Annotated in this window: 42 protein-coding genes and 1 pseudogene (1 of these 43 cut by a window edge); 31 read left to right on the top strand and 12 right to left on the bottom strand. The window is 62.9% G+C overall.

Translation table 11 applies throughout. The annotated features are described in order from the left end of the window. Window positions 1-338: ABC transporter substrate-binding protein (locus AACH06_RS25945; protein WP_341428711.1), on the bottom strand; the 338-nt coding region annotated here is incomplete at its 3' end. A gap of 284 nt (window positions 339-622) precedes the next feature. Here AACH06_RS25945 and AACH06_RS25940 point away from each other — a divergent pair. The 3 genes from AACH06_RS25940 to AACH06_RS25930 all read left to right on the top strand — a co-directional run bounded on the left by AACH06_RS25940 (window position 623) and on the right by AACH06_RS25930 (window position 2,995). Beyond that, window positions 623-1,333: a helix-turn-helix transcriptional regulator gene (locus AACH06_RS25940; protein WP_341428710.1), complete on the top strand. Its 711-nt coding sequence runs from the start codon at window positions 623-625 to the stop codon at window positions 1,331-1,333. Window positions 1,334-1,502: 169 nt separating this feature from the next. Then, a complete protein-coding gene (locus AACH06_RS25935) occupies window positions 1,503-2,213 on the top strand; it encodes a helix-turn-helix transcriptional regulator (protein WP_341428709.1) in 711 nt (236 codons plus the stop codon). A 68-nt stretch (window positions 2,214-2,281) separates the two neighbouring features. Then, window positions 2,282-2,995: a helix-turn-helix transcriptional regulator gene (locus tag AACH06_RS25930; RefSeq protein ID WP_341428708.1), complete on the top strand. Its 714-nt coding sequence runs from the start codon at window positions 2,282-2,284 to the stop codon at window positions 2,993-2,995. Between the two features lie 116 nt (window positions 2,996-3,111). Here AACH06_RS25930 and AACH06_RS25925 read toward each other — a convergent pair whose 3' ends face one another. From AACH06_RS25925 to AACH06_RS25910, 4 genes are all read right to left on the bottom strand, one after another. Next, a complete protein-coding gene (locus AACH06_RS25925; protein WP_341428707.1) occupies window positions 3,112-3,279 on the bottom strand; it encodes a hypothetical protein in 168 nt (55 codons plus the stop codon). Window positions 3,280-3,471: 192 nt separating this feature from the next. Further along, window positions 3,472-4,131, bottom strand: a complete 660-nt coding sequence (locus AACH06_RS25920) for a sensor histidine kinase (RefSeq protein WP_341428706.1) — start codon at window positions 4,129-4,131, stop codon at window positions 3,472-3,474. 61 nt (window positions 4,132-4,192) lie between these two features. Continuing rightward, on the bottom strand, window positions 4,193-4,717 hold the full coding sequence (locus tag AACH06_RS25915; RefSeq protein WP_341428705.1) for a hypothetical protein: 525 nt from the start codon (window positions 4,715-4,717) through the stop codon (window positions 4,193-4,195). A gap of 724 nt (window positions 4,718-5,441) precedes the next feature. Next, the gene (locus AACH06_RS25910; RefSeq protein WP_341428704.1) at window positions 5,442-6,185 is read right to left on the bottom strand and encodes a helix-turn-helix transcriptional regulator; all 744 of its coding nucleotides are present in this window, start codon (window positions 6,183-6,185) and stop codon (window positions 5,442-5,444) included. A 98-nt stretch (window positions 6,186-6,283) separates the two neighbouring features. On the opposite strand from AACH06_RS25910, the gene AACH06_RS25905 reads away from it, so the two are divergent. Further along, window positions 6,284-6,754 carry a hypothetical protein gene (locus AACH06_RS25905; RefSeq protein ID WP_341428703.1) on the top strand — a complete coding sequence of 157 codons (471 nt, stop codon included), beginning with the start codon at window positions 6,284-6,286 and terminating at the stop codon, window positions 6,752-6,754. Here the strand turns inward: AACH06_RS25905 and AACH06_RS25900 are convergent. Then, window positions 6,751-7,143, bottom strand: a complete 393-nt coding sequence (locus AACH06_RS25900; protein ID WP_341428702.1) for a response regulator — start codon at window positions 7,141-7,143, stop codon at window positions 6,751-6,753. The genes AACH06_RS25905 and AACH06_RS25900 overlap by 4 nt on opposite strands. A gap of 33 nt (window positions 7,144-7,176) precedes the next feature. After that, window positions 7,177-7,614: pseudogene (locus tag AACH06_RS30200) on the bottom strand (helix-turn-helix domain-containing protein); the annotation flags it as partial. A 414-nt stretch (window positions 7,615-8,028) separates the two neighbouring features. On the opposite strand from AACH06_RS30200, the gene AACH06_RS25895 reads away from it, so the two are divergent. The 25 genes from AACH06_RS25895 (at window position 8,029) to AACH06_RS25775 (ending at window position 34,450) form a co-directional block, all read left to right on the top strand. After that, window positions 8,029-8,379: a hypothetical protein gene (locus tag AACH06_RS25895; protein WP_341428701.1), complete on the top strand. Its 351-nt coding sequence runs from the start codon at window positions 8,029-8,031 to the stop codon at window positions 8,377-8,379. Window positions 8,380-8,391: 12 nt separating this feature from the next. Beyond that, the gene (locus AACH06_RS25890) at window positions 8,392-8,877 is read left to right on the top strand and encodes a lytic transglycosylase domain-containing protein (protein WP_341428700.1); all 486 of its coding nucleotides are present in this window, start codon (window positions 8,392-8,394) and stop codon (window positions 8,875-8,877) included. Window positions 8,878-9,124: 247 nt separating this feature from the next. Continuing rightward, complete coding sequence (locus AACH06_RS25885; RefSeq protein ID WP_341428699.1) at window positions 9,125-9,451, top strand: TrbC/VirB2 family protein; 327 nt, start codon at window positions 9,125-9,127, stop codon at window positions 9,449-9,451. 18 nt (window positions 9,452-9,469) lie between these two features. Continuing rightward, window positions 9,470-9,796 carry a VirB3 family type IV secretion system protein gene (locus AACH06_RS25880; RefSeq protein ID WP_341428698.1) on the top strand — a complete coding sequence of 109 codons (327 nt, stop codon included), beginning with the start codon at window positions 9,470-9,472 and terminating at the stop codon, window positions 9,794-9,796. Further along, a complete protein-coding gene (locus tag AACH06_RS25875; protein WP_341428697.1) occupies window positions 9,793-12,252 on the top strand; it encodes a VirB4 family type IV secretion/conjugal transfer ATPase in 2,460 nt (819 codons plus the stop codon). The genes AACH06_RS25880 and AACH06_RS25875 overlap by 4 nt, the downstream gene beginning before the upstream one ends. Then, on the top strand, window positions 12,249-12,695 hold the full coding sequence (locus tag AACH06_RS25870; protein ID WP_341428696.1) for a hypothetical protein: 447 nt from the start codon (window positions 12,249-12,251) through the stop codon (window positions 12,693-12,695). The genes AACH06_RS25875 and AACH06_RS25870 overlap by 4 nt, the downstream gene beginning before the upstream one ends. A 2-nt stretch (window positions 12,696-12,697) precedes the next feature. Then, a complete protein-coding gene (locus AACH06_RS25865; protein WP_341428695.1) occupies window positions 12,698-13,783 on the top strand; it encodes a TrbL/VirB6 family protein in 1,086 nt (361 codons plus the stop codon). A gap of 21 nt (window positions 13,784-13,804) precedes the next feature. Then, the gene (locus tag AACH06_RS25860) at window positions 13,805-14,515 is read left to right on the top strand and encodes a hypothetical protein (protein ID WP_341428694.1); all 711 of its coding nucleotides are present in this window, start codon (window positions 13,805-13,807) and stop codon (window positions 14,513-14,515) included. A gap of 68 nt (window positions 14,516-14,583) precedes the next feature. After that, window positions 14,584-15,318: a TrbJ/VirB5 family protein gene (locus AACH06_RS25855; RefSeq protein WP_341428693.1), complete on the top strand. Its 735-nt coding sequence runs from the start codon at window positions 14,584-14,586 to the stop codon at window positions 15,316-15,318. Between the two features lie 64 nt (window positions 15,319-15,382). Beyond that, entirely contained in the window at window positions 15,383-16,201 is an 819-nt protein-coding gene (locus tag AACH06_RS25850) for a VirB8/TrbF family protein (protein ID WP_341428692.1), read from the top strand. 299 nt (window positions 16,202-16,500) lie between these two features. Continuing rightward, window positions 16,501-17,385 carry a TrbG/VirB9 family P-type conjugative transfer protein gene (locus AACH06_RS25845; RefSeq protein WP_341428691.1) on the top strand — a complete coding sequence of 295 codons (885 nt, stop codon included), beginning with the start codon at window positions 16,501-16,503 and terminating at the stop codon, window positions 17,383-17,385. Beyond that, the gene (gene virB10 / locus AACH06_RS25840) at window positions 17,382-18,812 is read left to right on the top strand and encodes a type IV secretion system protein VirB10 (RefSeq protein WP_341428690.1); all 1,431 of its coding nucleotides are present in this window, start codon (window positions 17,382-17,384) and stop codon (window positions 18,810-18,812) included. Before AACH06_RS25845 ends, virB10 begins: the two co-directional genes overlap by 4 nt. Continuing rightward, window positions 18,809-19,846, top strand: a complete 1,038-nt coding sequence (virB11, locus tag AACH06_RS25835; protein ID WP_341428689.1) for a P-type DNA transfer ATPase VirB11 — start codon at window positions 18,809-18,811, stop codon at window positions 19,844-19,846. The genes virB10 and virB11 overlap by 4 nt, the downstream gene beginning before the upstream one ends. Continuing rightward, window positions 19,843-21,918: a type IV secretory system conjugative DNA transfer family protein gene (locus AACH06_RS25830; protein ID WP_341428688.1), complete on the top strand. Its 2,076-nt coding sequence runs from the start codon at window positions 19,843-19,845 to the stop codon at window positions 21,916-21,918. The genes virB11 and AACH06_RS25830 overlap by 4 nt, the downstream gene beginning before the upstream one ends. Window positions 21,919-21,969: 51 nt before the next feature. Continuing rightward, a complete protein-coding gene (locus tag AACH06_RS25825) occupies window positions 21,970-22,671 on the top strand; it encodes an OmpA family protein (protein ID WP_341428687.1) in 702 nt (233 codons plus the stop codon). Between the two features lie 79 nt (window positions 22,672-22,750). Then, window positions 22,751-26,665, top strand: a complete 3,915-nt coding sequence (locus AACH06_RS25820) for an LPD7 domain-containing protein (protein ID WP_341428686.1) — start codon at window positions 22,751-22,753, stop codon at window positions 26,663-26,665. 125 nt (window positions 26,666-26,790) lie between these two features. Continuing rightward, window positions 26,791-27,183 carry a hypothetical protein gene (locus tag AACH06_RS25815; RefSeq protein ID WP_341428685.1) on the top strand — a complete coding sequence of 131 codons (393 nt, stop codon included), beginning with the start codon at window positions 26,791-26,793 and terminating at the stop codon, window positions 27,181-27,183. An 88-nt stretch (window positions 27,184-27,271) separates the two neighbouring features. Then, window positions 27,272-28,168 carry a PhnD/SsuA/transferrin family substrate-binding protein gene (locus AACH06_RS25810; RefSeq protein ID WP_341428684.1) on the top strand — a complete coding sequence of 299 codons (897 nt, stop codon included), beginning with the start codon at window positions 27,272-27,274 and terminating at the stop codon, window positions 28,166-28,168. Between the two features lie 50 nt (window positions 28,169-28,218). Beyond that, on the top strand, window positions 28,219-28,953 hold the full coding sequence (locus AACH06_RS25805; protein WP_341428683.1) for a histidine phosphatase family protein: 735 nt from the start codon (window positions 28,219-28,221) through the stop codon (window positions 28,951-28,953). 62 nt (window positions 28,954-29,015) lie between these two features. Then, window positions 29,016-30,317, top strand: coding sequence for a type IV secretory system conjugative DNA transfer family protein (locus AACH06_RS25800; protein WP_341428682.1), 1,302 nt, complete (start codon window positions 29,016-29,018; stop codon window positions 30,315-30,317). Window positions 30,318-30,449: 132 nt separating this feature from the next. Further along, on the top strand, window positions 30,450-31,250 hold the full coding sequence (locus AACH06_RS25795) for a S1/P1 nuclease (RefSeq protein WP_341428681.1): 801 nt from the start codon (window positions 30,450-30,452) through the stop codon (window positions 31,248-31,250). Then, window positions 31,247-31,588 carry a hypothetical protein gene (locus tag AACH06_RS25790; RefSeq protein WP_341428680.1) on the top strand — a complete coding sequence of 114 codons (342 nt, stop codon included), beginning with the start codon at window positions 31,247-31,249 and terminating at the stop codon, window positions 31,586-31,588. The genes AACH06_RS25795 and AACH06_RS25790 overlap by 4 nt, the downstream gene beginning before the upstream one ends. 223 nt (window positions 31,589-31,811) lie before the next feature. Then, a complete protein-coding gene (locus tag AACH06_RS25785) occupies window positions 31,812-32,453 on the top strand; it encodes a hypothetical protein (protein ID WP_341428679.1) in 642 nt (213 codons plus the stop codon). A gap of 54 nt (window positions 32,454-32,507) precedes the next feature. Then, on the top strand, window positions 32,508-33,326 hold the full coding sequence (locus AACH06_RS25780; protein ID WP_341428678.1) for a hypothetical protein: 819 nt from the start codon (window positions 32,508-32,510) through the stop codon (window positions 33,324-33,326). Window positions 33,327-33,616: 290 nt separating this feature from the next. Then, window positions 33,617-34,450 (top strand): TraB/GumN family protein, encoded by an 834-nt coding sequence (locus AACH06_RS25775; RefSeq protein WP_341428713.1) that lies wholly within the window; start codon window positions 33,617-33,619, stop codon window positions 34,448-34,450. 657 nt (window positions 34,451-35,107) lie between these two features. Here the strand turns inward: AACH06_RS25775 and AACH06_RS25770 are convergent. After that, on the bottom strand, window positions 35,108-37,318 hold the full coding sequence (locus AACH06_RS25770) for a hypothetical protein (RefSeq protein WP_341428677.1): 2,211 nt from the start codon (window positions 37,316-37,318) through the stop codon (window positions 35,108-35,110). Window positions 37,319-37,612: 294 nt separating this feature from the next. Between AACH06_RS25770 and AACH06_RS25765 the strand changes: the two genes are divergently transcribed. Then, a complete protein-coding gene (locus AACH06_RS25765) occupies window positions 37,613-38,104 on the top strand; it encodes a hypothetical protein (RefSeq protein WP_341428676.1) in 492 nt (163 codons plus the stop codon). 57 nt (window positions 38,105-38,161) lie between these two features. Then, window positions 38,162-39,826 (top strand): anti-phage dCTP deaminase, encoded by a 1,665-nt coding sequence (locus AACH06_RS25760; RefSeq protein ID WP_341428675.1) that lies wholly within the window; start codon window positions 38,162-38,164, stop codon window positions 39,824-39,826. 308 nt (window positions 39,827-40,134) lie between these two features. Here the strand turns inward: AACH06_RS25760 and tcmP are convergent, their stop codons facing one another. From tcmP to AACH06_RS25740, 4 genes are all read right to left on the bottom strand, one after another. Continuing rightward, the gene (tcmP, locus tag AACH06_RS25755) at window positions 40,135-40,980 is read right to left on the bottom strand and encodes a three-Cys-motif partner protein TcmP (RefSeq protein WP_341428674.1); all 846 of its coding nucleotides are present in this window, start codon (window positions 40,978-40,980) and stop codon (window positions 40,135-40,137) included. Continuing rightward, window positions 40,977-42,317 carry a three-Cys-motif partner protein TcmP gene (locus AACH06_RS25750; RefSeq protein ID WP_341428673.1) on the bottom strand — a complete coding sequence of 447 codons (1,341 nt, stop codon included), beginning with the start codon at window positions 42,315-42,317 and terminating at the stop codon, window positions 40,977-40,979. Before AACH06_RS25750 ends, tcmP begins: the two co-directional genes overlap by 4 nt. Window positions 42,318-42,347: 30 nt before the next feature. After that, the gene (locus tag AACH06_RS25745; protein ID WP_341428672.1) at window positions 42,348-43,112 is read right to left on the bottom strand and encodes a DUF5131 family protein; all 765 of its coding nucleotides are present in this window, start codon (window positions 43,110-43,112) and stop codon (window positions 42,348-42,350) included. Between the two features lie 74 nt (window positions 43,113-43,186). Continuing rightward, window positions 43,187-43,334: the 3' portion of a relaxase/mobilization nuclease domain-containing protein gene (locus AACH06_RS25740; protein ID WP_341428671.1), read on the bottom strand. It continues 806 nt past the right edge of the window; the window shows 148 of its 954 coding nt (coding positions 807-954); its start codon lies off the right edge, out of view; it ends in the stop codon at window positions 43,187-43,189.

Here is a 43,334-nt window from a genome sequence, read left to right as displayed (position 1 = left end):
TCGTCGCGGATCCCCATGTTGCCGCTGGCGGTGCCCAGCAACACGACGCGCTGCTCTTCGACGAAGGGCAAGCAGGCTTCCGCGGCGGCGCCACTCGTCAGCCCCACCAGGGCCGTGACACCGGATTCGACCAACTGCTTGACGTTGGCCTTGCAGCGCTCTTTGTCGCCACCGTCGTCGAGGGTGACCAGCTCGAAGCGCGGGCCCTTGGGATCGGCCTTGTTCACCGCGTTGAACGCGGCGAGGATGCCATCGCGCACATCCTTGCCGTACGCGGCCTGTCCGCCCGTCAGCGATGCCGACTGACCGAACTTCACCACCATCGGTTGGGCCCGCAACGGCGAACTCCCACCTACAGCAGCCAACGCGGCAGCTGCACCAACAACGTCTCTTCTCCGAATCACGAATGCCCCTTGCAGTCGCGTACTGTGTCTGTGACGAGCGCTTCCCGCCTTGTACTGCGACGAACTCCCAGCACGCCATTTCAACCAATTGCGGCTATCCTGAGAACCTAGCCAACTGGCTAGGAAGGGTGGAAAGGGAACACAAGAGGATACGAAGAGGGACATAGCGCCGCAGTCCAAAGTACGACGCCGCTCCATGCACCTTCGGCACACGCGCAATGAATCAAGACGACATCACACTTCTTGGTCAGTCAAGGAACATACAGGACCTGTTGCGACGCCTGGAAAAGGCAGCGGCATTTCTTGACTTCAGATACTTCAGTTCAAATATCGTTATCCGCAGCCCGGGCGAATTGCCGAAATTCAAGGTTCTGCAGAACTCCCCGGCGGAATTCGAGGCCTCAAAGGACTACGACATCGCGCTGGTTGACCCGGTCATCACAAAGCTGGCTACAACGTCCCTCCCATTTCAATACGACCAAGCCTTCTATGTGGATGCCGGGTTCGGTCACCTGTGGGAGGCTGCCGTTGTCCATGGATACAAGACGGGGCTCTGCATTGCGATTGAAATCAACCCGACCACACGATTTTTGTTCGGACTGGACCGATGCTTTGACTTGCCCAAGAGCCAGACGAGCCGGACATCCCTCTACAGTGCATTCATAAACCTTGCGCTGCATACGTCGTTCGCGGCTCGCGAGATCCTACTCGCGCCAGCGCCCGTCCACGTACCTCCACGACTCTCGCCACGGGAGTACGAGGTTCTATCTCTCTCGCGAGATGGCCACACGGCAGCGCGAATAGCGGAAAAGCTCGGAATCCAGAGCTCAACAGCCAACCAATATATTCAATCAGCCATGGCAAAGCTGGGTGCTTCGAACAAGGTGCACGCCGTCAATATGGCCATAAAGCTGAGAATATTGAAGTGAAACAGACGCAGTCAGCTAGATCACCGAGTCCAATCTGGACTCCCGCTCCGTTAAAAAAGACGATCGCTTTCGTCCTCAACGGCAGCGCAGAAGGATCAAGTGGGGAGGGCACATGCCCGCTGCGCAAATCGAATGAAGGCGCGGTATGGAAGCGCAGAGGTCTACGAGCATGAATCCAGACGATCTGATGAAGCTAGGGCAGTCGAAAAACATCCAAGAACTCATTCGCGGACTAGAGAAAGCGACGTCGTCTCTCGACTTCCGGTACTTCACTTCGAACTTTGTAATCCGCCCCCCGGGTGAGTTGCCACGATTCAAGGTCTTGGACAATTCTCCTGTCGAGTTCGAAGCCGGCAAAGACTACGAAACGGCGATGGTAGATCCAGTACTCAAGAAGCTATCGAGTTCTCCATTCCTTTTTCAGTACGACCAAGATTTCTACACAAATGCGGGCTATGGCCACTTGTGGGAAGTCGCCGCAGTGCACGGATACAAAACCGGCCTGTGCGTAGCAATAGAAATCAACCAAACCACGCGCTTCCTCTTCGGACTAGACCGATGCTTTGACTTGCCCACAAGTGACGCTAGTCGCACCAGCCTCTACAGCAGCTTCATCAACCTCGCGCTCCACACGTCATTCGCAGCTCGTGCCTTGATGCTCCCGTCAACACCCATTTCCGAGCCACCTCGACTCGCGCCCCGTGAGCAATTGGTCCTAAAGATGTCTAGCAACGGTCTTACCGCGGCCCGCATTGCATCGAAGCTCGGAATCCAGAGATCGACAGTCGACCAGTATGTCCAATCAGCGATGGCCAAACTGGGTGCTTCAAATAAGGTTCACGCTGTTCACATCGCCGTCCAGTTGAACCTCCTCGACTAGAGCCGGACATATCCGGCAACTTTTCACTCAAGTCGGGATGACATTGACTGACATTGCAGGAACTTCGCATGAACAACGATGACTTCTCAGAAATCGCCGCCTCCAAAAATATAATGGAGCTTCATCGGCGTCTGGAAAGGTCTACAGGGCACTTCGGCTTCGACTATTTTGCGTCGAATTTGATTTTCGAGCCACCTGGAGTGCGGCCAAAGTTTCGCGTCCTTGACAATGCGCCGTCCGACTTCGAAGAGGGAAAGAATGACGACCTTGCATTGGTGGATCCAGTTATGGCCCGAATGCGGGCCAACAATTTCCCTTTTCACTACGATCAAGAATTCTATGTTCGCGCGGGCGCTGGACATCTGTGGGAAATCGCTGCAGCGCATGGATACAAGACAGGCATTTGTCTATCTATCAGGCTCTCCCCCACCGTCCAGTATTTGTTTGGCTTGGACCGTATCGACGCCTTGCCAGAAGATCCCGCGCAACAGAACCAGATGTATAAGGACATCGCGTTCCTTGCGATGTATGGAGCGCATGCGACGGCAAAGCTCTTAATGCCTAAAGTCGTAGGCGTTGAACGCCTACCCAAATTGGCCCCAAGAGAAGTCGCGGCCCTTCAATTCTCCAGGGACGGGCTTACTGCAATACAGGTCGCTGATCGAATGAGCATTAGCGACAAGACCGTCAATCAATACGTTCAGTCGGCCATGAGGAAACTGAAAGCTCTGAACAAGACGCACGCCGTCATGCTTGCAGAGGACTTCGGCCTTCTGCGTTGACTACCGTACAAATACGGTAATAGCGTTCAGGCTTGCCTCTCCGGTGCTTGATGTAGACACTGCTGTTTATGGAAAGCAGATGCGACGCAGCGCGAGACAAGCCAGTGGCCCGCCACTCAACGAGTGCGGTTGTCGTACTGCTCGACGATGATCTTGATCTGCTCGCGCATCAAACTGCTTGTTTCCAGCTGCTGGGCATGGATGTCCGCAGCTTCGCGTCGATCCATGCGCTCGAACAGGCGATCGACTTCCTCCGCGCAGATGCCTTTGTCCTTGATTGGCATGTCGGCGACACGACGGCTCTGGGACTTGTCCAGCGCATCCGCACCACTTCCGGCATTGCCGAGGCGCCCATCATCATCTCAACCGGTTCTTTGGATTCTCCCGGTGAGATGGGTGTGGATCGGTATGACATCTCAGTCAGGCGAAAGCCACAGTTGGCGCAGCAGCTCGCACATGAAGTGACTTCAATGCTTTCAATGCTCGGGCATCGCAAACGTGAAAGTCGTACCCTGCTCAACCGAACTAGTGACCCGCACGTGTCCACCAAGCTCGCTTGCTGCCAGCTTCACAAACGCCAGTCCCAGGCCGCTGCCAGGTTTTGACCCTGCGCGCGATCGAAAGAATGGTGTCCAGACCTTTGCTAGGTCCTCGTCATGTATGGGTGTGCCCTTGTTGTGTACATCGACGAAAACTCTACCGTCAGATCTGTATACAGAAATCTTGAGACTGCCAGGCTCGCCATACTTGACAGCGTTCTCTATCATGTTGTCGACGATCTGACTAAACAGCGTTTCATCGCTCCATAGGTCCACCGAATCGACGTCGCACTTAAGTGAGCACGCCACTCCATGGGAACGAGCGAGTTCTGCTACCACGTCAAGTGCGTCGAACCGCTCTCGATCGGGAGGAACTCGCTTCAAGTCTGCTAGGCGCACCAGCTTGCCGATTCGCTTAGACGCTTGCTCGGCATTTCTAATAATAGTTTCGACGCTATCAGCAGCTACTGGATCTAACCCACCTAGTTGTAGAACTTCCGCGCTGGCCATTATTCTGGCCAGCGGTGCCCTTAGCTCGTGAGCGATCATCCCGAGTATTTTTGAAATTGTTAGAGCGTAGTCGTCGACTTGCGACACCGAGCCACCGCTGAGTCGCACGCACCCTGAATCAGGACGATCCGACACTTCCGCCACCCTTTCAACTCCAAGCCTGGGGCGATCGCTCAACCGCCCTTAAATGCGTCCTTACCTTCCGCAAGGCGCTTTTGAGGTTCGGCTGCCGCAGGGCGTTCTCAAAGAGCAGCTCGTCGGGGGCTGCAAACGGCGCCAACTGCCTCAATGCGGTCGCCATAGCTCTTCGCTCCGCCGCGTTCAGAATCTCGACGCATTCTTCGGATTCACCGCCGGCGTCGGCTTTAAGTGTCTCTATGCACGCTCCGCGCAGCAACAAAGGCGCCTTCATCAGCGAATCGATCGCGGACGACTGAGTCTTTGATCTTCCGGAAATTGCGGACGGCACAGTGCCGTTACTGATTGCCAACGCCTCGATGAATGCGCTGTGGTATTCCCAGCACCAGTCATGGCCAACCTTCCGCAGTCTAATCTCGTCACCGTCCAATAGCGCAACGTACGACTCTTCCTCTTCGCCATCCCTATACCAGTACAGGCCAGCCCACTCTCTTGGGGCAACGTCGGCGTCGCTTGCTGCCACGACTGCGTCCATCAGAGTGGGGCTACTCCCCGTGCGAGTTGCGGTGATGGGAAGACAACTAGCTCCTGCGAGCTTTACGCTCTTTTCCCAACGAACAGCCACTGAACGAAGTTCCGGTGTGAAGTAGGAACTGACCGACGAAGCGCTGGGCAGATCCGTAGGATCCGTTTGAATGACCAATGCAGGGTTGAATGTCGCCCTAAGAGTCTTTCCTTCGAACTCCAGGCTTTCTCCCACCCGGATGTTCGCCGGGCCCCCAAGAAGTGAGACCCATTCGTACGACTTACAAGCGGAGGGCCAACGTTGCGCAATGTCGACGGTGACGCGTCGCCCGTGCTTAGCGTCATTGCTCTTTCGCATGGAGTCCACCACCTTCGCCTAGCTTGCTATCTGCACGTCAGTGTACGAGCCACGCAAAAAAAAGGCGCCGGCAAGTTACTGCCAGCGCCATCAAAGTCAACCAACTCTTGCCCGAAGGCTCGACGCCGGTTGTGGAGGGATCTTTTACTGGAGGCGAGCGATTCGCCCCGACTTGAGCTGCAGTTCGGACTACCAGCCCACGATGGGACCGAGGTACTCAGACAGGTCAGCCAGCAGCAGCAGCAACTCAATCATCTTGACTCCTTCTTGACCAGCGGCTGAATGCGCTGGCGATGACTGAATTTGAGCAACAAAGAACCTGCCTGAGTAGCTAGCCAACTGGCTAGGTTCACAAGCAAGTGGATAGGTGCAAACCCTATAAAAGGCCCAGGTCGCGTGCCCTTAGCACGGCGACATGTTTGCTTGGTGCATTGAGCTTTTTCATCGCATTCGCTACGTGAAACTTCACCGCGGCATGAGAGATGCCAAGGAACTCAGCCACCACAGTTCCCGACTTTCCTTGCATCGTCCAGGTGAGCACTTCGATCTCCCTCGGCGTCAGCTTGGGGAAGGCATGCGGCAGGTCAACTGCGGGATCCGCCGGTAGGGAGATGGGATCAACGGAAGCCATCACTCTCTGAGCGGCTATCTGCGCGTGAACTGCGACCAACTGCAGACTTGCGAGCAGGTGCGTCAGGTTGTGGTCTTCTGTCGGTAGGTTGTCCTCTCGCGCCAACCCCAGCACGAAGTGCTTGTTCCCTGGCAAGTGGAGCGCGACTGTGACTCCGTTCCGGTACCCGTGGGCGTCCAAGACGTCCGCCAGGTCTCCATTGCCAGAGTCAATGTACGTGCTGAGGGAATAGGTAAACGGTAGGCTTTCAGTGTGCAGCCTATGTAGCACAGGATCTCGCTTCATGAGCCGCGGGTCAGAAGTGGCCTTCACGAACGCTTCGGTTCGGTTGCCCACGTACTGAATCTGCGTCGGCGCTCCAGGAGCTTCCGAGACGAGCCATGCGTTCACAAGACCGAAGTCAAGCGCACCAGCGAATGTCAGCAAGCGCCTTTCAAACGTTGCGACATCCTGCGCTTGGCTGACGTCAAGGAACAGCTGTTGTTGCATTAGTGCCTCTTTTACCCGCCACCTACCCAGTTGGCTAGCTTGTTATCGATTCCATGCCCAACGAGACTCTAAGCCTACTGCAACTTCGGGAGTGGTCGATGACAGCACTAAAGCGCAGCGCGACCGACGTGGCCTTCAAACATCTCGTGTCAGCTAGAAACTGCATCGACAAGGCTGAGCACTTTTTCCACGAACGATCGAGCCGAACCAGGTGCTCAGGCACAAACCAATTCGGCACGACCCTGTGGTCGCTTCATGACCTTGGTGCTCGAATTCACGTCTTCTTTGATTGGGTGGAGGTCGCACCAGGCGTCGTCGCCCAGAGCAACCCAATGGGTATTCTCTCCAACGTTGGGCTTCTTGGCGATGATGGACTCGAACTGCCAAGATCCCAGTCTCTGCTTTGCCTCAACACCCTCGTCTACATGCTGCCCTGGCAGCCGGCGGTTGTAGATCGACTGCACCAATGGCGCATCGCCGACAACAAGCGTCGGATGGAAAGAGAGCTCGAGGCAGAACGTCGTGGAGCTGCGTCATTGCCGTATCTAAGAACACACGCCCTGGCCTAGTCGCCAGCGGACTGTGCAGCTCGTGCATGAACCTCGCGCCGTAACTTAGCGGCAAGGAAGCTTAAGCGTGTCGGCTTCTCGCAAAGCTCAACTGACATAGCTTCGGCAACGCGGAGAAGGCTGCTTTCACTCACCTGGGCGTTATTCAATTGTCCCGTGAGCAGAATGACCGGTGCGGTGGGGGCCAAGCGCCTAAGTTCATGGCAGGTTGCCTCCGCATCCAAGCCGTCCGCCAGCAGCCAGTCAACGACGTAAGCGTCGTACGCCCCCTCGCGAACTGCGGCTAGAAACGCATCGCTAGAAGCGTACGCGTCCGTCTCCAGGCCCAGCTTCTTCAACGCAATCGCCATGTTGACACCGTACTCGCTGTCGTCATCCAGCACTGCCACTCGCACTTGACACGCTCGCTGCGGTCTGATACGCACAGACTCAACGGCATAGGCCACCGACGAATCCGGGCATCTGGGACCGACACACCATCTGCCTCCCTCCTGCCATGCGACGAAGGACCAAGGGTGCCCCGGTGCTAACTTGCCCCCAATCCTTGCTTCGCATATGCCCACTAGGCCTCCCACTACAAGGTCGACAGTGGTGGAGGCAGAGTCTAGGGAATCTGAGGCCCCGAACAGGTCTGCCAGACTCTCGCCAAACCAGCCCGCCAACAGCTCAAGTTCGCTGACTGCCCATTCTGCGTCGCCCGAAAGCCGCCTCAACGCTGCTTGTCGGTGCAACCCAACGGCCTCTGTCAACGTTCGAGTGCGCCTGCGCTGAGGGACGCTGTGCCTATCTAGCAGGCGCTTAACCGCCAGCAGTGCTGTCGCTCCGCGACCCGTCTTACCTTCAATTGCATCTGCGGTCATATCGGGCGGATTTTGCGACAAACCCGGGCCGCGCTGCTTCAGCGCAGGCGACCGTCGACGTCGCTGGCCGGGCATATGGCTCGACTTTCGAGCCATCGTCACCAGTCTCTTGCGACGTTTTTCAAATGCCCAGGGCTTGCGCGACACGATCCGTGAGTCTATATTTCGCCAAAGAGATCACCAAACGAACCTTTAGAACGTCAACGCACCCGCTATCGACGATCCATGTATCACTTTTCGACCTCCTCAAGCCCTGTCGCACTTCGCAATGCACTGTGTGCAGCGGCAATCGCTGGCCTCGCCACCACGGCCAGCGCCGCCGACGGCTGCAAGTTCCTGCTCTGCATCGCTGGCCCGTGGCAGTCGATTTCTGAGTGCAATAGCTTCGTCCGAGAGGTTCTGCGCGACACCGCCATGGGCAGACCGTTCCCGACGTGCGACTTTGCAGACAGCGGCAACGGCACCAGCTCAGAAAACGAGTACATCGTTCAGGGCACCTGCCCCGAGATGTACAAACAGTTCCACCCGACGAACGACCGGTACCTGCGCTGCACCTACCGCTGGCGCATCCCCGTCTACATCGACGGCTACGGACTGTGGGAGATCGTCTACTGGGACACCTTCGGCACGTCCACCTGGTACTCGGACGCGGCTCGCGAAAACCTGGAGGGCCAGCCCCTCGATCCGCGCTACGACGAAGACCAGGCCGCATGGGACAAGGCGCACCAGCCGCCCCCCGATGACCCCGGGCCTGGCGGTTCCTGACAGGGGAGGGCGATGGACTACACAGCGCTCCTCGCATCGTGCGCCCCCTTGGTCGCGCCGAGCACTGCACACGCAGTGATCAAGGTCGAGTCGGGTGGCAACCCATACGCCATCGGCGTGATTGGAGCCAAGCTCCAGCGGCAACCGCAGAACCGTGCCGAGGCCATCGCCACGGCAAAGGCGCTGGCGGCAGCAGGTTGGAACTTCGACCTCGGGCTCGGCCAGATCAACAAGGCCAACCTGCCGCGCCTCGGAATGAGCATCGAGGGGGCCTTCGATGCCTGCACGAACCTGCGGGCGATGCAGACGATCCTCTCCGACTGCTACACGCGCGCCACCAAGGGCGCTGATCAACAGGCAGCCCTGCTCAAGGCCTTCAGTTGCTACAACAGCGGCAACTTTCGGACAGGGTTTGAGCGGGGCTACGTCAACCGAGTTTTGGTCGCCTGGAAGACCAGCCAACGGCAAATCCAGGTAGCGGCAGCGCCCACACGCTGACGCTAGCAACGTATCCAAGGCCAGGCCGCGGTGCTCTGGCCACAGAAGACACCGGGACCACCCGGTCAGGCGATTCGTATCTCTAGTCCACGCGGTTCGCGCGAAGCAGTTGACGCGCACAGCGAAGAGGCCACGGGCCCGCCGGATGTGAGAGGGAACCGAAGCGAACACGACGAAAGGAGGCCGTACCAGCGAGATAACCGATTACCTACACACCTCAATCGAACACTCATTTGACGAAACAAGCATGAACACGAAACACCTCAAATCAGCCCTCGGCAACTTCAACGTCACGAAGAGCCAGGCACTGCGCATGGTCGCCGTCACCGCGTTCGCGGTGGCTGCGGCCAATCCCGCCTTCGCCGACGCTCTGGCGCCGGTGGTGCGGTCCAGCACGATCCTGCGCGACACCATGGTAGGCATCTGCCTGCTGATCATGACCGGCGCGTGGGGCTTTGCGGGCTACCGCATCTCCTTCAGCGGCGCCTCGGTCCGTGACTGCGCGGGCCCGTTCATCGGCGGCACGATTGCCGGCGGCGCAGCGGCGATGGCAGCTGCGTTCATTCCCACCTGAGATAGGAACGAGCCGGCGATGGACACCATCAAGGAACAGATCTTCAAAGGAGCGACGCGACCTGCCATGAAAGCAGGCGTGCCGCTGATGGCCCTGCTGGTGTTCATCCCGGTCATCCTGGTTGGCGCCTGGGGTGCGGTGCTCAGTGGCAAGCCCTGGGTCATAGCCGTGACCTTTCTCATCGTCATCCCCGCATACGTCTGGATGTGGATGGTCACCCGCAAGGACGACCAGCGCCTATTCCAGATGTGGATCAAGTTGCGCTTGACCCTGATGAACCCGAACCGCGGGCTCTGGAAGTCCCGTTCGTACGCGCCCCACCAACTTGGCAAGGACTGCAAATGATTCTCCGCAACCCCACTGACCGTCCGCGCCACTGGGAGCGCGCCAAGAAGGAGGCGAGGGTCAGCGCCTTCGTGGCGCCTCGCATTCCCCTGTCAGCCTCAGACGTGCTCACCCGCGAGGGCGACTACCTTCGCTCTTGGGCCGTGCAGGGCATCCACTTCGAAACAGCCGACTTCGCGCGCATTGAGGCGTGTCACCACGCACTGTGCAACTTCTACACAGGCTTGCCCGCTGGTGAGTTCACCGTCTACTCCCATCGTATGCAGATGCGCGGGACGGATCGGCTCACCGACCCCGTGGGCCCGAACTTCGCGGCCGACCTCTCACAGGCATATCAGGACAACCTGACCAAGCGGCCGTTGCTCCAGAAGGAGCTGTACATGTCCCTGGTGTACCGGCCGTTCAAGAGCGCGCTGGCCAAAGGCTTGGCCAAGTCGACCGACGGCGCCGAACACATCGCCCGGCGGCAGGAGGAGGCGCTCAAGGTCATGGATGAGAAGGGAACCATCCTCGAGCGCAGCCTGCGCGAGTACGGCCCCCGTCGCCTTTGCCTTCAACAGACACCCAAGGGCAACCTGTGGGAGCCAGGCCAGTTCTACGACTTGCTCCTCAACGGACTGCGTGGACCAAAGCGCCATGTGCGTTTTCCCATTGGGCCCATTGATACGCAGTTGCCCGACGCGCGGCTTAACTTCGGGGTCGGCGTCGTCGAAATCGACGACCGCCAGAAGAAGCGCTACGCGGTGCTCCTCGACATCAAGGAATACCCGTCAGACGTGGAGCCAGGTGTTCTCGGCCCGATCCTCTACGAGGACATCGAGTTCATCGAGACGCAGAGCTTCTCCAGCATGACACGCCGCGACGCGCTCGCGTCGCTGGAGCGCCAACTTGGCCACCTGACCGCGTCGGAGGACGCCGCCACCAACCAGATCGATGCACTCAACGAAGCGATCAAAGGGGTCGCCGACGGACGCTACCAAGTCGGCCACTACCACTACACCCTCGCGGTGTTCGGCGACACCATCGAAGAGGCGACCGCTGCGGCCGCCAAAGCCTGTGGTGCACTTCAGGAAGAGTCACCCCTCAACCTGGTGCCTGTCGACCTGATCCCTGACGCGGCTTGGTACGCCCAGTTGCCAGGCAACATGAAGTGGCGCCCGCGCAAGGCTGCGATCACGAGCCGCGCGTTCGCAGCGATGGCGTGCAACCACACGTTCCTGCGCGGCAAACGCGACGGCAACCCGTGGGGTGAGGCATTGATGCCGATGCGGACCCCGAGCGGAGCCGGCTTCTACCTGAACCTCCACGCCAGCCCGCCCGACGACGACTCGGAGGGCAAGAAGCTTCCCGGCAGCACCAAGATACTCGCCCCGACTGGTGGCGGCAAGACCACGCTGTTGTCCACCATCTTCGCGATGACGCGCAAGTGGGCCCACACGCCTCGACTGGTGTCCTTCAGCCTGCACCGGGACACCGAGATCATCATCCGGGCGCTGCGAGGCCGATTCATTCAATTCGAGCGCGGAATTCCAACGGGGATCAACCCGCTTCAGCGCAAGGTGACCACGGACAGCGTAGCGCACTGGGTCGCGCTGGTCACGCAATGCCTGCTGGAAGACGGGCTGCCACTGCTCCCTTCCGAACGCGCACGCATCGCCCAGGCGATCCAGACCGTGGCCGCTATGCCGCGCGAGCTTCGCTGGTTCTCAACGGTACGGCAGAACCTTCCACGCGAAGGTGACAACAGTCTGTTCAATCGCTTCGGCCGCTGGTGCCGCGGCGGTGAGAACGGCTGGGTTTTCGACATGAAGGCCGATTGCCTGTCCGACCTGAACAGCACGATGGCCCTTGGCTTCGACTACACGAGCTTCTTGTCGAACCGCACCGTTCGCACGCCCATCATGATGGACCTGCTCGACGTGATGGAGGGCATGCTCGACGGCCGCCGATTGATCTATCACGTCGCCGAGGCCTGGAAGGCGCTTGACGACCCGATCTTCAACCCCTTCATCAAAGAAAAGCAAAAGACCATCCGCAAGGCGAGCGGGCTCGGGATCTTCGACACGCAAGAGATCTCCGACTTCCTGGCCAACCCGACCGGTCGCACGATGCTCGAACAGACCACGACCTTGTGCATGCTGGGCAATGCACAGGCCAAGGAACACGACTACATCGACGGCTTGAACTGCACCGCCGCCGAGTTCGGCCACATCAAGACGCTGGGCCAAAACGGCTCGCGCAACATGCTCGTCAAGCAAGGAAACGAGTCGGTGATCGTCGACTTCGACCTGTCTGGCATCGGCGACATGATGACCGTGCTGTCCGCCAGCACCGAGAGCGTCGAGCTGCTGGACATGATCCGCGCTGAGGTGGGCGACGACCCGGACGACTGGCTGCCGATCCTGTACCGCCGCAGCCGGGAGCTGAACGCCAAGTCCAAGAGGATCGCCGCATGAAACTCACTCACCGCCTCATCAGGAACATCGCGCTCGCGCTCTTCGCCGCCCAAGCCGGCGCCGCTGGTGCGCAGGCAACCGCCCCGTACAACGAAGCCGTCCGCATGATGAACGGCAAGCGTGTTGTCGAGGTAGCGCCGTTCCCCGCTCACATGCAGGGGATGGTGCCGGCGTTTCAGCGGCCTGACGAAAACCCGCCCATGACGCCCTATGTGAACGTCGTCGAGACGCCGGGCGGCCTCATGGACTGCCGCGGCACCTACTGGTACCACCCCAAGGCTTGCTCACCTTCGACCTTCGGCAAGGAGAAGACCGGCCGCCAGTGGGTGGTCAAGCTCAAGGGCCAGTGGCAGGTGTGTCTCGGCCGCGAAGCGCCTCAGGCCTGCATCCCAATGGCCCCTGACGGCCGTCTGCACGCCCTTCCTACCCCCCCGCAGGAGTAGCCATGTTCGCTCAACTCGGAATCTGGATCAGTCAGTTCCTCGACGGCTATGTGCTGCGCGTCGTCAGCACCCTGACCGTCTCCCTCACCGCAGTAGCTCTGCTCTGGCTCACCGTCTACATCGGCGCCTACGGCTACGCCGTGGCCCGTGGTGAGGCCAGCGATTCTCTGCAGGTCTTCCTCTGGAAGATGGTCAAGATGACTTTCATCTTTTCCTTCGCTCTGAGCTCGCAGATCTACATGGACGTCGTCTATTCGACCGCGAACGGGATGCAGGACTCCATGGCTGCAGTTCTGATCAGCGGCTCCTCCTATGACGACTCCGCGCCGGCGACGGTTTACGCATCGTTGGACAACTCCCAGAAGAAGGCCGACACGCTTCTGGCTCTCATCTGGAAGGACGCCAGCATCTGGCGCCTCGACCTGGTGATCGCCAGCATCACCTTCTCGCTCGGGACCGTCATCTTCTTGGTCTGCGGAACGATCGTGGTGGTGCTCTCCAAGGTCTTGATGGCGTTCGTACTGGCCATCGGACCCATGTCGATCCTGACGTTGATGTTCAAGCAGACGGCCCGGTTCTTCGAAGCCTGGTTGTCCACGCTGCTGAGCGCCATCGTGATCAGTTGGTTCGTCTTCTACGCGCTGGGCCTGTCGTTCTTCGTCGTAGAGCAGCTGATCACCACGATGAGCAACTCGAAGGCCTTCACAGGGAGCGGCACGGTCAATGCGGTCACGGCGGCTGGTACGTACCTGGCGTTCATGTGCATCCTGGCCTACATCGTCTTCCATTCGCCGCAGTACGCGTCAGCGCTGACCGGCGGTGCTGCCGTCCAGCACGGCGGCCAAATGCTGGCTTCCTTCCTCGGTTCACGCGCCGGTGCCTCCGGCGGCTCTCCGAGCAAGACACAGGGAGACCAGGGCCCAGGCGGCACCGTCGAAGCGGGCGGCGGCGGAGCCTACAAGGCCGGACGCGCCACCGGAGAGGCAGCAGGCGCAGCTGTGCGTGCCGGCGCATCTGCAGCCGCAGCAACGGGCCGCGCCGCTATGGCCGTCTATCAACGCGTGGCCCGCCGCGGCTCCAGCCGCTGACGCATTGAGGAGACCGACCACATGAAGCTCAACCAGATCATCCACTTCCTGCGCAAGTCGCTGCAGGCATTCAAAGCACCTGGCGTCGGCCACCGCTTGCTGGCCACGCTCGTCTTCTTCCCCATGCTCTGGATGGTGACGGGCGAGTGGCTCTTGGCGCTGCTGTTCCAGGCGCTGTCGAGCTGGGCTGCGTTGAACTTTCATCGCGCCATGCAAGAGCACCTGCAGGCCCGGGTCGACGCAAACAGTGCCGAGCAATGGGACGTGAGGGTCAACGGCGTGCGGATCGGCTCCATGCGGGACGCCCAGTACGCCGCCACGATGGCCAGCGCCTATGCCAGCGCCGACACGTGGATCGCTCAGGCCCGAAGCCTGGCATGGGCGCACGTTCGAGTCATCGCACAGGCCTTTTCCTTGGCACCGCTGTTCATCGTCTGGGCCATCGTCCTCGCCATCCTCTTCAAGCCTACCGAGCTTGCGCATGGCATAGCCGTGTTCCAACAGCAGCTGCTCGACCCGACGCTTCCTCTCGTCCCGGTCATCGTCGAGATCTTCAGACTGCTCCTGCTCGTGACGCTGCTGATGCTGGCGATCCACCCCGGGAACTACGGCATCAAGAACCACTTCGCCGAGGCCGTGGATCTGGGACTGCGACGGTGGTTCTCGGTTCCGGCGGACGGCGCGGTGAGCGTCGTTCCGGTGGCGGTCCAGCCGCACCCCCGCAGCGCGTAGCTGCATCGCCAGTTTGGCCCGCCCCCCGGCGACACCCCCTACCCACACCATCGTTCGAAAGGCATCCCATGCACATCCCTGCCACCAAGACCACCAAGGCGCTCGTCCTGGCTCTCTCGCTCACCTTGTTCACCTCCGCCAGCCGCTCTCAGGGCATCCCGGTGATCGACCTGCAACAGCTGCTGCAGGCCATTCAACAGGTCATGCAAGGCCTCGAAGAGCTGGAGAACCAGATCACCCAGATCCAGCAGCTGGATGACCAGATCGACCAGATGGAAACGCAGGTCAAGTCGATGACCGGCAGTCGCGCTCTCGGCCTGATCCTCAACGACAAGGACCTGCAGAACTACGTGCCGTCCAACGTGACGACCATCGTCAAGAACGTGGACAGCCGCGGGTACGCCAGCCTGACGGCCACCGCCAAGTCGTTGCGCGACGCCCGCATGGTCTACAACTGCGCCGACCTGAGCGGCCAGGCGCGCACCGACTGCCAGGCGCAACTGGGCCAGCCCTATCAGGCCAAGGCCATCATGATGGACGCGCTGGAAGCAGCCAAAGGTCGCATCGGCCAGATCGAAGGCCTGATGAACCAGATCAATGCGACGCAGGATCCCAAGGCTGTCGCTGAGATCCAGGCCCGGCTCGATGCCGAAAACGCGCTCCTGCAGCACGAGCAGGCCCAGATCAACATGGCCCGCGGCATGAGCGAGGCCGAACGCGCCGTCGCGGAATCACGCGCCCGCGAGGCGCAACTGCAGCAAACCTCGCGAACCGGACGCCTGTCCGACTACGTCCCGCGCTGAGTCCCACGCGCACGGACGGACCCACCGGCTGATCGCCGGCACAACCCACAACTCGGAGTCAGTCATGAACACCACAACGCCGGTGGCAGCCGGTGAGGCCCTTGCTCACCCTGAAATCCCCAAAACCCGCCCCAAAGACGCCTTTCTGGCCGCCTTTTTCCCCCGATTCGAGCCCATCGACAAAGACCTCGATGAGGCCAAACGCTACGCCGCTGAGACGATCTCTCAGATCGAGGCCTCGCGCAAAACCGCGTGGCGCATCGCTGGTGTTCTCGCGGCGCTTTGCCTGCTGTCCTTCGGCAGCAGCTTCTATCTCGCTCGCCGACCCGTCCTTCCGCCCGTCGTCATCACGGTCGACAAGCTCACCGGTGACACGCAAGTGCAGGGCGCATTTGATGCGAATTCGGTGCCCCAGATCAGCACGCTCGACAAGCACTGGGCCCAGGTCTTCATCCGCTCGTGCGAGTCGTACAGCTTCAACATGCTCAAGCGCGACTACGAGCAGTGCGCCCGCATGAGTTCTGAAAAGGTCTTCGCGCCCATCGGGACGATGTACCAGGGCGACCAGGCGCGTCAGAAGCGCGTCGGTGAGTCGGAGGAAGACACCGTCGACGTGATCAGCGTGCGGCCGTCGCCCGGTACCGAGGCCGGCAGGCGAGGGGAGATCACGATCACCTTCGACAAGCGCACCAAGTTCGCTGACGGTCGTCCGTCGCTGCTGACTCGCTACATCAGCACCTGCGAGTTCGAGTACCACCCCGAGGCCATGAAGAAGCCCATCGATCAGGTGGAGAACCCGCTGGGCTTCATGTGCGTCGGCTACCGCCGCGACGCTGAGCTGGTGACGCCTGCGGCCGCCGTCAAGACCGGAGGCGCATCGTGATGGCCACCCGCACTCGCCACATCAGCAGTTTCAGCCCCTTGGTCCATGCGCTGTGGGTCGCATTCGCTGGCACATTCGTGGGTACTTTCGCGTGCGGCGCTTCAGCAGCGCCGCCGGCGGACCCTGGTCCAGCTGTTCCTTCTTCGAAGGTTGCGCAGGCTACCCAAGCCACCCAAGTTGCCCCCGCGGCATCGCAGCCCAAGACAGCAAAGCTCTCGGCGGCAGCTCCGCGTGCCGATGCACCCGCACTCGCACCGGTTCCAGCGATTGCCCCAGGGGCGGCCGCATCGCCCATTCCCTTGGTCAAGTCGGCCACATCCAAGAAGGCGGCGGCGGGCGCTGGATCGCCCGGCGACGAAGCCCGGGTTCGCCGCGTCGTCTTTGAAGAGGGGCGCGTCATCGAAGTCGATGTGGCCCAAGGGATGGTGACTCACCTCGTGCTGGCCGACGACGAGCAGCTGGAGTTCCCGCCTGCGATGGGAAGAGGCTCCGATTGCAGACGGCCGACAGACCCGTGGTGCGTCGCGGCGACCGGCCGCGACATCTTCATCAAGCCCCGGGTCCCGTTCGGCCACAGCAACATGGACCTGGTGACGACCCGCCGTCGCTACGTGTTCATGTTCAACGTGCTGCCCGTCGACCGCGCCAGCGACGCCACGCTGCAGCTGAACGTGGATCTGCCGCCGCCACCCCCGCCGCCGCCCGCACCGGTGGCCAAGCCGGCGTTCTCGCTCGAAGACTTTGTCGCTCAGGTGCCGCGCGGACCCAGCGTGCAAGACCTCATTGCGTCTCGCATGAGCGTGCTGCCGGCCGTTCGCAACACCGACTACTCGGTGGCCGAAGGCAGGGACTCCGAGGACATCGTCCCGGCGATGGTCTTCGACGACGGCAAGCAGACCTACTTCTCCTTCCCGAACAACCGTCCGATGCCGACCGTGTTCCAGGTCTCGGCGAACCAGGTCGAGGAGATGGTCAACGTGATGGTGCGCGACGACATGCTCGTTGCAGACCGGGTGGCCAAGAAGTTCTACCTGCGCCTGGGCAACAGCGTCGTGGCGATCGTCAACGAGCGCTTCGACCTGGACGGCGTTCCCGCCAAGAACGGCACCACGGTGCCTGGCGTGGCCCGCGTTGTTCGCACCCCTGGCCCCTACGAAACCCCGTCGACGGAGATGACGCAATGACCGATTCCACCCTGGAGCCCATCGAGGGCGAACAGACCATTCCGAGCGTCGTCCAAGCCAAGCCCAAGGCCGACAACAGCAAGCTGTTCATCGTGGGCGGCATCGGCGTGGTGCTGATCTCGATCCTGGGCAGCGCGGGCTACTTCATGTTCCGCAGCCACGCGGCCCCCGAAGCGGCGCCGCCTACCAATGAACAAGTGGGCGCCGCTCAGCCGATCGGCCTGCAGATGCCCGAAGGCGCCGCAGGGGCGCAAGCCCCGGCGGGCTCAGCTTCCGGGGTGCCCGTGCCGTCCATCCAAGACGGCAACGGCTACGCGCAGGCCATCGAACTTGCGCCGACGGCGGCGGGCGCTCCCGGCTCGATGTCCGGTGGCGCTGCACGACCCGCTGCCGGCCTGGTCGATGACGCCCCGATCTTTCCGTCTGACAGCGCGCCGGAGCTGGGTCGCGTGGCCAACGCCAGGAGCGCGTCAGACCCTGACCAGGCACAGGCCGGCTCCGGGGGCTCGCCTGGTGCTTCCGGCAGTGCAGGGCGCAGCGGCAGCCGTAGCTCGGCCACCGCGGAGGCTCGCGCCTCGCTGGCCGCCTACAAGACCCAGCTGTCCGGGATGATGAACACGCTGCAGCAGCGCATCAATGGCGCCACCGGCACGCGGACCACGGCGTCGAACGCCACGCCACAGTCGACCTCTGCCGGGGGCAGCGCCTCCGGCGGCGCACTGTTCGGCAGCATGTCGTCCACGGCGACGGCTGCCGTGCAGGCCCGGATGCTCGGCGACATGCACCTGACGCTGCCCAAGGGTTCGCTGTTCCTGTGCAGCCTGAAGACCAGGGTCATCACCGCCACGAGCGGATTCGTCGGCTGCCAGACCACCCGCGACGTGCTGTCGGCCAGCGGCAAGGTCGTCCTCGTCGAGCGCGGCTCGCACCTGGACGGCGAATACCGCATCGTCCAGGTGGCACCCGGCGTCACCCGCATCCCGGTGTTGTGGACCCGCCTGCGCACGCCGCACGGCGTCTTGGTGGATCTCGATTCGCCGGCGACTGGCGAGCTGGGCGAAAGCGGTCTGGGCGGCTACGTCGACAACCGCTGGGGCGAGCGCCTGTCGGCAGCGTTGCTGTTGTCGCTGATCCAGGACGCGGTCCAGTACGCCGCTGACAAGCAGTCTGACACCAGCAGCAGCCAGGGCGCCGACGGCCAGATCGTGCTGACCAACACCACCAGCCAGGGCAACAAGATGGCCGAGATGGTACTGAGCACGACGATCAACATCCCGCCGCTGCTGTACCAGAACCAGGGCGGGCTCGTCGGCGTCTACACGGCCCGCGACTTGGACTTTTCTTCCGTCTACGAGCTGCGCCCGACAGTCGCATCGCCGAACCACGCCGCGCTGAGCACGCCGTCAGGGGAGGGCGGTCAGCCATGAACGCGCCCGTCGAAGACTTCCTGCAGCTGCCGGCCGACGCGACCGTCAACTTTCATCTGCAGCCGATCGCGCACTTCCTCTGCGAGCCCGGCGTCACCGAGATCTGCGTCAACCGGCCCGGCGAGGTCTTCGTGGAGAAGGCCGGTGCGTGGCAAAGTTTCAACGTCCCGCAGCTGAGCTTCGAACATTGCCTGAGCCTCGCAGGTGCGGTGGCGACGCTCACTGCCCAGCACACCAGCGAGCGCGACCCGCTGCTCGGCGCCACGCTGCCGGGCAATCTCCGGGTTCAGTTCTGCCAGCCTGGAGCCACCCAGCCGGGCGTCGTTGCCATCTGCATCCGGCGGCCCTCCGACCGGGCGTTCACGCTGGCCGACTTCGATCGTGCGGGCCTGTTCAGCCGCATGCACGCTCGCCGGGGCGAACTGCGTCAACACGAGCGCGAGCTGCTGGAGCTGAAGTCGCAGGGTCGCTTCGTGGAGTTCCTGCAGAAGGCGGTCCAGTGCCGGCAAACCATCGTCGTGGCCGGCAAGACCGGCTCCGGCAAGACGACCTTCATGAAGGCCTTGATCGAGCTGATCGCGCTTCACGAGAGGCTGATCACGATCGAAGACGCCAACGAGCTCGAGCTGCGCAGCCACCGCAACAAGGTGCACCTGCTGTATTCGAAGAACGGCCAGGGCGCCTCCAGCGTCACGCCCAAGCAGCTGCTGGAAGCCTGCCTTCGGTTGCGGCCCGACCGCATCCTGCTGGCCGAGGTTCGCGGGGAAGAGGCGTACTACTTCCTGCGGCTGGCTGCGTCCGGCCACCCGGGCAGCATCACCAGCCTGCACGCCGGCAGCTGTGAACTGGCCTTCGAGCAGCTGTCGCTGATGGTGCGCGAGTCGCCCGCCGGCGGCGGCATGACCATGGCCGAAATCGGCCAGCTGGCCCGCGACGTGGTCGACATCGTGATCCACCTCGACGATCACGAGGGCCGCCACATCACCGGCATCCACTACGACCCCGAAGCGCGCCTGCGCAGGGAGGCCGCATGAGTGGCAAGCAAGGCGGGCCCACCAGCGGCGGCGCTGCGACGCCACCGATTCGGCTGTCCCCGAAGAAGAAGGGCAACACCGCCGCCATCAAGCGCATCTTCATCACCGCGGGCGTCGTGGGCTACATCACGGCCGCTGCGCTCGGCACCGTCTACGGCAGCGCGGCGCTGTACCAAGTCATGCACAAGGAAGCCCCGCATGACCTGACCCTGCGCTCCAGCTACGACTTCTGGCAGTCCACTGAATCGAACCCGGCCGAGCGCAAGAAGTTCAAGCTGGCCCTCGGCGTGCCGGCCGCCGTGCTCTTCCTGGTGGTTCCGCTTCTGCTGGCCAGCATCCAGCCCACCGGCCGCGAACTGCATGGCTCGGCCCGCTTCGCCAACACGCGCGAGGTCGAGCAGGCGGGGTTGTTCGGCACCAAGGGCATCATCCTCGGCCGCCTGAACAACCGCTTCCTGATCCTGGACGGCCCGCGCTCGGTGTCGCTGAGCGCGCCCACCCGAAGCGGCAAGGGTGCGGGCGTGGTGGTGCCGAACTGCCTGGCCTGGCACGGCTCGCTGGTGGCGCTGGATGTGAAGCCCGAGCTGTACCGCATCACGGCCGGCTACCGGGCCCAGCACGGTCAGAAGGTCTACGCCTGGGCACCGTTTTCTGAAGACGCGCGCAGCCACGGCTACAACCCGCTGTTCTACGTCCGGTCCGAGTACCGCTACGTGGTCGGCGACATCCTGGACATCGCCGCGATCATCTTCAACAGCCGGGCGGACGACTCGGCCACCTCGAATTTCTTCAAGGGTCAGGCGCGAAACCTGTTCCTGGGCCTCGCGCTGTACCTGGTCGAGACTCCCGAGCTGCCGCGCACGATTGGAGAGATCCTGCGCCAGGCCAGCGGCAAAGGAAAGCCGCTGCGCGAGCACCTGGCTCACCTGATCACCAGCCGCCAGAAGGCAGGCCGCCCACTGTCCGACACCTGCGTGGATGCGCTGTCGCGCTTCCTGCAGTCCGCCGACGACACGCTCAGCGGCATCGTGAACACGATGAACGAGCCGCTGCTGGTCTTCACTGACCCGTTCGTCGACGCATCCACCAGCCGCAACGACTTCGACCTGCGCGACCTGCGTCGCCAGTTGATGTCCGTGTACGTGTGCATTCCGGTCGCCAAGCTGGGCCCGGAGTCACGCGTTCTGCTCAACCTGTTCTACGCGCAGCTGCTCAAGCTCAACACGCAGCACTTGCCTGAGTTCTTCCCAGAGTTCAAGCACCAGGTCCTGCTGATCAATGACGAGTTCACCACCATGGGACGCGTCGAAGCCTTCACGCAGGGCATCGGCTATCTCGCCGGCTTCGGCTTGCGCTGCCTGACCGTCTTCCAGTCGCGCTCTCAGCTGCAGGATTGCCTCGGAGAGAAGGGCGCGGAGAACTACCTCACCAACCACGGCGCCGAAATCCTCTTCGCGCCCGCGCCGCAGTCGCAGAAGGACGCCGAGGAATACAGCCGGGTGCTGGGCACCTTCACCGAGAAGTCCAAATCCACCTCGCGCTCATCCAACTTCGGCAAGGGTGGCGGCGGATCGAACTCCACCAACACCAGCCCCCAGAAGCGCCCGCTTCTGTTGCCGCAGGAGTTCAAGGAACTTGGCCAGGACAAAGAGGTGGTGCTGATCGAGAACGTCCGCCCGATCCTCGCCGAGAAGATCCGCTACTTCGAGGACGAGGTGTTCTCCTCCCGGGTGGTCGCACCGCCCCCGTTGCCGGTGATCGACCTGAACCTGTACCGCGCACGCGTGGAAGGGCGAATCCGTGCGGCCCAGCCGGGCGAAGCCTTCACCTTGGAGCGCCTGCTGGCCGATTTGGCGGCGCTGCCCCAGGTGGATGAGGCCTCGACCGAGGCCGAGCAGCTGGCCTTCGTCAACGAGTTCCTCAATGCGATGTTGGACGAGCCGGCCGAGGCGGCCAACGACGACCAGGCCGGCGACAGCGACGCCCAAGAGGCCACCGAACCCACCGATCAAGAAGGCGGCGAACGCACACGGCGGCGCCGCAAGCCGCGCATGTCGCGCGCCAGCCGCTGACCACCCCGATCCGAACCGCAGAACCGATTCGCACATTCCCCAGGAGCACACATGAACAACGCAGCTTCCATCGCCACGTCTCCCACCGTCCGCCCAGGCATCGCGTCGGTGATTGCTTCTGCCGTCTGCGTCGCGCTGCTGGCCGGCTGCTCGTCTCCGCCTGCCGCACCGACTGTCGATGACACGATCCGCCGCCCGGTCAACAAGCCGGAAACCCTGGCGCTGCAGACCTGCAAATCAGAGCTGTCCGCCACCAAGGCGAGCCTGACCGAAGAAGTGGCCGCCCGCCGTGCCGCGCCTCCCGTTCGTCTGGTCGGGATCAACCCGACCGGTGGCCCTCTGCCGCTCCCCATTCAGGACGCAGGCCTGGGCGGCAACGAGGTGCGGATCGAGCCGAACCAGGTGGCCACGGTGGTTTTTGAGCTGGGCGCGTCGAACTTCAATCCGGCTCCGCCTCAGCGCGAGGACCTGATCAAGCGCGCCCGTGCCGCCAAATTCATCGTCGTTCGCGGCCGCACCGATGCGGCCGTGGACTCCGCGCTGCAAACCAACCTGGCCAAGCGCCGGGCACAGGCCGCGTTCGAGTTCCTGACCACGGAAGCCGGCATTCCCGCTCAGCTGGTTCGCGTCACTTGGCAGGGCGCTGGCGACTACGCCGCCGCGGGCGACTCGGCCGCCTCCAAACAGGCCAACCGCCGGGTCGAGCTCGAGTTCTACCCGATCGCACCGAACGTGGTCGCCGCGGCTCGCTGACGCGAGCGCTTCAGCTGCTCCCGCCACCGCGTCTCTCCACCGCCTCGCACGCCGCCTCCAACTCTCCACAGGAATCGCCATGAGCCAACAGCCGGAAACCCCCACCCCCGCGGCTGACCTGCCCCGCCTCGACTTCTCCAACATCAGCCCGTGGCTGCGCGAGCGCATCGAGCGAGACCGCGCCACGTCTGACCGGCTGAACGTGACGGCCGACATCGCAGGCCTCGCCTACGAACGCAAGACGGCCTCCGAGGTAGTCGCAGCGCTGGGGCCGCGTCTGGACCCGGTCGTCAAGATCGCCAAGGAGCTGCAGGGAGACACCGCCACGGATGCCACCGCGCGGCTGGACTTCGTGCGCAACGTGCGTGTCTCGATGGGCGTCCCCAGCCTGGACCAGCGCGACGAATTTGACCAATGGCGCGCGGGCGTCGGCGCTCGACTCGGCAAGGCTGAGCCAGCCGTCGCGACGGTGCCTGTCGAGGCCAAGGCGCAGACCACCGACGAGCTCGCCGCGCTGCGCCGTGCCACCGCCACCCAGGCCCGGCACGAAGCCGTTGCCGAAGACGCCCAGAAGCGCTGGGCCCAGCTGCCCACCCCCTCGGCCGAAGCGCCCAACCCGTTCCTGGAACGCACGGGCACCGGCGCCTATGGCGTACGGTCTGACGGCGATCGGCTGGTGATCCCCGCACGCGATGTCGACGGCAAGCTGTGGTCGCTGTTCACCGTCTCGCCCGAAGAGAAGGGCCGCGTCGACTTCCTTGCCAATGGCCGCACCCGTGGCCTGATGCACGTCATCGGCTCGCCGTCCGATGGCCAGACCATCCTGGCCACTGACCGCTACGAGACAGCGGCCACGCTGCACAAGGCGACGAATCTGCCGGTGGCCGTGTCGTTCGACATGTCGAACCTCTCGGCGGTCGGCGAAACGCTGAAGCAGAAGTACCCGTTCAGCCCGCTGGTCATCGTCGGCCAGGATCAGCACCACATCACCGCACCGATGCCCAATCCGGGTGTCACCAAGGCGTTCGAGGCCGCCGAGCGCTTGGGCGCCTACCTGTCGGTGCCGCAGTTTCGGGACCCTGCGGCCGGCGGCCACTTCAACGACCTGCTGCGCACCGAAGGCGTCGACGTGGTCCGCAAGCAGATCACTGAGCTGCTGGTTCGACCCGCAGATGACAGCCGGCAAGCCGTGGCCGCGCGCTTTCCGGACTCTGCGGCCTATGCCTACGACCGCCTGCTGAATCCGGACGCACCCGCTCCCCGCGTGGTCGATCGCACCGCCACTCCCGAGCAGGCTCAAGCCACCCCGCGGCCGGAGGCCGTTGAGTCCCCCGAGACCACCCGTCGCCTCGGCCCGGCCGCGACGCCCGCTGACGATGCGACCGCGAAGAATGACGTGTCCATGCGCAAGCTCATCCTGGAAGCGGGGGATGCCGCTTTCGCGTTGGCGCAAGACAGCGTGGGCCGCGAACAGGCCCAGGCCTGGGCCACCTCCGACGTGAAGGCCCTCAGCGCCATCCAAGGCGCCGACGAGCGCTCCACGGCGCTGCTGTCGATGGGTGCCAGCGCCATGCACCAGGTGAACTACCGCCAGGCGCTGCAGGAAGCCGCCCCTGAAGCCGCCCGGCTGGCGGCCCACGCCTACATGGATTCGGCCGCAACGATCGCCGCCAAGCCACAGCCTGAGCACTGGCAAGACGCGCAGCTGGTGGCCATGCGCGACCGCCACGTGGACGCCATGAACTTCGGCATGGACAAGGCCACCCCGACGGCTCTCGATACCTTGGCCCGCCAAGACCTGATCACCCTGCGCACCCTGCGCGACCACCGTGGCCAGGAGGAAGCGGCCGTGCTCGCGCGCGATGCGATGCGCTTCGATGCCTACCGCGAGGCCTTCGTTTCCGAAAACGATCGCCTGAAGCTCGGCGTCAACGTCGAAGCTCCGATGCGCCAGGCGCAGCCAAACCCGGATCCCGAAGGCGACCGCCAGCGCCGCGAGGACGTGGAGCGGCGCAGCACCGAGTTCGCTCTCCTGCCGGCCAACATCCTGTCCGCATCGGCCGCCCGCGAGCTGGTCGCCCTCGACGTGCGAGCGCTGCGTGAAACCACCGACCCGCAAGAGCGCCTCGGGATCGCGTTCGCGATGGGCACGCTGGCGGACCGCCACGCACCGTACCGCGCGGCGGTCACCGACCGTGACCCGGATCTGGCCGCTGCCGTGCTGCAGGCGAAGGTCGCCCGCGGCACCGCCGAGCCAGAAGGCACGTCGAATCAACCTTGGATGTCCGCCATCCTGAACCAGGGTTCTGCGGATCGGGAGCGCACGGCCGCACGTCTGGAGCAGGCGCCGGCGACCGAGCCGAACACCATCACGCTGCTGAGCCGGGAGCAACTGTTCGACGACCTGGCCACCACCGCGCTGCGCCGCCGTATCACCCAGCAGCTTCAAGCCTCGTCCGGCGCCGACTCGATGGCCGGCGAGACCGTGGGCCGCATGACGGGCGACGAACTGCGCGGCTATTCAGCGGCGCATGGCACCAGCCAGGTGGCTGGCGCGCAGCTGCTGCTGGCCGCCAAGGACCGAATCGAACGGGAAGCGGATCTGCGCCCTGGGCGTCGGCCCACTCCGCCGCTGGAAGACCGGTTCAACATCACCCAGACCGTCATCGGCCGGCGCGACTACCAGTTCCGCGACCAGCCCTCGCAGACCGCCTTCCGCGAAGGCTGGCTCTCCATGAAAACCGAGGTGAACAACCCGGCAGCGGTCAAGGGGATGCTGGACCGCGCTGCAGAGCGCGGGTGGTCCACCGTGCGCCTGACCGGAGATGCAGAGTTCAAGCGCCAAGGCTGGATCGCCGCCGAAGCCCGTGGCATCTATGCGATTGGCTACACGCCGACCGAGGGCGATCGGGTGCTCGCCCGGCAGGAGAGGGCGCGTTTGGAGTCGGCGTACTCCACGAACATCACCCCGGATCGCTCAGCCGAATCGCTGAAGCAGGGCGTTGGCCGACCCCTGGCGCCGACCACGCACAGCGGTCCCTTGATGGCCACTCGGCCTCTGGCAGTCGGTGAGGTCGTCGACCCGGTCACACGCGCTCGCCGTCCGGCGGCCAACGAGCCCGACACCACCCTGTCGGCATCCGCGGCACAGGCCTCCGCCGGCTCTCGCGGCAGCGACCCCGGCTTCACCGAGGCGGTTCGGCGCCACTTGGCAACTGCCGGCGTGGCCGCCGATGTGGCGTCCGTCGTCGCCACCGAGGCGGCCGCCCAAGTGCGGGGTGTTCGCACTCATGTGGGCACCATCAAGGAAATCGGCGCCGCTCCGTACGAGTTCAACCCCAAGAACGACCCGAGCCCCTTCGTGCTGCTGTCGACAGGCAAGGAAGAGCGCTACGTGTGGGGCGTGGACCTTCCCCGCGCGATCGAGGCCTCCAAAGCCGGCGTGGGTGACAACGTCGTGCTGGACCACCGCGGCAAAGAGAAGGTGGCTCTCCCCGTCGAGGTCAAGGGACCGGACGGAAGGACGGTGAAGCAAGACCAGGTCGTCGACCGCAACACCTGGTTGGCCATCCGACTGCCCAGCCCGGGCCAGCACCAGACCATCGCTGAGGCTGCGACGGCTGCTGCTGTCAGCCGTCCCTCGACAGAGCGTTCTGCAGGGACAACCGGCTCGCTGAGCGCACCTCAGAAGCCGGTCCTGGCGCCAGTCGATCCGACCCTGGCCAAGGCCTTCGAGACGGCTCTGGATGCCAAGTCGGTTCCGGCGTCGATGCGCGACCAGATGCGCGAACTGCTGGCCAGCCGCCACGCCGAGCGCCAGAGCGCTGGCCAGAGCTTCTCGGTCAAGGTGCTAGACCCCACCGCCGAACGTCAGCGACCGCCCAGCGTTGAGCCCAGCCGCCATGCACCGGCGCCGCAGGTCACGCAGACAAACGGCCCTGCACAGCCCAGCCAGGCCTCTGAACCGCCTCGCCGGGGCCTCAGGCCCCACTGAGCCAACACAGGCCACTCCACAGCTGGCAAGCCGCCAGTACCTCCGGGGCGACAGCGCCCCGGTTTGACCCCTCCGGGCCCGTGAGCCCGGGCCCTGCCTTCCCACCCACTGAGAAAGACCTGACCATGACCCAACTGCCCATCAAGCGCCTGCAAGCCGCCTCCGTCATCCTGATCGCCACGGCAGGTTGCGCCTCGGTCGCCGTGACGGACGAATCGCTGCAGTCGCGCACCTCGTCAGCCATCCACCAGCCGGCCGGCACCTTCACCATCAGCCAGCGCGTCGATGAGGGCGTCAAAACCTCCTACCAGGTCCGCACGTCTTCCGGAAAGCAATACAGCTGCTACGTGACCGGCGCCATCGGCATGACCGGCCGCGTCGTTTCTGACGCCATCTGCTCAGAAGGGTCGCCCTCTGGCACGACCGGTTCCTCGGCCTCCGCAGCGCCGGCCGCGGCCGCCACGCCGCCGGCATCCAACTGCAATGCCTTGCTGAAGGCGGCGGGCCGCTGCCAGTAGTCGCGCCCCACACACGCTCAATCCCACACCCCGATCCACCGGTCTGCGCGGCGGCCGCCTTGTCGCCACTCTCTGAGGACACCCGACCATGATCTCTCGACGCACTTTCGTATCCGCTTCCCTGCTGGCTGGCGCTGGCCAGGCTCCGTCCCTGGCCCACGCCATTGCGGCCACCAGTGGCGCCTCGTCGCCGGCTGGCACCGACCGTCAGCTGATGTTGGCCATCAACGAGGCGGCTACAGCGACCGTCTCGATCGCAGCGCTGTACGACCGGTATGAGCCCGTCGCGAAGATCCTGTCCAGGGTCTCGCCGTCGCAGGTCCGTCCGGAGCCGTTCATCGACGTGAGCCTGTTCCGTGCCGAGCTGGCCAAGCAGCCCCGTCCGGCCTACATCTTCAACAAGACCGTCGACCTGCTGGCCGAGGAGGTGGTGGCCGGCCGCTACCTGCCCTTGGTCCGCACGGCCGAACCGTACGTGGCGGGCTTCGTTGCCTCGCCGAACTTCAAAGGCGACGGCCTGGCGTCGCTCAAGGGTCAACTGGTGCTGTTCCCACCGGCGGACACGATGACCGCTCGCCTTGGCTTCAAGACGCTTCGCCAGCTCGGCCTGGACTACCAGATCTCCGACAGCAACACGCCCCAGCGCTTGCCCAACACCGTCGTGATTCGCCATGTCCCGAAAAACGATGTCATCGACTCGATCATCGGCAACCCGGCGCTCAGCTGGTACTCGGCCGGCCTGATGAACCCGTCCGCACTCAAAGGCTGGAAGGGGAGGGTGCTGGCCAAGCTCGACCCGCAGCCCAACTGGTCCCTCGCCGCCAGGGCGGACCTTCCAGCTTCGGTGGTCTCCTCGGCCGTCGAGGTGCTTTCCACGCTGCACCAGACCGCGGACGGCCAGAAGGCGCTTGAAGCGATGAAGGTGCGCCAGTTCGTCCCCGCGAAGAAGAGCGATTACGTCAGTCTGCTGGATTACCTCCGCTGACTCGGCGCCGCTTGCCCCACCCCACACAACGTCAAGCAGAGAGGAACCTCATGAGCGATCTGATCCGCGGCTGGCGCCGCCTTGCCGTTTCAACGGCGGCGACGCTGGCGACGGCCGCCGGTGCCTTGTTCACCACCAGCAGCCTGGCCAGCATGGTGGCCCCCTCGGGCCCGCCGAACCCAGACGACTGGGTCACGCCGTCGCAGGTTGGCCAGACACTGGCGACCCTGCGCACCGGCGGCTACGTCCTGGTGATGCGCCACGCCACCACCGACCCGTCACAGGTCGACCAGCAGCCGGTCGACCTCAAAGACTGCTCGACCCAGCGCAACCTGACCGACATCGGCCGGCTGAATGCCCGGGGGTGGGGTCGCGTGCTGCGGGCCTCGGCGGTGCCCGTCGGCTCGGTGCTGGCCAGCGAGTACTGCCGCACCCGTGAGACGGCCGAGTACCTCGGCTATCCGGCTTGGACCAGCAACGCGGCGTTGACGATGCCCGTGCCGCACAACGCCGATTCGGAAGCCCAGCAGGGAAGGGCGCTGAAGGCCCTGGTGTCGATTGAGCCGGCCAGCGGCACCAACACCCTCCTGATCACCCACAACGTGAACCTGGTGGCCGCCTTCGGCTCCGACGCAGCCCAGGTGGGCGAAGCCGATCTGATCGTGCTCAAGCCGGGCCCGGTGGACGCCTCGGTGGTGGCGCGGCTGCGCATCCGCGACGTGGCGCAGTACGCACGGGACACCTCACTGCTGAAGGCCGCCGATGAGAAAGAAGGCGCGAAGTGACCGGCTCGGCGGCCCGTCGGCCGGTCACCCCCACCATCCGTCACACCCCAGCGGAGGCCACCATGCTGAACTGGCTTGGATTCCCCACGGCGCGGCGCCCCGTCGCCGCCACGACTGGCGACGCCCTGCTGGAGCAGGCCGGCCTGGTCCGACACGATGGCCTGCCCGCGCACGGTGCGTGCGTGGTTGGATCGGTCAAGCGGCGCGGCAAAGGCACTGAAAGCCTCTACGACGCCACAGATCGCCTCGTGGGGGTGTTCGCGCCCGATCGCGCCGGCAAGACGACTTGCCTGGTCATTCCGACCCTGCTGACCTGGCGCGCGAGCGCCGTCGTCCGGGATCAGCACGGTGAGGCCTACGCCCACACCGCCGCCTGGCGCTCGATCGAGGCCAACAACCGCATCATCCGATTCGAGCCCGGCCAAGCCGGCACCACCGACACCTACAACCCCTTGGCGGCCATCCGGTTCGACGGGGCCCACCGAACGGCCGACGCTGCACACCTTGCGGGCTTGCTGCTGGAAGGCGCCAGACACAAGATTGAGCCGCAGCTTCACCAACTGGCCACTGTCTACCTGACGCTGGTGCTCCTGGCTGAGGCCCTCAGCCACGGGTCGCTGGCCAGCGCCGCACGCAACGTCGCGGCCAGCAACGACAGTGAACTCGGGATCTGGCTGGATCTGCAAGGTGACCTGAAGGCCAGTATCCATGCCGCCTACGCCACCGAAGCGGCGGAACACCTGGCGCGAGGCGCCGATGAGCGCTGGCCAGGTGAGGTCCGGCGCATTGCGCTGGCGGTCTTGGAGCCCTTCACCGACCCCGTCATCGGTGGCAACACTCACCGCAGCACCTTCGCGCTCGAAGACCTGCTCAACCCGGCCGCGCCGGCCACGCTGTACCTCCAGGCTCGCCCCTTCCCTGCAGAACAGCTGGTTCAGCGCCTTCTGCTGTCGCAGTTGCTCGAGCGCATCGTCGAGCGCGAGGGCATGGCCGCTCCCCTGCTGCTGATGCTGGACGACCTGCCGGGCCTCGGCCGCCTGTCCAGCCTGGAACGGCACATCGGCTCGCTGCAGAGCGTGGGCTGCAAGCCCTACTTGGTGATGGCCAGTGGCTCCGAGCTGGTGTCCATCTACGGCCCCGAGTCTGCGCTGCTCGAAGAGCTGGCCTCGTCGTTGGTGGTCACCTATGGCATCCGCCCGGGCGACGACCTGGCGCGCATCACCGGTCGAACGGTCGTGATGGGCGATGACGCGAGGTCTTGGGAGCGGCCCGCGCTGGTCTGTCCGCCGCTGCCTGCCGAGGTGGTGCGCGTCGGTTTGTCGCCGTTCTACAGGGACGAGCCGTTTCGGTCGCGCTCGCGTTGAATCCAAAATCGCCATCCTCAGATGACCCAACCACGCCAAGTGATCGCCGCCCGCTCGTCCAGTTTTGCGGCGGCCTCCTGCCCTTCGTCCCGCCACCTGTCCGGTTCAAGATCGCCGCGCTGCGTCGCTCGGATGATCACTGCCTGGCCGGCCGCCACGGCAGCGGCCATCCTCGCCTTCGGCAGCGCAGGCGCCTTCGCCTGGGGCAACCAGGGCCACCAGGTCATCGCGTCCGTCGCCGCCGAAAACTTGTCCGCCCCGGCCAAGCGCTCTCTGCACAACCTCCTGGCGGCCGCTGGCCCCGATGCCACGGTCGAGTCGCTGGCCATCTGGCCGGACACGAACAAGTCGCCGGCGACCGCCCGGTGGCACTACGTCAACATCGATCGCGCCGGCGCCTGCCACTATGTTCCGGCGCGAGACTGCAAGGATGGCCAGTGCGTCGTCGAGGCTGTGACCCGTCAAATGGCGGTGCTGTCGTCGGCGGCCCCTGCAGCGGATCGGGCCCGCTCCCTTGCCTACGTACTGCACCTGGTGGCCGACGCACACCAGCCGCTGCACGCCGGCTGGAGCGACGATCGCGGCGGCAACCAGTTCCAGCTGCAGGCCTTCGGCCGCGGCACCAACCTGCACGCGCTCTGGGACACAGGGCTCATCGAGCATTGGAATGACGCGGGTTCGCTGAAGTCCGCCGTCTCGGCGGCTTCTCGCCGCCCGACACTCCCGGCCTCTGCGACACCGGCGCAATGGGTGGAGGAATCGTGCCGGCTGGTGGCCACTCCTGGGTTCTACCCCGACGCTCACCGACTTCCAGCCGACTACGCCACGCGCTGGCAGCCGGTGATGGTGGAACGCATGGGACTGGCCGCCGCACGCCTGTCAGCGATCCTGGAGGCCGCCTTGGCCGGACCTGATGCTGCTGCGGCCCGGTGAGCTCGCTGGACGCTCCCTGGTTGCCCAGGGTTCACAGCGGCAGGCATTTCGACATCCAAGGCTTCAAGCGGGTCGCCAGGATCCTCAAGCGAGCCACAGGCCTGCCGCACTGCCTCGTCCTTGAAAAGCTCGCCTTGGTCTGCGGCTACGTCAACTACGCGGCCGCACACCTCGCAGGGGTTCGAAGAGGCTACAGCGAGCCGTTTACGACGCCAGAGCGCTTCCACATGCGCGTGTACCGCCACTTCGACGCGGCTGCTCTGTCCGAGTTCGTCCAGGACGATGTCGAAGACTGGTTCGACCTGATCTTCTGCCACCGGCTCGACGACCTGTCGTAACCTGATGATGACAGTGCCGAAGGTCACAGTCTGCATGCGCCGGCGGGACGCCGTCGCACGGGTGCAACCCGGTCAACCGAACGCCCACCTGGCGCGCTAAAAACGCGCCACGGCGCATCCGGCGCCCGGTCGCGACGCGCAACTATCTCGTTACGTCGCGTCACAAGACACCAGGGAGTCCCGTCAATTGAATAGCAGAACCGTTCTAACGGCTGCGGCCGTCGTGTCCGCAGCCTGTGGCCTCGCCGCGTGTGGCAACAAGACCGATGCCAACGCCAAGAACTTCAGCGCCGCGCTCGATGCCTATTTCGCCAAGGAAGGCGAACTTTGCCTGCCAACCGTGACGTGGCCCGTCGACGTCTTCGAGACCGACGTGCGCGAGAAGGCCACGCCGTTTGGTAAGACAGGCAAGGCCAGCCAGATGGAGGCGCTGGAGAAGGCCGGCCTGGTCAAGGCCGAAGATGTCGAGGTCCCCCTCAAGGGCATGGCCGGCCAGCCCGGCGGCCGCACTTTCAAGGCCCGGCGGTTTACGCTTTCCGACTCAGCCAAGCCCTTTGTGCGCGAGCGCGAAGTGGAAGTCTTCCAGCTGACCGGCCGCACCAAGGAAAAGAGGACGGATGTGTGCTGGGGCAAGCAGGCCGTCGACAAAGTGGTCAAGTGGGAGGGCCCGATGAAGTTCGGGGACTACCAAGAGGCTGCGGTGATCTACACCTACCGCATCGACGGCACCGCTGACTGGGCCAAACAGGCTGAAGTGCAGGAAGCGTTTCCGACGGTCAGGCAGTACCTGGAAGATGCCGGCAGCCGGGAGCTGAAGCATCCTGTGAAGCTGACCAGTGAAGGCTGGGAGCGCAAGACGCTGTAGATAGAACCGGGCGCCCCGACACGGACATTGTTTGGCTTTGGACAGACCCGCAAATTGGACAATCCCAACACGCCACGACAGCCCTCGGCATTCCAGACCATCCGCCGCATGGTTCGCGAGTCGCCTCTTCTGTACGCACTGCTCGCCGTCACGATGTTGACGATCCTCAACGGGCTGCTCTGCGCGTGGTTCGGCCGGGGAGATCCGACATCCAAGGCCATCGAAGGGACGGCGGCGGCTGGTGTCTTGCGCGCGGGCTGGCTCTGTAAGGGCGCCACTGACTGCGAACGCGCCTACCTCTGGGAGGGCTACGTCAGCAGGAACCTGCCGGCCGACATGGCGCAGCAAGCCTCTGATTTGGCCCGGTTGGACCCCGAGTCGTCGTCCGCCAGGTGGCTATGTCTCAACAGCCCAGGTGGTCACCTGGGCGCTGCAAGCCTCATGGCCTATGCCCTCCGAGACGGACACCTCAACACCTGTGTCGTGCCGATCCTGGACGACGGGCCCAGCGGCGATTCGAAGCCAGCACGAGCTGCCCGCTGCGACTCTGCCTGCCCGACTGTGTGGATGGGGGGCGAGCGCCACATCATGTCAGGCGCCCAAACGCGGCTCGGCCTTCACGAGAGCTTCATCGTCGACTCTTTCTGGTGCCGTGTTGGCAACTGCGGGGCTCTGGTCGTCCAGCAGGTCATGCTGCTTGGCAATGCAGTTGTGCTCGGCGAGTGGATCCCGCGCGTGCGCATGCTTTGGGCGGGCCTCGGGAAGGGGCCTAAGGAGGTCCATGCGGTCAACGGCGAAGAAGCCGAAGCATGGGGCCTCCAAACGAAAGAGGACATCCAGGAGGGCTGGATTTGGCGGCCCCGCAGCCCCTGACCACCCCACTTACACATCGAACTAGTCGCACCACCTACCGCACCAGATCTCCGGAGTCGTTTGCGACCGTCCCTATTGAACGCTGAACGCTGTGCCACGCCGACAAGCCCGGCCATACACGACGGCGGCGCGGCGCGCCCCTCCCCAAATTCGAAAGCATCACTTTGCCAATTCGCTCTCTCGACCGTGTTTTCTCCACATTGCTGCTGACGCTCGGCGCCGCACTGGGGGCATCTGCTCAGACGACTTCGTCGGCACCTCGAGATGTCCATGACGGCGTGCCAGCGCTGATGATCACGACACCCGCCGGGCATCGCGGCATCCTCATCGGGACAGTCCACGTGGGGGTGCAGGGGCTTCGCCAGCCCAGCGCCGCAATATTTGACGGCGCCAAGCGTCACATCGTTGAGCAAGTGCCATCCGAAGGACCCATGCCCGAACCAAGGCCTGTGTGGCCTCCGGCGCTCGCCAAGCTAACCAAGACACAACGCTTGGGCGAAGCGCCTTGGGCAGCCCAGGTTTCGCCGCAAGAAAGGGCTGAACTCAGGCGCCGCATAGCCTGTAGGACTGGGTACTTGGACAACCAAGTCGACTGGGAACTCGCGACGTCCCTCGCCATGGAAAGCCCGCTGTCTGCCGCTGAAACTGCGATCAGGCCTTGTGCGCCGCCTGGCATCCCCTCGCGCGACGAGCTGCTTTCTCGGTATGCCAGGGATCGCAACGTGCCGACTTACAGTCTCGAAGTCAACGCCGAGGTGGAAAAAAGACGCCGGAGCGTCGAAGACCGAATCCATCTGCACCAACTGCACGTGGGGTTGAGCGAGAGACAACCTGAAGCAATGGCGACGATCACCCGCACGCTCAACACAGGTGACTTTGACGAAGTGACGAGCGTCCTCAGCTCGCTCGCGGCCAACCAAGAGGACGCCGCGATCTACGAGCGCAAAATGCTTGCCGACCGCAACGAGGCTTGGGTGCCGCGCTTGTTGAAGTACCTGGAGGATGGTGATGCCGTCATCAGCGTAGGCGTCGCGCATCTTTCAGGACCCAACGGCTTGCCCGCGCTGCTGCGCCGAGCGGGAATGAGGGTCGAGCCAGTTGTGCTCCCCCAGGCCTTGCCTTAAGTGCTACGACTTCCCAGGCGTTCGCGCGCGCTGCGTTGACGGATGATCTCGCGGACTGCGCCGGGCCGCGCCTGCACTGTGGGAGCACGAAGGATTCAATATGCCCAAACTGGACTGATTTGCGTTGTTACTCGTGGCGATCGTCGTAGTGGTATGCGCTCTGCTGGTTGGACATCTGCTGCATGGTGGTCTTCTGAAAAAGCCGCTACCTGCCCACGTGGTCGGACCTTCGGAGTCCAGGATCGCCTAGCTATGCTCACCCTCGATGCCTCGGGCCACGAAAACGATACCTGCGTTGACTGACTATTGGGTGACCTATGGGATCCGATCAGGCAGGTTGGCGGAAGTGTTTGCCTATGCGGCCAAGTGTTGCCCGGACATCACCCCCGAAACTATCCTGGAGCCTGGAAGCAGCCAAGTGAGCCTCCTCTTAGCAGCCGAAGCCGCGTGGTGGGAAGCTACTCGCGCCTCGTACCAGCCAAGCTTCGGACGGTCCGCTGATCTTTGAAATCAGCCAGGTTCCAACGGATGAACCGTAGCATCATCTAGCCGCAATGAAGGTTGAACCGGTAGTGGTCCCTGCGGCCTTCAATTGGTCGCGTCGAAGATCCTCGTCGCTGGCTGTCGCCCGCCCACGCTTTGCCAGAGCAGCGCAATCTATGGGCGCTTTGTCTTTGCCACCCATGACACCTCAACGATATGCGCCAGTTTGGCGACGGCCTCACTTGAGGACGGTGCTTGGTCCTGCAACCAACTCGCTATCGGCGTACCTGCCTCTCTGGCGGCCCAGGCCGATCGGATGACAGCTTCAACTGCGTCCCCATGCTGGCCGCAGGTTCGAGCAAAACCAATCGCCTGCTTCATGTTCTTGGGAAGGTCTGCACGGCGATTCCAATCGAACTGATGGGCGAACGAAACCCTCGCCTGTTCCAGGCCTACGACACGGTTTCGCTCCTCCTCCCACGCTCGTTTCCTGAGTCTCTCTTCATTCTCTTCGCGCTCCCTCTGTTTCCGCGCCTCTTGCTCTTGTTGAGCAATCTCCGATCTGCGCGCCGCTGCGTACTCCTCAGTACCTTCACCCGACAGCAGTACCGCAGCCAGTTCAGGAAACATGACCTCAAGCGCCTTGTCGTACTCGCCGGGTCGAACAAACTCCTCCGAACCTTGATCGATGCTCGCACTGACTCGCGCACGATCAGCACCGTAGAGGCTCGCATCCTCCTTAGTCATCAGCGGTTGATAGACATCAATCGCGCAGAGCAACAAGTGCAACCACCGCCGGGCGTCTTGCGCGATCGTTCTTAGCTCTTCGTATCTCAATGGACGGCCGTTAGGACGTTGCAGCCCAGCGCTGACGCAGTACAAAAGCCAAAGCGGCCCGCGATCCCGAATCATGTTGGCCTGAAGTAGTGGAGCGAGACCCTTGGGTTGAAGGCCCGTCCTCAGCTCCTCGGTTGTCCAAACCATGCCGTTGCCGGTTATGAGAGGATCCCCTGCCCATTGGCAACAGAGGGCCTTCAGAAGCTCTCGGGCCGCTCGATGAGGCGCCAGCGAGCCGACCCAATCCTGGCGTTGCATTTTCGACTGGCGCTCAAATTCCTCCTTCGTTCGACGCTGCGCTTCTGCTATAGCTCGCCGATCGTCCTCCTCTTGCTGCTTCTGTTCGAGTCGGACGACCCTGCGCTCGAGCGTGTCGGTGGCGCGTAGAACCTGCTGCTCCAAACTACTGTGAGATAGCCAACGTTTGCAGCTCGGTTCCTGAAGTACGAGCCTCCGCAGTTCGTCAACATGTATTCGCCTTTGTCCGGCGATTCGTTCAGCATAGAGCTCGATGCAAGCAAGGCGCCTGGCCGCAATCTTGGCAAGCTTCGCCCCATCGACGCGGTGTGAGACCGCCACCTCGATGATCAGCTCGAACGTTCCCCAACTGCCGGTCAGATCAACGGCGTTGCAGGCGATGTCCGGTTTGAAACCCTCCATCGGCGGTTCCCACCGCAGGTCACTCAGCGCCAACCGCGACTCGGGCAGTATTGCCCATTCGGACTCCCATTGACCATTGGGCATCCGGCGCTTCACCTCGCGCTTCAAGCCCGGCACCGTGATTTCACAAGCCGCCGCCAGAATGCGTTTGATTTGCCAGTGCAGCAGGCACTCTGATCGCTGCTTACTTGAAAGCCATTCAGGCAGGTCGACCTCGTCTGGTCCGGGATCCAGCTGCGCAAGTGCCTTGTCGTATGCATCGCGCCTTGCAAGCTCTTGCAATTCCGCGTCCTGCCAGTGCTTTCGATAGCAGAGCCAGTCCCCTCGCAGCCTCGCGCCGTTCATGATCTGCTCAGGAGACCATAGCGCCACCTCCGCGTCGTTGACCTGGATCTCGATTACCGCGGACCACTGTCCCGTGTCAGTCGGAACCCGGGCGCCTTGAAGTACGACAAGCAGCTTGCGGCCATCCTCCAAGGTCAGCTCGGCCGCCGCCTCATCTACTACGTGCGCTCGACGAACTACGACTGTCTCTGCTTGACCTACTGCGTGTCCTTCGTAAGTCGCTCCGCTCATTCCGGCCAGCGGATGCAACTTCGTGGGAGCGGGAAGCAGGATCTCTCCGGTATCGAGCAGCAGATTCAACGCGGCGCGTTCAGCGACGCTGATCTTGCACCGGTCCTGCTGCTGCGCGCCATGGTGCCGGAAGTGCTGATCCTGCCGCCCATCCAGGGCGAGCTGGTCGACGGGAACCCCCGCATTCACCGCCTGCAAGGTGGCGCCGCAATGCGGGCACCTGCATCCGCAGGCTAATCCTGTTGCGGTCCGAGCGAGTGAGCCCACGTAAACCGGCGCCAGCGAGCTTGAATCGACAGCCCACTTCATCATGGTCCGGCTCTTTTCGGGCCACTGCGCCGCTCCCGAATCCTTTGGACGAGCCCAAGCGCCGGGTCCTCCGGACACATCAGGTGCCATTTTTCGCTCCCTTCGACCGTTGCCGATTGATTGCGTATGCGTCTGGATGCGGGTTCAGGTTCGTCACTTGATGATGCCGCAGAGGCATTTGTTTTGCCCTACCAGGTCAAGGCTATCCCTAGGCATACTTGCACTGGTGACCTAATGCACATCTGGTGGCATCATTGACCATGGTCCGGGATATCGCGCTCTGGGAGGGGCCCAAACATGTTGCTGATGGCTAAGTCACCCTGCGATAAATGGACCCCAGTCGTCGTCGAAACGGCAGCACTCGAAGCCTACTGGAGCCGAGGCAACTACTGGCCCTCGTATAGGGCGTTGCCGGAATGCTATTGGTTCGACCACTTCTACGGGCCACAACCCGCTATGTTCAACCTCGGCACCGCCTACTTCGAGTCGAACTTTGAAAGCAACGGGCCTGCGTTGTCCTTCACCTCTGGTCGCCATCGCACGCGTTGGATGCTAGAACGCGGTGCGCAAAACGTTGTCCTAGCTTTGTCAAAAAACACCGTAGACGCAGCGGCCGCAGCTGGGCTGGTGTCACGGACTCTTCAGGAGAAGGAATGGTTCGAGCTCGGCTTCGTTGTCGAATCGCACGCCATGGCCCATAGGAACCATCCGGGACCCACCTGCGAGCAGTGCCGCCCAGCCATTCCCGAACTGAGAAGCGGCTCCTATTCGCCCCTCAGGAATCGCTGAAGCGCTCCTTTGCTGTAAGCGACCACTGCGCGAGCCTGTTGCAGCGTGGTACAGGACATGTCACCCACCTGGGGTCTAAGTACCGGGAGAAAAATGCAAAGAGTCTTTGCTATACAACCCGTCCAAGATACTCGCGACCGCCAAGACGATCTCCTAGCAAAACTTAGATCGCGAGAATCAAAGGAGCTTGTCGTCGCATTCGCCGGCCCCATCGGCTCCGGCGTACCTGCCGTCATAAATCAAGCGACGACTTGCTTGGAGAGCCTAGGCTATACCGTCGTGCCAGTCAAACTGAGCGATTTCTTGCAGGAATCGCTGGACCAAGGGCGTTTCCCCGCCTGGAGTCCACCGCCAGGAGCGAGCACGAAGTTCGCTAGGTATAGGCGCCTTCAGGAGGCGGGCAAAACAATACGGGAAAAGACGCAGAATCAGGCCATCCTCGCCGAGCAAGCCATCTGGATGATAAGAAGGGACCGCGAGGCACGCACGCCCACGTCGCCAACTGATCCTCACGCCCCTGCGGTCCCCCAAATGGTCGCGTACCTAATTGATCAGATAAAGCGACCGGAAGAGGTCCAGCTGCTCAGGGCACTATACAGAAATCTCTTTTACTTGGTAGGCGTCACACGAAGCTATCGCGAGCGCCGTATGTTCCTAGAAAATGAGGGTGTAAAGTCAGACGAGGTCGATGATCTGATAGACATCGACAGAAATGAGGACTCCGCCGATGGACAACGCGTAGATAGGGCCCTCTTTCTTTCAGACCTCTTTGTCAGGAACGATGCGAAGTTTAGCGACCACAGCCGAAAAAATCTCGAACGATTCCTGCGGCTGATTCATGGCGACAAGAGTCAAACTCCAACCGTAGCAGAACAAGGCATGTATGCCGCCTTTGCGGCAAGCTTGCAGTCGGCTTGTCTTTCCCGGCAGGTTGGGGCGGCAATCATCTCACCAAGCGGACAGATCCTTGCGACGGGCAGAAACGATGTACCTGCCTCTGGCGGAGGTCTCTACGGTCCAAGCCACGCAGGGGGCGATCATCGCTGCTTGAATTGGAAGGACAACCGTTGCCGCAATGATTTCCATAAGAGACAGCTTCAGAACGAGTTGATATCGACTATCGTATCCGTCATAAATGAAAGAGTCCTTAATTCAGATGGAGAACCCATCCAGATTGAGAAAGATGTGCAAGAGCACCTGGCAAAGGAGATCTACAGGACTCGCCTAGGATCGCTTATCGAGTTTTCCAGGTCGGTACATGCCGAAATGGACGCGATTACGTCCGTCGCCCGAAGTGGTGGTCAGGGGTTGGCAGGAGCAAGTCTCTATACTACCACCTTTCCCTGTCATAGTTGTGCAAGGCATATCGTTGCGGCAGGCATCACGCATGTCTATTTCATCGAGCCATACGAAAAGAGCATGGCAAAGGATTTGCATGAGGATTCGATATCCTTTGAGTTTGGGGCCGATGCTGACGCCTCCGATCCTAAGGGTATCGCCAAGGTCAAATTCCTTCATTTCGAGGGCGTATCCCCCAGGCGGTTCGCGCAGATTTTCTACGCGGAATCCAGAAAGGATAGCGAAGGACGCTTCAAGAACGGAATTGATTCAGATAGTCGAAAAGTCATTCCGGAATATCTAGACAAGTATCAAGACTTTGAGGAAAAGGCAGTGGAGCACCTAAATAGGGACCTTGAAAAGATTCCCGCTCAAAAATCTTAGAATATTGACAAATATATCCCGCTGTGGTATATTTGAACAATAACAACCGGGATGAGTGAAATGGAGTATTCAAAAGATGGTCGCCCTGCGCAGCTGCCTCTTCTATTTGAGACTTCATCACGGGAAGAGGAAGTTGAACGCGGTACTTCAGTTTCTAAACCAGTTCCGGTATTGAGTCTGATCCTCGGAGGCAAAACTGAGGAAGTAGCAGGTGACAGCGCCATCCTGCAGAGAGTGTTGGAGCGGGCGAAGCGCCTCACGTGGTAGTCGTTCTGGTTGCGACTTAGCTGTCGACCATCACTTCCCGTTCAGAACAACTGCAGGTTATCCCCGCGCGCCACATCTGCCCAGATTCGATTCGGGAGGTCGTGTCGAGCGAAGAACACCATCCTGTAGATCTCTTGCCCCCGATCGTTCAGAACGGGCGGCATCTCGCGGCTGAATGCAAAGCCGAGGCCCTGAACAAGGCGGCACCAGTACTGGAAGAATGCCAGTTTAACGTTCTGCTTGCTTGCCCCACGTACCTCCGCGTCTTGCCTCCAACCAGGTGCCGCGTCGTCGAACCTGGCACGCGCCGGGTCGAACTCGAACTCCGCATTCCGCTGAAGGTCCATGGTAGAGAAGTTGATCGCCAGGTCCACGTTCAGTGTGGCCAGCGCTTGCAGAATCGAGAACGACAGCAATTCCAGGTTGTACGGGTCGATGTAGGCCATGCACAAGGCGCCTCGGGGCACCCGGCTCACCATCTCGTGTACGGTCCGCTCAGCCGGCCCGACAAATGACTCCACGACGGCGCCTCGCGCCTTCAGGCGAAGCTCACAGGCCCGCGCCCGCTCTGCGACAAGGTCACCCACGAGCATCTGGCCAAACGGCGCGTGGCCAGCAAGCGCACGCCATGCCATGACCGAACCACCCTCGCGAGTGAACGACTCACCCTCGACCTGGATCCGGCCGGGCCCGCAGAACGGATCGATGAAGACACGCTGAGGCCACTTCTTCCACGCATAGCGACTCGCGTAAAGGTAGTCGCACAGAAGACGGTGCTTGTCCCGCGGAACCCAAGATCCCACGCCCTTTTCCTTCGGGCCGCGCTCAATCACCAGCTCCGGACAAGGGTCCGGCTCAATCGGCTGTTCCAGACTCTTTCTTGTCACGATGCCCCCTTTAGATGCCCCGGCAGCAGGATCAGGCGCCGCTGCGCGGCCCCCGAAAGCACATCCGTCGCCTGTACGGACTGCCCCTTCTGCCTGATGGCGCCCTTGGCCGACCGAGCCACGATATCGCCAGCCCGAATCCCCGGGTCGAGCGCCTCGCGAACCATGTCGGCCGTCGCCGGCGTCTTGCTGCCAATGGCTTCCAGCCACCCGTCAAAGGTTCTGGCCTCACCGTCGTATACAGCTGGGATCAGCTTCTCCGACAAGCCCGACAAGCAGCGCTTGGAAGCAACGGCATCGAAGTGGTGAGCCTGACCGAGGTCAAACGCCTCCTGCATGCGCGCCTGCAGGTCGTCGTTGGCCCTGTACCCGAGCGTGAAGATGTCCGGTTCGAGGTAGTGCGAAAAATGGTTCGCGTGCTCCCAATGCAGCTCCATCATCACGTCCCGCGCCTTGAAGCTGCGCGACAGGTGCACCAGCCAGTAGGTCCACGCGGTGTTACCCATCGGCGTGATGTAGAAGATCGTGTAGTGGGTGGCGCCGCTGGTTTCGACCAGTCCCCGCGCCAGGCTCCGCTGAATGACCGACTTCCACTGCGTGGGGCTGGTGACCTTGAGCCGCTCGATGCTGCCCCAGTCGACATAAGCATCCAACCCCATATCCGCCAGCTTTCGGCGGTTTGGCGTGGAGTCTGTCAGGAAGGAGATCAGTGAGTCGACGTTGAAGGTCAGCAGCACCTCGGCTCCCTTGACCTGGGAGAAGATCTGCCTGAGCAGCTGCCCCGGCACCTGATCGTACGCGTACTGATCAAGTAAGAAGATGGCCCGCTCGCCGCCAGCGCGCCGACGGATGTCGTCGATGATCGGCTGCACCACCCGGTCGAATGGGCTGTTGAACAGATGCACATCGTTGCCTAGGCGCCCAGCCACCCCTCGCGCTCCCAGCAGATGCTTCAGGTAGTCGAAATTCGACTGGACCTTCTCGACGAAGTAGAACCTTCCATCGACTCGGCGCTGCTTCGTCCGCCCGACGTTGAGCCAGGCCTCCTGCTCAGCAACGGTTCCCAGGGCCAGCAGGGGAGAACCGTCGTGAAAGGCCGCCTCCCCGCGCTCACCCAGGTACTCGCCGCCGCCGGCGAACCCATCGACGATCGACAGCGTGAGTTTCTCGATCCGGTAGTTGCTCATCAGCACCTGGATGTAGCGTTCCAGGTACTTGCGAACGATCTGATGCTTGACGAGGCTATGCGGGTCGATCGGTGGCGGTGGGCTGCCGATGTGCCAGGTGTACTTGTCTTGCCGTTTGACCATCCGCGAGCGCTGCAGTGGCGAGAACACCGATCCTAACGGTTAACTCGCCCGCACCCCTCAGCCGGAAGCCACCTCCGCGGCCGCCATGGGCTCAACTGGCATCTCGTCCCAAGTACGTCCGTTCAGCTCGCGTCCGTTCGCTGATTTGGCCCTCTTCTGTCCGTCTGCGCCCCAGCCGCCCCACTGCTTGAAGAAGAAGGCTACACGCTGGGCCTCACACTGGTTCCGCACGGCCTCCGCCCACTCCGGCTTCATCGGCCTGGCCTTCGGTCCAGACTCGCCCCCTACGATGACCCAGTGGATGCCCCTCAGGTCGAGCTCGCCGACATCTTCGAGCAGTGGCTCCACGCTCAGAAAACGAATGTGCGCGGGAACGCGACGGAGGTGGTCAATCCGAGGCACGCCGTGCTTCCTGTTCTCCACGGACACCCCGAGCCAGGCATTGCGCGGCGCCTGCTTACCCTTGAAGAACCGCGCCATACGCGCTCCTCGCTTGGTGAGGATCTGGTAGGTGTGGTGGGGTGTCTGCGCCACCACGTCGAACACCTGGCTGATGTAGTCGTCGGGAATTCGCTCGTGGAACAGGTCCGACATTGAGTTCACGAAGTACACCGTCGGCTTCTTCCTCTTGATCGGATCTTGCAGCCTCTGCGGCAGCAGCTGCAGCTCAAATCCTCGCTCGTACCCGGGCGTGCCCATGGCCTGTAACCGCTTGGCCATCGTCTCTGCGTAGCAGTGCTTGCACCCCGCAGATATCTTGGTGCACCCCACTGTCGGGTTCCATGTCTGCTCTGTCCACTCGATCCGGCTAACCGTCGTCATGAGTAACTCCTTTGTCGCCCTCGCCCCATGCGCAGCGGCGGCAGGGAAGGGCGCCCGAATCTGAACCAAACAATCTATCTCGAACGCTTGGGCCCTCGTGCGTCATCCCCCACGTTCGCCCCCCCGGCCGAGATCACCTTGCCAGGCAAGAGCGTTCTCTCCACAAACTTAGACACCTCGTTGGCCAGCTGCTGGTCCTGCGGCGACTGCGACCTCTTGAGG

Source organism: Ideonella lacteola, assembly GCF_038066555.1.
Taxonomy (GTDB): domain Bacteria; phylum Pseudomonadota; class Gammaproteobacteria; order Burkholderiales; family Burkholderiaceae_C; genus Ideonella; species Ideonella lacteola.
The sequence above is the reverse complement of the archived record's forward strand: the minus strand, read 5'-3'. Positions and strand labels throughout refer to the sequence as shown.

Coding starts and splice junctions, on each gene's coding strand:
- AACH06_RS25885 (WP_341428699.1), top strand. CDS start 9,125: ATGAACACGAAACACCTCAAATCAGCCCTCGGCAACTTCAACGTCACG.
- AACH06_RS25825 (WP_341428687.1), top strand. CDS start 21,970: ATGAACAACGCAGCTTCCATCGCCACGTCTCCCACCGTCCGCCCAGGC.
- AACH06_RS25850 (WP_341428692.1), top strand. CDS start 15,383: ATGAACACCACAACGCCGGTGGCAGCCGGTGAGGCCCTTGCTCACCCT.
- AACH06_RS25930 (WP_341428708.1), top strand. CDS start 2,282: ATGAACAACGATGACTTCTCAGAAATCGCCGCCTCCAAAAATATAATG.
- AACH06_RS25905 (WP_341428703.1), top strand. CDS start 6,284: ATGACAGCACTAAAGCGCAGCGCGACCGACGTGGCCTTCAAACATCTC.
- virB10 (WP_341428690.1), top strand. CDS start 17,382: ATGACCGATTCCACCCTGGAGCCCATCGAGGGCGAACAGACCATTCCG.
- AACH06_RS25765 (WP_341428676.1), top strand. CDS start 37,613: ATGTTGCTGATGGCTAAGTCACCCTGCGATAAATGGACCCCAGTCGTC.
- AACH06_RS25775 (WP_341428713.1), top strand. CDS start 33,617: ATGATCACGACACCCGCCGGGCATCGCGGCATCCTCATCGGGACAGTC.
- AACH06_RS25795 (WP_341428681.1), top strand. CDS start 30,450: ATGATCACTGCCTGGCCGGCCGCCACGGCAGCGGCCATCCTCGCCTTC.
- AACH06_RS25810 (WP_341428684.1), top strand. CDS start 27,272: ATGATCTCTCGACGCACTTTCGTATCCGCTTCCCTGCTGGCTGGCGCT.
- AACH06_RS25770 (WP_341428677.1), bottom strand. CDS start 37,318: ATGATGAAGTGGGCTGTCGATTCAAGCTCGCTGGCGCCGGTTTACGTG.
- AACH06_RS25910 (WP_341428704.1), bottom strand. CDS start 6,185: ATGCAACAACAGCTGTTCCTTGACGTCAGCCAAGCGCAGGATGTCGCA.
- AACH06_RS25830 (WP_341428688.1), top strand. CDS start 19,843: ATGAGTGGCAAGCAAGGCGGGCCCACCAGCGGCGGCGCTGCGACGCCA.
- AACH06_RS25815 (WP_341428685.1), top strand. CDS start 26,791: ATGACCCAACTGCCCATCAAGCGCCTGCAAGCCGCCTCCGTCATCCTG.
- AACH06_RS25875 (WP_341428697.1), top strand. CDS start 9,793: ATGATTCTCCGCAACCCCACTGACCGTCCGCGCCACTGGGAGCGCGCC.
- AACH06_RS25870 (WP_341428696.1), top strand. CDS start 12,249: ATGAAACTCACTCACCGCCTCATCAGGAACATCGCGCTCGCGCTCTTC.
- AACH06_RS25855 (WP_341428693.1), top strand. CDS start 14,584: ATGCACATCCCTGCCACCAAGACCACCAAGGCGCTCGTCCTGGCTCTC.
- AACH06_RS25760 (WP_341428675.1), top strand. CDS start 38,162: ATGTCACCCACCTGGGGTCTAAGTACCGGGAGAAAAATGCAAAGAGTC.
- AACH06_RS25895 (WP_341428701.1), top strand. CDS start 8,029: ATGGGCAGACCGTTCCCGACGTGCGACTTTGCAGACAGCGGCAACGGC.
- AACH06_RS25935 (WP_341428709.1), top strand. CDS start 1,503: ATGAATCCAGACGATCTGATGAAGCTAGGGCAGTCGAAAAACATCCAA.
- AACH06_RS25800 (WP_341428682.1), top strand. CDS start 29,016: ATGCTGAACTGGCTTGGATTCCCCACGGCGCGGCGCCCCGTCGCCGCC.
- AACH06_RS25865 (WP_341428695.1), top strand. CDS start 12,698: ATGTTCGCTCAACTCGGAATCTGGATCAGTCAGTTCCTCGACGGCTAT.
- AACH06_RS25860 (WP_341428694.1), top strand. CDS start 13,805: ATGAAGCTCAACCAGATCATCCACTTCCTGCGCAAGTCGCTGCAGGCA.
- AACH06_RS25880 (WP_341428698.1), top strand. CDS start 9,470: ATGGACACCATCAAGGAACAGATCTTCAAAGGAGCGACGCGACCTGCC.
- AACH06_RS25925 (WP_341428707.1), bottom strand. CDS start 3,279: ATGCCAATCAAGGACAAAGGCATCTGCGCGGAGGAAGTCGATCGCCTG.
- AACH06_RS25940 (WP_341428710.1), top strand. CDS start 623: ATGAATCAAGACGACATCACACTTCTTGGTCAGTCAAGGAACATACAG.
- virB11 (WP_341428689.1), top strand. CDS start 18,809: ATGAACGCGCCCGTCGAAGACTTCCTGCAGCTGCCGGCCGACGCGACC.
- AACH06_RS25890 (WP_341428700.1), top strand. CDS start 8,392: ATGGACTACACAGCGCTCCTCGCATCGTGCGCCCCCTTGGTCGCGCCG.
- AACH06_RS25805 (WP_341428683.1), top strand. CDS start 28,219: ATGAGCGATCTGATCCGCGGCTGGCGCCGCCTTGCCGTTTCAACGGCG.
- AACH06_RS25745 (WP_341428672.1), bottom strand. CDS start 43,112: ATGACGACGGTTAGCCGGATCGAGTGGACAGAGCAGACATGGAACCCG.
- AACH06_RS25820 (WP_341428686.1), top strand. CDS start 22,751: ATGAGCCAACAGCCGGAAACCCCCACCCCCGCGGCTGACCTGCCCCGC.
- AACH06_RS25915 (WP_341428705.1), bottom strand. CDS start 4,717: ATGGACGCAGTCGTGGCAGCAAGCGACGCCGACGTTGCCCCAAGAGAG.